Origin of the sequence: Trinickia sp. (genome assembly GCF_036503415.1) — a bacterium.
Lineage (GTDB): Bacteria > Pseudomonadota > Gammaproteobacteria > Burkholderiales > Burkholderiaceae > Trinickia.
The window spans coordinates 1-57671 of the sequence record NZ_DASXWY010000121.1 but is presented as its reverse complement, the minus strand read 5'-3'; the positions used below and the strand labels follow the sequence as shown (position 1 = coordinate 57671).

The window sequence follows — 57671 nt, the reverse complement described above, 5'->3', positions numbered from 1 at the left end:
GCTCGCCCGGCGCGAGCAGAAACGCCGGGTTCGAAGGTTTCCCGACCGTTTCATTGCCCTGCGCGAACGTTTCGTACAACAAAAAGCCGCCTGGCGCGAGCGATGCGACAAGACGCGGCAACAGCGGGCGATGAAAGTAATTCGTGACAACGACGGCCGCAAACCGTGCCGCATCGGGAAACGGCCACGGACTGCCGTCTTCGAGATCGGCTGCGACGGGCTCGACACCCTCGATCTGCGCCAGTGCCGCAAGCGCGTCGGGGTCGCGTTCCAGGGCGATCACTCGATGCCCGCGCGCGGCGAACCAGCGTGCATGACGACCGCTACCCGCGGCAACGTCGAGCACGGTCGCATCCGGCGCAAGCAGATGCGACCACCGGACGATCCAGGCGGAAGCGCCCGGCGCCGCCGCGTGCTCGCCGCTCATCGCAACCCCGCCCGGGCACATTGCGCGTGCATCGCGAACGCCGACCGATCAGGAGTACGAAAGGCCCATGGCCTCGCGTACGTCGCGCATCGTCTCGGTGGCGAACTTGCGCGCCTTGTCGCAGCCGTCGGCCACGATGGCCCGCAAGAGCGTCGGGTCGTCCATATACTTTTGCGCCCGCTCGAGCATCGGCTGCTGCTCGCGCAAGATACCCTCGATAACGGGTTGCTTGCATTCGAGACAGCCGATACCGGCCGAGCGGCAGCCCTTTTGCACCCATTGGTGGGTGGCCTCGTCGGTATAGACCTGATGCAGTTGCCAGACGGGGCATTTGTCGGGGTCGCCCGGATCGGTCCGGCGCACCCGCGCGGGATCCGTCGGCATCGTGCGGACTTTCTTGGCGATCGTATCGGCGTCCTCGCGCAACCCGATGGTGTTGCCATAGGACTTCGACATTTTCTGCCCATCGAGCCCCGGCATGCGCGAAGCCTTCGTCAGCAGCACCTGCGGTTCGACGAGGATGATCTTGCGCGCACCTTCCAGGTAGCCGAAAAGCCGCTCGCGATCGCTCATCGAAATGCTTTGCGACTCCTGCAGCAGCGCACGCGCCTGCTCGAGTGCTTCGTCGTCGCCCTCTTGCTGATAGGCATTGCGCAACTCGCGGTAGAGCTTCGCGCGTTTGCCGCCCAGCTTCTTGGCTGCCTCGAGCGCCTTTTCTTCGAAATCGGGCTCGCGCCCATAAAGATGATTGAAGCGCCGCGCGATCTCGCGCGTCATCTCGACGTGCGGCACCTGATCTTCGCCGACCGGCACGAGCGAGGCGCGATAAAGCAGAATGTCCGCCGCCATCAACACGGGATAGCCGAGAAAACCGTATGTCGAGAGGTCCTTGTCCTTCAGCTTCTCGATCTGCTCCTTATAGGTCGGCACACGTTCGAGCCAGCCGAGCGGCGCGCTCATGCCGAGCAGCAGCGAAAGCTCCGCATGCTCGGGGACCCGGCTTTGGATGAAAAGCGTCGCCTGCGCGGGATCGATTCCCGATGCGAGCCAGTCGATCAGTACTTCCCAGACGTTGGTTTCGATGACCTCGGGCGTCTCGTAGTGGGTGGTGAGCGCGTGCCAGTCGACCACGCAGAAAAAGCACGGGTATTCGGACTGCAGGCGCACCCAGTTCTTCAGCACGCCATGGTAGTGGCCGAGGTGGAGCGAGCCGGTGGGTCGCATGCCGGAGAAAATGCGGTCTGGAAACATGGTCTTAGTTGAAGAGCGAGACAAAGGGAGTCAGGATGGCCGTCAAGGCATCGTAACCGAGCGACATGAGCGGCCGCAGCCAGAACCTCGTCAGCACGCCCGTGATCACGAGCGCCATCACGACGAAAAAGCCATACGGCTCGAGGCGCGCCAAGCCGATCGCCTGACGCGGCGGCAACAGCGCCATGACTACGCGCCCGCCGTCGAGCGGCGGCAGCGGAAACAGGTTGATGATACCCAGCACGAGATTCACGCTGACGCCGGCGCCCGCCATGCGCGAGAAGAACGGCTCGTCGACCGACGAGAGCGACAAGCCAACGCCGATGAATCCCCACAGCAGCGCCTGCGCAAAGTTGCAGACCGGACCGGCGAGCGATACCCACAGGCTGCCCCAGCGCGGATTGCGCAGGTTGCTGAACGCGACGGGAACGGGTTTCGCGTAGCCGAACATGAACGCGCCGCCCGTGGCGAAATAAAGCAGCAGCGGAATGGCGATCGTGCCCAGCGGATCGATGTGGCGCATCGGATTGAACGAAACCCGCCCCATCATGTAGGCCGTATTGTCTCCAAGCAGCTTGGCCACGTAGCCGTGCGCCGCCTCGTGCAGCGTAATCGCGAAGATCACGGGCAACGCATAGACCGCTATCGTTTGTATCAGGGAAGCATCCATATCGGGCTTATTGTAACAAGGGGGCCGTACCGCACTGGTCGCGGGCCGGTCTCGCGCGGCAAGCGTCTTGCGTTCACTGCTCCATGGCACTCAGTCCGAACGGTTCGAGGGCACCGCGCCCCGCACGCACGAGAACCGGCTCATCGCCCGTCAGATCGACCACGGTCGATGGCTCGCGCGGGCAGGCGCCGCCGTCGATCACGAGATCGATCTGCTTTTCGAGCCGCATGCGGATCGCCTCGGGATCGTTCACAGGTTCGCTGTCCGGCGGCAGGATCAACGTCGTGGCAATGAGCGGCTCCCCAAGCGCCTCGAGCAACGCGAGCGTGATGGCGTGATCCGGCACGCGCAGCCCGATCGTCTTGCGCGACGGATGAGAGAGCCGCCGGGGCACTTCCTTCGTCGCCTGCAGGATGAATACGTAAGGCCCCGGCGTCACCGACTTGATCAAGCGAAACTGCCCGTTGTCGACCATCGCGAAATTCGCGAGCTCGGACAGGTCGCGCACGAGCAACGACAAATGCTGCCGCTCATCGAGGCCGCGAATGCGGCGCAGACGCGTCACGGCGTCCTTATCGTCGAGACGGCACGCGAGTGCATAACTCGAATCGGTCGGCAGCGCTATCACGCCGCCGTCTTTCACGATATGGACCGCCTGCGCAATCAAGCGCGGCTGGGGGTTATCGGGGTGGATCCGGAAGTATTGGGACATGGAAGAAGTGAGCGTTCAGCGACGCGACGCGCGAGCATGGCAGGCACCGGATGCCGTGCGACGCACTGCCGCCCAGCCGGGTCTCGCGGAAAACTGCGCTCGTCGCGCGTGCATCAGAGCAGGCGGTCCCAGACGGGCGTCAGATCGGGCGGCAGCGGCGGCAGCGCGCCGAGCTCCACGCGACCCTCGCCGGGCGCATGAAAATCCGAACCGCGCGACGCCTCGAATCCGAAACGACGCGCGACATCGGCGTATTCGCGGTACTGATCGGGCGTGTGACTACCCGTGACAACCTCGATCGCACGGCCCCCCAGATCGACGAAGGCGCCGAAAAGCGCGTCGAATTCGAGCGGCGTATAGCGGTAGCGCCCCGGATGGGCAATGACCGCAATGCCGCCGGCCGCGCCAATCCAGCCGACTGCGTTTTCAAGGGTCGCCCAACGATGCGGAACATAACCCGGCTTACCCTCGCCGAGAAAGCGATCGAACACGTCGGCTGTCGACGGGGCAAAACCTTTTTCGACGAGGAAGCGCGCGAAATGCGTGCGTGAAATCAGGTCGGGATTCGACACGAACCGCAGCGCGCCTTCATAGGCACCGGGAATGCCGACTGCCTCGAGTGCCGCGGCCATGGCCTGCGCCCTCGCGGTACGCCCGTTGCGCGTCGCACGCAGCCCTTCGACGAGCGTCGGACATGACGGATCCACGCCCAGCCCCACGACGTGCAACGTGCGAGCGGCCCACGTCACGGAAATTTCGACCCCCGGCAAATAACGGATGCCAAGCGCCTCAGCCGCGGCGCGAGCCTCGCTCTGCCCGCCGAGTTCGTCGTGATCGGTCAGCGACCAGACGGTCACGCCCCCCGCATGCGCACGGCGCGCGACCTCCGCGGGCGCGAGCAGCCCGTCGGATACGTTGGAATGGCAATGCAGATCGGCGTTCATGCTTCGAGCGGAGGGAGTATCCGAGCATTTTACTGCAATGCGGCGTTCCGCTCGGGCTTCCCTAGCGCGGCCCGGACGCGCTTGCCCCTCTCAGGCGCAAAACGCCTCGATCAGCGCCGCCACCTGCTCGGGTTGATCGTGATGAACCATATGTCCTGCGTCTTCGATCATCTTTTCGCGCCAGTCTCGAAAAGCCGTGAAGCGTGCCTTGAACTCGTCCAGCGGAATGGCGCCCGCCAGCATCGCAAGCGTCGGCGATCGGACGGCCTCGACATGCAGGACTTTCGCGCTGGCCTTCGCCCATACCGCCATTATTTCGTCGAGCCGGTAAAGCAGCGGACCATGCATCTTGTGCGCCGGATCCGCCAGCAGCACATAGCGCCCGTCGTCGCCGCGTTTCGCCCAATGCCGGGCCAAAAAACGCGCACGCTCGGGTGCAAGGCGCGGATTATTCTTCGTCAAGCGCGCGGCGACGTCGTCGAGCGTCGCGTAGGTCTTGAGCGTGGGAGGCGCGCGCAGGTCGTCGAGCCAGGCGGCGAGCCGGTGCGGCGCCTGCGCAGCCTTTGCGGGCGCCAGCCCGAACCCTTCGAGGTCGACGACTCGTCGCACGCGCTCGGGCCGCACGCCGGCGTACAGGCACACGACGTTTGCCCCCATGCTGTGTCCGACGAGATTGACTTGTCCGGTCGGCGCGTAATGGTCGAGCAAGGCTTCGAGGTCGGCCAGGTACTCGTGGAACCAATAATGGCCGCCGCCGCGCTCCGCCACGGGCCAATCCGACAGACCGAAACCGCGCGCGTCGGGCGCGATCACCTGCCAATCGCCGCCCAGCGCATCCACCACGAACTGGAACGACGCGGAAACGTCCATCCAGCCATGCAGCATGAAAAGCGTTGGAGCGCCGGGCGGGCCCCAACGGCGCACGTGCAGCCGCACACCGCGAACGGTCAGGAAGTCGGATTGCGAAGTAGTCATGAAGCGTCGCCGAAAAACGAATGGTCGTTCGATTATATCGGGAGAAACGCTTTGTCTGCGCGCCGCGGATTGGACGTAGCCGGGATCGATTCGAACGATCGCCTCGTCGGGCGCATCAGGCGTCGCTTGGCGCGCCTTCATCGCCGTTCAGCCGCGACAGTTCGAATTCATCGAATCCGGCTTGGCGGCGTGCCTCGAAGTTGAACGGCCCGCGCAAGCGCGGCGCGCGGTACTGCTCGGCCAGCCGGACGTACGTGGGGTGCGGATCGAGCCCTCGCGCGTCGCACAAGTAGCGAAACCAATGATTCCCGATGCGAACATGGCCAATTTCATCGCGCAAAATGACATCGAGAATGGCAGCCGAATCAAGATCGCCCGCCTGCACGAGCCGCGCGCGAATCGGCGGCGACGCATCGAGCCCGCGTGCCTCGAGCGTGCGCGGTACCAGCGCCATGCGCGCGAGTACGTCCGCCCGCGTGCGCTCGCACATGTCCCAGAGTCCGTTGTGCGCGGGGAAATCGCCATAGGCGTGCCCGAGTTGAGCGAGCCGCGCAGCGAGCAACGTGAAATGATGCGCCTCTTCGGCGGCGACTTGTAGCCAGTCGCCGTAAAACGCTTCGGGCATGGCTTCAAAACGCCAGACGGCATCGAGCGCGAGATTGATCGCGTTGAATTCGATATGGGCAAGCGCATGTAGGAGCACTGCGCGGCCCTCCGGCGAGCGCATGCCGCGATGCGCTAGCAGGCGCGGTTCGACGAGCAGTGGCGCGCGTGGCCTGCCCGGCAGGCCGGCGGGCTCGGCGATGCTCGCCTGAGCCCCACAGGGCAACCCGCGCGCCAGCCAGCGCCGATGCAGCGCCTGAGCATGAGCGGCCTTTGCCGACGGCTCGCATTCGAGCAGCACGCAAAGCGCGAGATGACGAACATCGTCTTCACGCTCGATTGCGTCGCTTTCGGAAGAATCTGTTGCTGACATGACTGAGTCGGGACCCATCGATAAAACGCAACCCGGCACGGCCGCTGCGGCGCGCCGGCAGCGAACGCCGCGGTGCCACGCGGGACCGTTTACAATACGCGATTCGGCCTCGCGCGTGCCGTAGAGCGCATGACAAGGGCGGCCATTTTACTCGGTGCGCGGCCACCCTCCACGGCTGCGGCACGTGGCCTTGCACGGGAGACATTCACTGTGGCGATGTACAAGCTGGGCGAGCATGGCCCGACCATTCACGAAAGCGTATTCGTCGCCGACACGGCCACCATCGTCGGCCGCGTGACGCTCGAAGAAAATGCCAGCGTCTGGTTCGGCGCGTCGCTACGGGGCGATAACGAGCCCATTCAAGTCGGCGCCGGCACCAACATTCAGGAAGGCGCCGTGCTTCACACCGATCCGGGCTACCCGCTCGTCATCGGCACGAATGCGACGGTCGGGCATCAGGCAATGCTGCACGGCTGCACAGTATGCGATGGCGCCCTCGTCGGCATTCAGGCCGTGGTGCTGAACGGTGCGGTGATCGGCCGCAATTGTCTGGTGGGTGCGGGCGCCGTCGTCACTGAAGGCAAGGTGTTTCCCGAACGCACGCTGATTCTCGGCGCGCCCGCCAAGGTGGTGCGGGAACTCACCGACGAGGAGGTGAGCCGCCTCGCGCAAAATGCCCAGGGCTATATCGAACGCAGGGCGCTCTACAAGGAACAGCTCGTGCGCATCGGTTGATGCAGCGCGAACCAGGCTCGGCCGATATCGACGATCGAAGGAACAGGCTGTGGAAGACCATTTGCAAAAATTCATGTTCAGCACGGCGCCGGTGCGCGGCGAGATCGTCTCGCTGCACAACACCTGGCAGGAAGTGCTGACGCGCCGGCAATACCCCGCTCCCGTGCGCGACATCCTCGGCGAGATGATGGCCGCGTGCGCGCTGCTGTCCGCGAATCTCAAATTCGACGGCACGCTGATCATGCAGATTTTCGGGGACGGCCCGGTGAAAATGCTCGTCGTCCAATGCAGTTCGTCGCTCGCCATGCGCGCCACCGCGAAATTCTCCGCGGAGCTCGAAGCCGAAGCCGCCAAGCGCACGCAGATACCGTTCGCGGATCTGCTCAACGCCAGCGGGCACGGACGGTGTGTCATCACGCTCGACCCGCAGGACCGCCGCCCGGGGCACGAGCCCTATCAGGGCATCGTCCCGTTGAATGGCGAGGCAGGCCCCCTCCAGTCGATGGCCGAAGTGCTCGAACACTATATGCGCCACTCCGAACAGCTCGAAACGCGCCTGTGGCTCGCCGCGAATACCGAGCGGGCGGTGGGGGTGCTGCTGCAGAAACTTCCCGGCGACGGCGGTATCGTGCCGCACGCGGGCGAGCATGACGCCGATACGTGGGAACGCGTGTGCGTGCTCGGCTCGACGCTCTCGCAAGAAGAGCTGTTGAAGGAAGAACCTCAGACGCTTTTCAAGCGCCTTTTCTGGCAGGAGAACGTCCAGCACTTCGCGCCGGCACAGGCACACTTCGCCTGCAGTTGCTCGCGCGAAAAGGTGGGATCGATGCTCAAAATGCTCGGGCGTGAGGAAGTCGACAGTGTCATCGACGAGCACGGTCAAATCGAGATCCATTGCGAATACTGCAATCAGCGCTTCGAGTTCGACCCCGTCGATGTCGTGCAGCTCTTTTCGGCCAACGATGTCGCCGTCGGGGTGACGCCGGCCGCATCGCAGCGGCATTGACGGCGGGACACGGGCCGCGGCACTTTCGGACGGCGCGCCCGGTCGAAGCTTCACTGGCAGCCGCAGAGGGGTTCATTCGATACCCGATACCCGAGACACGGATTCACAAGAGGCGGCTTCGCGAGGCCATCATGAAAACGCACATTCAACGCCCATCGATGAAACGAGTCGAAAACGGCCGCACCGTACCGGTGAGACTCGCGCTCGTGCTCGCCGCAGCCACGACGCTCGCCGCCTGCGTCGTCGAGCCGCCCCCCGGCCCCATCCTGAGCCGCCTGCCGCCGGACGCTCCAGGCGCGGCATCGCCGGCCCGTCCGCTCACCAGTGCGGAGAAGAAGCGTTACGACGAGATCGACAAACAGGTGTTGAAAGACCAGGACGCCGCGATCGCAGCCGATAACTGGGCTCGCTACTATGCGCCCTACTACGCGCCGTATTACTATCCGGCGCCTACGATCTACGGTGGCTACGTCGGCGGTGGGGGCTTCGGGTACTACAGCCCAGGCGTCTATCCCGGTTGGTGGTGGTAGCGCGCGAATGACGCTTTGCGAACGGCGGTAACGGGCGGCTGACGACGGCTACTGCCGGGTCTTTTCGGCGGCGCGCTTCTTGGCTGATTTTTCTTCTTTGCCGCGCAACTTCGCGCGCGAAACCGGATTGGGCACTACGCTGACAGGCGCGGCCGAGACTTCGCCACGCGTCGAGGTATTGCTCGCCGCGGCGGGCGCCAGCGCACTTGCCGGCGTATTCGGCGAGACGAACTGCACGAATACTTCGCCGTCCTTGACCATGCCCATTTCATAACGGGCACGCTCCTCGACCGCGGCCGTGCCGCCTTGCAGGTCCTGCACTTCTCCCTCGATGCGCTGATTGCGCACCTTGGCATCGGCATTCTTATGCGCCTGCGCGTCGAGCGCCTCGCGCAGTTCGTGCACGCGCAACCAGCCGCCATGTCCCCACCAGAGCGGATACTGGATCAGCACGAGCAGGACGACGAGAACGACAGTGACGAGCCGCATGCGAGAAAGCGCCGTAAATTCAAAACCGCCCCGCGGCTAGGCACGAGGCGGCGAGCAAAACGATCGTTGACGAAAAACCCTGGATCAACGCAGATTGTAGAACGTCGACTTGCCGGGGTAGCTGGCGATATCGCCGAGATCCTCTTCGATACGCAGCAGTTGGTTGTACTTCGAGATGCGATCGCTGCGCGAGAGCGAACCGGTCTTGATCTGTCCGGCGTTGAGGCCCACTGCGATGTCGGCGATCGTCGAGTCTTCCGTTTCGCCCGAGCGATGAGAAATGACGGCCGTATAACCGGCGCGCTTGGCCATTTCGATGGCGGCGAACGTCTCGGTGAGCGTGCCGATCTGGTTGATCTTGATCAGGATCGAGTTCGCGATGCCCTTTTCGATGCCTTCCTTCAAGATGCGTGTGTTGGTCACGAACAGATCGTCGCCGACCAGCTGAATCTTTTTGCCGAGGCGGTCGGTCAACAGCTTCCAGCCCGCCCAATCGCCCTCGTGCATGCCGTCTTCGATCGACACGATCGGGAATTTGTCGGCGAGCGTGGCGAGATAGTCCGTGAACTCGGCCGACGACAGCTGCAAGCCCTCGCCCGCAAGCTGGTACTTGCCGTCGTGATAGAACTCGCTTGCCGCACAATCGAGCGCCAGCAGCACGTCTTCGCCCGCGCGGTAACCGGCCTTCTCGATGGCCTGAAGAATCGTCGAGAGGCACTCGTCGTTGCTGCCGAAATTCGGGGCGAAACCGCCTTCGTCGCCAACGGCTGTGCTCATGCCGCGATCGGCAAGAATCTTCTTGAGCGCATGGAACACTTCCGCGCCGCAACGCAGTGCCTCGCGGAACGTCGGCTGGCTCACCGGGACGATCATGAATTCCTGGATATCGAGGCTATTGTTCGCATGCGCGCCGCCGTTGACGATGTTCATCATCGGCACCGGCAGTTGCATCGCGCCCGATCCGCCGAAATAACGGTAAAGCGGCAAGCCCGCTTCCTCGGCCGCAGCCTTGGCCACCGCCATCGAAACGGCCAGCATCGCATTCGCGCCCAAGCGCGACTTGTTATCGGTGCCGTCCAGCTCGAGCAGCGTCTTGTCCAGGAACGCCTGCTCGGACGCATCGAGACCCATGATCGCTTCGGAAATCTCGGTATTGATGTGCTCGACGGCCTTCAGCACGCCCTTGCCGCTATAGCGGCCGGTTTCGCCGTCACGCAGCTCGATGGCCTCGCGCGAACCCGTCGACGCGCCCGACGGCACGGCCGCACGGCCCATCGTGCCCGACTCGAGCAACACATCGCATTCGACGGTCGGGTTGCCTCGCGAATCCAGAATCTCGCGGCCGATGATATCTACGATTGCACTCATGATTTCCTCTAGAAATGAAGTTGAATTCCGCTTCTTCTATCTCGTTTTTGCTTGTTTTTCCCACTGCATCCCGGAGTCGCCGCGCTTGCGAGTCACTTTGCGTGCCGTCGCCGCGCCACGAATCATCCGCGAAGCGTGGGTGTGCGTCAGTTCGTCAGTCGAAGTGGCTCTCGAGCAGTGGCGCACGCTTGACGATGCGATCGAGCGCAACGAGCGTTTCCAGCAGCTCGGCCATCCGCTTGAGCGGCACGGCATTGGGGCCATCGGATAGCGCGCACGCCGGGTCGGGGTGAGTCTCCATGAAAAGCCCGGCCACGCCGACGGCCACCGCCGCGCGCGAGAGCACCGGGACGAATTCGCGCTGACCGCCCGAGCTCGTGCCCTGCCCGCCCGGCAGTTGCACCGAATGCGTCGCATCGAATACGACGGGCGCTCCCGTTTCGCGCATGATGGCGAGCGAGCGCATATCCGAAACGAGGTTGTTGTAGCCGAACGAAACGCCACGCTCGCAGGCCATGAAGCGATCTTCCGAAAGCCCGGCCTCGCGCGCCGCGTCACGCGCCTTCTCGATCACATTTTTCATGTCGTGCGGCGCGAGAAACTGCCCTTTCTTGATATTGACGGGCTTGCCCGAGCGCGCGCAGGCGTGAATGAAATCGGTCTGGCGGCACAGAAACGCCGGAGTTTGCAGCACGTCGACAACGGACGCGACCGACTCGATTTCCTCGATCGAATGCACGTCCGTCAACACGGGCACGTTCAGTTGCCGCTTTACTTCGCCGAGGATGCGCAGGCCTTCGTCCATTCCGAGCCCGCGAAAAGATTTGCCCGAACTGCGGTTGGCCTTGTCATACGACGATTTGTAGATGAACGGTACGCCAAGTCCAGCGCAGATTTCCTTGAGCGCGCCTGCCGTATCGATCGTCATCTGCTCCGATTCGACGACGCAGGTTCCCGCAATCAGAAAAAACGGCTTGTCGAGGCCAATCTCGAAACCGGCGAGCTTCATACCTTCTCCCCGAGTCGCGCGAGATGGCACGCACGGGCCGCTTCGACGAACGCCTTGAACAGAGGATGTCCGTCACGCGGTGTCGACGTGAATTCGGGGTGGAACTGCACACCGACGAACCACGGGTGCATTTCGCGCGGCAGTTCCATCATCTCGGGCAGATCTTCGCTGGGCGTACGCGCGCTGATGACGAGCCCGCCCGCCTCGAGTTGAGGGACATAGCGGTTGTTGACTTCATAGCGATGGCGATGCCGTTCGTTGACATCCTTGCCGTAAATCGCTTCGGCCATCGTGCCGGGCTTGACGGGGCAACGCTGCGAGCCGAGGCGCATCGTACCGCCCAAGTCCGATCCCTCGTTACGCTTCTCGACGCGACCCTCGCGGTCATACCACTCGGTGATGAGCGCCACGACGCGATGCGGCGTGGCCGGATCGAACTCGGTACTGTTCGCATCCTTCATGCCGACGACATCGCGCGCGAATTCGATGACCGCGAGCTGCATGCCGAGGCAGATGCCCAGGTACGGCACCTTGGCCTCACGCGCGTGACGGATCGCCGCGATCTTGCCTTCGGTGCCGCGGCGACCGAAGCCGCCCGGAACGAGAATGGCATCGAGATGCGCGAGGCTCGCGACACCTTCTTGCTCGATCTGCTCCGAATCGATGTATTCGATGTTGACCTTCGTCGACGTATGGACCGATGCATGACGCAGCGCCTCGATCAGCGATTTGTACGATTCGGTCAGATCGACGTACTTGCCGACCATGCCGATCGTCACCTCGTGACGCGGGTGCTCGAGCTTCTCGACGATATCGGCCCACAGCGTGAGATCGGCGGGCTTGGGCGAGAGCTTGAGCTCGTCGCAAATGATCGTGTCGAGCCCCTGATCGTGCAGCATCTGCGGAATTTTGTAGATGCTGTCGACATCCCAGACCGAGATCACCGCGTCTTCGGGCACGTTCGAGAACAACGAAATCTTTTTCGACTCGTCATCGGGAATCTGGCGATCCGCGCGGCACAGCAGCACGTGCGGCAAGATGCCGATCTCGCGCAGCTTTTGCACGCTGTGCTGCGTGGGCTTGGTCTTCAATTCGCCGGCTGTCGCGATGTAAGGCACGAGCGTCAGATGCACGAAGCAAGCACTGTTGCGTCCGAGACGCAGGCTCATCTGCCGCGCGGCTTCGAGAAACGGCAGCGATTCGATATCGCCGACCGTGCCGCCGATTTCGACGATGGCCACGTCGGGCTCGCCGCAGGTGGCCGACGCCGCGCCGCGCTCGATGAACGCCTGAATTTCATTCGTGATGTGCGGAATGACCTGTACGGTCTTGCCGAGATAATCGCCACGGCGTTCCTTGCGGATCACCGATTCGTAGATCTGGCCCGTCGTGAAGTTGTTCGCCCGGCGCATCTTCGTGCTGATGAAGCGCTCGTAGTGCCCGAGATCGAGATCGGTCTCGGCGCCATCCTCGGTCACGAACACCTCGCCGTGCTGAAACGGACTCATGGTGCCCGGGTCGACGTTGATGTAGGGATCGAGTTTGAGGAGGGTGACTTTGAGACCGCGCGACTCGAGGATCGCGGCGAGAGAGGCGGCGGCAATGCCCTTGCCAAGGGACGACACTACGCCGCCGGTGACGAAAACATATTTAGTCATCGCTGGATGCTCGCGGGAAAAACGGATTATACCGTAAAGGTTCGCGCGCTCAGCGTGCCGAGGAGCGCGCGGCGCTCCCCGCGTGCTTATCCAGCCTCACGCAGCGAGCGCAGCACCCGCTGCACCGCGCGCGCCGTCTCGATCGGCTTTTCCATGGGAAAAAGATGCGTGCCCTCGATCCATTCGAGACGCCCCCGCGTTGCGCGACGCGTCGCTTCGAGGCCGACTTGGCGCACCTCCTTCGAATGCGTGCCCGCAATGAAGCCGACGGGCACCGGCGAGCCGTGCGCGAGACGCGCACCGAGCGTGCGCGGCAGTGTCCTGTAGATCAGGTACTCGATCTGCCGATCGAACGCGAGCGCGCGCGTACCGTCCACGGCCGTCTGCGGAATGCCGAAGTCGACATAGTCGGACAAGACCCGCTCGTCCCAGCGTGCAAATGCAGGCTTCGCGTGGAAATGACGCCAGGCTTCCTCCCGGCTCGCCCAGTGGGTGCGGCGGTTGCGCGTGGCGGCCGCTGGCGAGAGCCGCTCGTCGAGGCCCGTCCATTGCGACACGCGCAGCACGCTCGCACGCCAGCCCGCGACGACGGGCGAATCGAGCATCAGTACACCGCGCACGCAATGCGGACGCTTGAGCGCCGCCATCAGCGATACATAGCCGCCCAGCGAATGGCCGACGAGCCATACCGGTGCCTCGTATCGCCGATCGATGTCGGCGAGCAGTTCGTCGACGAGATGCGGCCAGTCGCTCGTGACCGGAAAAAGCGGATCGTGCCCGATGCGCTCGACGTAGCGGATCTCGTAGTCGTCGGAGAGCTCGGCAAACATCGTCCGGTAGATCGGTGCCGGAAAACCGTTCGCGTGCGAAAAGTGAATGATGTCTTTCAAGCGCCGCTGCCTCCGTCGTTATCCGCCGCCGTTGCCTGCCACCGCCCGCTCGTGCCTGGTCATGCCGGCGCTACCCCGCCGCGCCGCGAGGCCCGCTGTCCATTTGATCCATCCAATATCGTCGATGCGTATCGCGATAGCGCTCGAGCGTCGGCACGCCGGCATCGAGCTCCACGCGCACCGCACCGTCGCGATCGGTTCTCGCGAGCTCGATGCCGCGCCCCGCAAAGCGCGCCCACACACTCGGATGCGGATGGCCGAAGCGGTTGCGATAGCCTACCTGAAATATCGCGATGCGCGGCCTTACCGAATCGAGGAAAGGTTCGGTCGACGACGTGCGGCTGCCGTGGTGGGCCACGAGCAATACATCGGCCCGCAGCGCTGGCTGGGCGCGCAGGCGCAAGGTCTTTTCGATGGACGCATCGATGTCGCCGGTCAACAGCGCCACGAAGCCCGGCGCCTCGATCCGCAATACACAGGAGTGCGCGTTCGATTTGCTCGGCAAGGGGCCTGCGTCGGGCCACAGGACGGAAAACTCGACGCCGTCCCATCGCCAGCGCTGCCCCGAAGCGCAGCGCCGGCCCTGCGCATCGGCCGCCTGCGCCAGCGCCCATAGGCGATTCGACGTCGGCAAGCCGCCGAGCAATTGGCGCACGGGCACCGCATCGAGTACTGCCGGCGCGCCCCCGGCGTGATCGGCGTCGCCGTGGCTCAGCACGAGCGCGTCGAGCGTGGGCACACCATTGGCGACGAGAGATGGCACGACGATGCGCTCGCCGGCACTCGTCGACTCGGGGCCCGGCCCGGCGTCGAAAAGCAGCGCGTGCCGTGCCGTTTCGACGAGGATCGCCGCACCTTGGCCGACATCGAGGGCCGTCAGCCTGAACGTGCCGGGCGCCGGCGCGGGCGGCGGCAGCGCCAGAGGCAGCCACGCCAAGGGAGCGGCAAACCGGATCGGCCAGCCCCGCGGCATCAAGCACCACAGAACGCCCACGGCGGCCGACACCATTGCCCATGTCGAGGGCCGCGCGAGCCGCCACTCGGCCCATTCATACGCCGACAGCCTGGCCAGAAGCCGCATGAGCGGTGCAAGAAGCGTGTGGGCCAGCTCGAATGCGGCCGCGTCGAGCGGTGCGGGCAACACCACGGCGACGAGCACGACCGGCGTGACGACGAGGCTCACCCAAGGCACGGCGAACGCGTTGGCGAGCGGTCCCGCCAGCGAGATTTGCGAAAACCAGAACGCGGTCAACGGCGCGAGCCCGATCGTCACGGCGTATTGCGCGCGCGCCGCGCCCACCAGGCTTTCGCCCAGCCGTCGCGAACCCATGCGCCATCGGTCGCGCCATGACGCGCGCCGCTCGCTGCCGGGCTGCAACGGATCGTCGATCTCGGGCGTGTCGAGCTCGCGATCGCCAGGGCGCCGCAAATGGAACTGCATCGCCAGCGCGATGACGGCGACCGCGCCAAACGAGAGCCAGAAGCCGGGTGCGATCACGGCCCAAGGATCGGCGGCGAGCACGAGCACCGCAGCCCACGCCAGCACGAGCGACGACGCGATATTGCGTCCGAGCGCCGCGGCGGCGCTGACGACGACGAGCATCCACAACGCCCGCTGCGCGGGCACGTTGAACCCTGCAAGCGCGGCATAGCCGGTTGCGCACAGCGTGCCGGTCAGCGCAGCCGCAACAGGCGCAGGCACGATGAGCGGCCATTCGCGCCGGCCGCGACGCGCGAGCCACACGCCGAAACCGCATGAGCGGCGCCAGAGCCATGCGGCCAATGCGGCACTCGCGCCGGCAACGAAGCCGATATGCAGCCCGGAGATCGCGACGAGGTGGCTCGTCCCGGTGCGGCGCAATATCGTGCGGTCCGCCGCGTCGATCGCCTCCTGCGCCCCGATCGCCAGCGCCTTGACGATGCCAAGGTGCGGCGCCCCGGCGAGGGCCGCATCGATGCGGGCGGCCAGCATGAAACGCCAACGGTCGACGCGTGCCGCGAGAGTGCCCGCACGGCCGGGCTCCAGGCGCGCGGTCGACGGCGCGACGACATAACCGGTTGCACGCACCCCGCGTGCGAACAGTGCGGCCTCCCCATCGCGACCGTTGAAGTTCGCATTGCGATGCGGCCGCTTCAGGCGCACGGTCAAACGCCAACGCGCACCGGGGACGAGTTCGGGCACCCGGCCGCCGGCGCGTTCCGACCAACTGAGCTGAACGAGAGACGGAAAATCGTCGATGCCCAACCTGCTGCGGACATCGACGACGTCGACCGAAAACAAGAAGCGCACAAGGCCGGGTTCATGCGCCGGCAGCCCGCGGATGGCGCCGCTCAGCATCAGCTCGCGCCCCTCCCAATGCGGCGGCAAAGCCTCGCGCAAACGCCACTCGGCGCGCGACGCGGCGTAGCCATGGCCTATCAGCGCGGCCGCCAATGCGAGTGCGCCCCAGCGGCTCACCGGATGGCGCCGGCTCCATCGCACCGCGCGAGCGCACCATGTCGGTTCATCTTCGCCCGTGCCAGCCAGCCGTGGGATCGCCCCCGCGAGAAACCATCCGAGCGCGGCCAGCCCCACGAGTGCGCCGAGAGTCCATGCGAACCCGCCGGGCAGATCCGCGCGCTGCTGCAACGTAGCGATGCCGAGCACGAACCCGCAGAGCACCATCCGCATCCCGCCCCTCCTTTCGCAAGCGCCGAAAACGTGGCGCATTGGAACGAGCGATTATGGGTGGCGCGGTTCGAGTCGAGGCAATGCGGCGTAAGCGTTGGCCGTCGTGCCTAAGGCCAATCGGTCGATGTCGAGGCCGCGCAGCTCGGCGATGATCGCGCCGATGCGCGCGGTCTGATCCGGCGTATTGCGCCCTTTGTAGCGCCACGCGGGCGCGATATCGGGCGCGTCGGTTTCGACGACGATGGCTTCGAGCGGCAGCTCGGTGGCGAGCCGGCGAATCTGACGCGCCCGCTCGAAGGTGACGTTGCCGCCGAATCCGAGACGCATGCCTTGCTCGATGAAGGCGTGCGCCTGCTGAAAGCTGCCGTTGAAAGCATGCGCGATGCCGCATTTCACGCCGCTGCGGCGCAGCCCTTTCAGTACGAGGTCCTGCGATTTGCGCACGTGGCAAATGACGGGTAGATCGAACGCGCGAGCGAGCCGCAGTTGCGCTTCGTAGAAAAACCGCTGGCGCTCGTCGTCGAGCCCGGGCACGAAGTAATCGAGGCCGATTTCACCGATGCCGACGAAGCGTGGATCGGCGAGGCTCGTCTCGATCTCCCGCCGCAGAATGACGAGATCGTCCTCGCGCGCTTCTCGCGTGAACAGAGGATGAATGCCGAGCGCGTAGGCACCGCCCTCGATTTGCCGGGCCAGCCGCCGTACGGTTTCAAAATTGCCTGCGGCCACGGCCGGAATCACGATCCGCGAGACGCCCGCGTCGTGCGCCGCCCCCGCTACCGCCTCGCGGTCAGCGTCGAATTCGGCTGCATCGAGATGACAGTGCGTATCGATCCACATGACGGGCGGGCCGCGATATCGATGAGGCCCGGCTCAGACCGGCACCGTTGGATCTTCGTGCAGCACGCCGTCGCGCAGCCGCAGCGTGCGATCGCAGCGCGCCGCGAGATCGTGATCGTGCGTGACGATGACGAAGCTCGTTTGGAGCTTCTCCGAGAGCTCGAGCATCAGGTTGAAGACCGTATCGGCCGTGCCGCCGTCCAGGTTGCCGGTCGGCTCGTCCGCCAGGACGCAGGCCGGCTCGGTGACGAGCGCGCGCGCGATCGCCACGCGCTGGCGCTCGCCGCCCGACAGCTCGCCGGGCCGGTGTTGTGCCCGATGCGCGAGCCCGACGCGTTCCAGCATGCGCATCGCTTCGCGTCTCGCGTCGGCGCTCGTGAGCCGGCGAATGCGAAGCGGCATCGCGACGTTGTCGAGCGCGCTGAATTCGGGCAACAGATGATGGAACTGATAGACGAAGCCCAGGGCGCGATTGCGCAAGTCGTTGCGCTCGCGCTCCGCCAGTTGCGTGAAGGGCTTGCCGAGCAGCGACACGTGTCCGGCGCTCGGCTCGTCGAGCCCGCCCAGCACATGCAGCAGCGTGCTCTTGCCGGAGCCCGAGGCGCCGACGATTGCGAGCTTCTCTCCGCGCCGCACCGATAGGTTCGCGCCCGTGAGCACCGGGACATTCAAGCCGCCTTGCACGAACGTTTTCGAGATTCCGGTTGCCTCGAGCACGCTTTCCGCCACAACGGCCGGACCTGTCGCCGCGCCTCGACCGATCATGAGTTCACTCATAGCGCAGCGCCTCCGCGGGCCGGACCTTCGCGCCACGCCAGCTCGGGTAGAGCGTAGCGAGCGATGACAGCACGAATGCAATCACGCCGATCCGGAAGACGTCTGCGGGTACGAGCTCGGACGGCAGCTCGCTGATGAAATAGACGGACGGAGGCAAAAACTGCACGCCGAGCAGATGCTCGATCATCGGCACGAGCCACGGGATGCTCCAGGCGATGAGCGTACCGAGCGCCACACCGGTTGCCGTACCCGCGAAGCCGATCGTCATGCCCTGCACGACGAAGATCTTCATGATCGAGCCCGGCTGCGCGCCGAGCGTGCGCAATATTGCGATATCGGCCTGCTTGTTCGTGACGGTCATGACGAGCGACGATACGAGATTGAACGCCGCGACCGCGATGATGAGCGTCAGGATGATGAACATCATGCGCTTCTCGATCTTGACCGCCGAGAACCAGGTCTTGTTCTGCTGCGTCCAATCGCGAATGTACAACTCGCCCGACAAGCTGCGCGCGAGCTCGTGCGCCACACGCGGTGCCTGCTGCATGTCCTTCAGGCGCAGCCTGACACCGGTGGGCGCCGTGAGCCGGAACAGCGCCTCGGCATCGCGGATGTTCACGAGGGCGAGCGTGCTGTCGTATTCGTAATGCCCGGACTGGAACACGCCCGCCACGGTGAACTGCTTGAGCCGCGGCAACATGCCGGCCGGCGTGATCGATCCTTCCGGCGCGACGAGCGTGATCTTGTCGCCGACCGTCACACCGAGCCCGTCGGCCAGATCGGCGCCGAGCACGATATTGAACTGTCCGGGGGCGAGATCCGTGAGGCGTCCCGCTTTCATTTCCTTGCCGATGTCCGATACCTGGGGCTCGAGCGAAGGCTCGACGCCGCGCAGGGCCACGCCGCTCACCGCGTCGCCGCGCGTGAGCAGCGCCTGCGCATCGACATAAGGCGCGGCGCCGATCACCTCCGGATTCCGGCGCGCTTCCTGGGCCGTCAACTGCCATTCGGGCATCGCACCGTTCGGAGAAAAAATCTGCACGTGCGCGAGCACCGAGAGCATCCGGTCGCGCACTTCCTTCTGAAAGCCGTTCATGACGGAGAGCACGACGATCAGTGCGGCGACCCCGAGCGCGATGCCCGACATCGACACCAGTGCGATGAACGAGATGAAACCGTTGCCCGTCGTACGTTTGCCGGCGCGCGTGTAGCGCCAGCCGATTTGCCATTCGTAAGGGAGTTTCAAGCGAGTCCTTAAATCCGTTGCGCATCGGCATCGCATGCGACGCAATGGACGTGCCGCAGCGCGCGCACTGCCGATCAAGGGCGCAGTTTGCCATACAATGCCCCCCATCATGCACGCCAACCGTCTTCATCTGCTCTTGCCGTTCGCGTTGCCGACGGCCGCCGACGCGCCAAGCGAACTGCATTCGCTGCGCGCGCCAGCCCTCGACAAACTGCTCGCACGCGCCACGCTCGTCGAGCGCGTGGCGGGCGAAGACTTTCAGCGCACCCTGCCGCACGAGCGCTGGGTGGCGCGCCAGTTCGGCGTGCTCGCCGACGCTGCCGCATCGAGCGCCGCCGACGAGGCGCCGCTCGCGCCCTATATGATGCAGGCGGATGGTGCCGACCCGGGCGAAGCGGTCTGGGCCTGTGTCGAACCCGTCCATCTGCGCGTAGCGCACGACCATCTGGTATTGCTCGATCCGGCATCGCTTCAACTCCAGGACGAAGAGGCCTGCGCGCTTTTCGACATCGCGAGGCCGCTCGTCGAAGAGCTCGGAATGCGCATCGAGGCACCGCGCCCCGACCGCTGGTATCTGAGCGGGGAGGCGCTCGGCTCGCTGGCCGGCGCCTCGCCGCTGCGCGCGAGCGGGCGCAGCGTCGAAATCTGGCTGCCGCACGACGCCCGCACGGGGCAACGCTCGCGTGCCTGGATGAAGCTTCAAAACGAAGTCCAGATGGCGTGGTTTGAACATCCGATCAACGAAGCACGCGAGGCACGTGGCCTGCCCGCGATCAATTCGCTCTGGCTGCACGCGCAAGGTGCCCGCCAGAGCGTGCGCAGTCCGTTCGCACGAGTCTTCTCCAACGCCGCCGCCACGCGCGGGCTCGCGCTGGCCGCCGGCGTCGCGGCGAGCGCGCCGCCCTCCTCGTACGAACGGCTGCCGGCCGCCGCCAGTCCGGCGGCAGCCGGCCTGGCGGGCGGCGGCACGCTGGTCGAACTCGAAGCGTTCGCGACGCCCTTCATCGCCCAGGACTGGCCCGGCTGGAGTCATGCGCTCACCGAACTCGAGCAGGCGTGGTTCGCGCCCGCGCTCGCGGCGCTGGAAGGCGGAGACATCGGCTCACTGGTCTTGACGCTGTGCGGCGATACGGCATCGGTGACGCTTGCCGCCGGGCGCGGCGATTTGCGCCGGTTCTGGCGTCGACGCGTGCTCGCTTCGCTGTTCGAATGACGCGCCGCTCATATCAGGCATCGCGCGCACGGCGCACGGTCTGCGCGACAACATCACCGTTTCCGATCTTTTCCGACTTGCCATGACCCGAATCGTGACGCGCGCGCCCTCGCCCGCAGACGTTGCTGCGCTGATCAGCCGAGGCCTGCACCCTGTGTTGGCGCGTCTATACGCTTCCCGAGGCGTGTGCCTGCCGGAAGAAATCGAAACGACCTTCACCCGGCTCGTCCCGCCGGTCGCCCTGAAGGGCGCCAGCGACGCGGCCGAGCTGCTCGCCGATGCGATTGCCGCCAAGCGGCGCCTGCTCGTCGTCGCCGACTACGACTGCGACGGCGCGACGGCATGCGCGGTGGCCGTGCGCGGTCTGCGCATGTTCGGCGCGACGATCGACTATCTCGTGCCCAATCGGTTCGAATACGGCTATGGGCTGACGCCCGAGATCGTCGAGCTGGCAGCCGCGCGCTCGCCCGACCTGCTGATCACCGTGGACAACGGCATCGCGAGCGTCGACGGCGTGGCCGCAGCCCGCGCCCGTGGCATCGAGGTGCTGATCACCGATCACCACCTGCCCGGCGACGTCTTGCCGGACGCGCGCGCCATCGTCAATCCGAATCAGCCGGGCTGCACGTTCCCGAGCAAATGTATCGCCGGCGTCGGCGTCATGTTCTATGTGCTGCTCGCGCTGCGGGCCCTGTTGCGCGAACGCGGGGCGTTCGACGCGCCCGGCGTGACCGAGCCGCGGCTCGACGGGCTGCTCGATCTCGTTGCACTGGGCACGGTCGCCGATGTCGTCAAGCTCGACGGTAACAATCGCGTCCTGGTCGCGCAGGGTCTCGCGCGTATCCGGCGCGGCCGTATGCAGCCCGGCGTGGCGGCGCTTTTCCGAGCCGCCGGACGCGATGCCCGCACTGCGTCGGGCTTCGACCTCGGCTTCGCACTCGGGCCGCGCCTGAACGCAGCCGGGCGGCTCTCCGATATGTCGCTCGGCATCGAATGCCTCATCACCGACGATGTCGGGCGCGCGTGGGAGCTTGCCCAGCAGCTCGACGCGATGAACCGCGAGCGCCGGGAGATCGAAGCCGGCATGCAGGAGCAGGCGCTGGCCGATCTCGCCGGGGTCGATCCATCGGGCACGACGACGATCACGCTCTTCAATGCGGCGTGGCACCAGGGTGTGATCGGCATCGTCGCGAGCCGGCTCAAGGAGAAGTTCCACCGGCCGGCGTTCACATTCGCGCCCGCCGACGAGCGTGGTCTCGTCGCCAAAGGTTCGGGCCGCTCGATCCAAGGCTTTCATCTGCGCGATGCGCTCGATTTGATGGCCAAACGCGAGCCGGGCCTGCTTGCGAAGTTCGGCGGACATGCGATGGCGGCCGGCGTCACGCTCGCCGCGGCCGATGTGCCGCGCTTTGCAGCAGCGTTCGAAAAAGTAGGACGCGAATGGCTCAGCGAGGATGTCCTGGCGCGCGTCGTTTTCACCGATGGCGATCTCGAAGACGCCTATTTCACGCCGCAGATCGTGGAAATGCTCGACGCGGCCGTCTGGGGTCAGGGTTTTCCGGCGCCGACGTTCTCGGGCGATTTCGATGTGGTGTCGCAGGCGCTCGTGAAGGACAAGCACCTGAAGCTGCAACTGATGCGCGGGCGTCAGCGATTCCAGGCGATCTGGTTCAATCACACGGAGCCGCTTCCGGCGCGCGCGCATATCGCATATCGGCTCGCCTGCGATAGTTGGAACGGTGTCGCGCGCGTGCAGCTTTTCGTCGAACATGCGGTCGGCCCGGACGAGGCCGGCTAGCGGCTCGACTGCTTGCGTCATTCGCACCGGGATGACCGATGCCCCCCTCCATCGAATTCGACTCCTCATCGGGAAGTCGCAACTTTTTTGCGCTGCAACGTCACCTACGTGCAAATGGGGCCATGCGCCTCGGATGTACGCCTCGCGATGGCTATCGTCGTCACAGCCTGTCACGGCTGGCCGGTCGCGAAAAGGGAGATGACTGCAATGACGCTGTATTTTGTGCGCCACGGGGAATCGCTCGCCAACGAGCAGAACTACTTCGCAGGATCGAAGAATTCGCCATTGACTTCGCTCGGCCGCCGGCAAGCGCAGCAGGCCGCGCGCTACGTTCGCCGCCTCGGCCTGACGTTCGATGAAGTGCACATATCGACGCTCGAGCGTGCCCAGGCAACGGCCACCATTATTCTCGAAGGCGCTGGCGGCACACCGCGCATCGTGCACAGCGAGATGCTGGTCGAGCGCGACTTCGGAATCTTCGCCGGCAAGAACAAGACGCTGATCAAAAAATCGATCGGACACGGGCTCTACGATTTCTGTTTTCACCACCCGGATGGAGCGCCGCCGCAAGGCGAGCATTGGATGGATTTGTTCAGTCGTTGCAAGGCCTACTACGAGGACGTCCTTGCACCGCTCGATCGGCAAGGCAAGAACGTGCTCGTCGTCGCGCACAAGTATGTCGTGGAGATCTTCGCGCTGATTGCTTCGGGCTTGCCGACCGAAGACTACATCGACTTCCGGTTGCCGAATTCACGTCCGCTCTCGTGGAACGATCTGAAATCGATGACGGCGCGCAGTTCGTCGACACTCAACTATATTGGCGAACACGTCGAGATCTACCTGCTGCAATGGATGCTCGCTGCCGCGCTCGCCGGTTTCGTATTTTCGTTCTTCGGCATGGCCTTGCCGCACACGTGGAGCAGCGCCGCCATCGTGGCACTGCTCGCACTGAATGCATTTTTTCTCGCGCTGCGAATCGAGCCGCAATCGCTGCGCGCGAGCGGCGGTCCGGAGAACGTCGCGCTCGCGATCATGAGTTCCGCGCGTGTGGCCGGCGCGTGCATTTTGCTCACCTGCTTTCGCAGCGAATGGCTTCATCTGGTCGGGTTGTTGCTGATCGTGCCGCCCGCGCTTTCCGTGCCGACGTTCTCGCTGGCTCGCGGCGGCGACTATTTTTTCGCCGCGCGCTACACGCTCGCGCTCTCGATCGTGCTACCGGTCATCCTGCTCGCGCTCTTCGTGGGGCATCATCAAGTGGTCGGCGACGTGCGCGCGCTGCAGCGGTTCTTCGTGGTGCTGGTCATCGCGCTCGCGCTGCCCTCGCTTTTCGCGCAGAGCTGGCGGTACGCTCGCCCGATTGCCGCAGGCCGGCTGAATACGAACTGGGGTTGGACCGGTTCCCTCGCAATGGTCTTCCTCGCCTTTCTCGTAGCGCTTCGCTCGGGCGGGCCGCTCGTCGCCGCCGCGCTGCATTCCAGCAGCTGGCATCCGTGGGCGGCGTTGCTGCTGCCGTTCCTCCTCTTCGGAGCGAGCCGTATCGGCAGCGCGCTGTATATGCTCATCCAGGAGCGCCTGAGTGCGCGGACGATCGCGCCGGCCGTCGCACGCGACATTCATCTGTTGCAAACTTCGCCGAACATTTTTCTGTGGCTGAGCCTGCTCATGCCGGAGGCGTTTCGCCACGCGCCGACACTCGTCGCGGGCACGCTGCTCGGGTTCTTTGCGTTCGCGCTGATCGATGAAACGATCGTCGTGAGGCAGTTTCGGCTCGGCGTGACGCTGACGATGTTCGGTGCGCATCGCCGCGATCGTCGGTTCGCCGACGCGCCGCGTGGGGTTTCTGGTGAAACGCTGCAGCTCGTCCCGAGCAGCGAGCCGTAATTCTTTCGACGGCGAAATGCGCTCGAGACGGTGCGAAGCGGTGGACGCCGATCGGCTATAATTTCCCCTTTTGACGACGCAAAAGCAGATCGACATGGAAGCGGAACGCCTGAATGCCATCGAGAGCTCTCTCGCCGACCTGCGCCGCCGCGCAGGCGAGCTACGGGGGTATCTTTGACTACGACGCCAAGGCTGTACGGCTGATCGAAGTCAACAAGGAACTCGAAGACCCGAACGTCTGGAACGATTCGAAGCACGCCCAGGCCCTCGGCCGGGAAAAGAAGATGCTCGAAGGCGTCGTCGACGTACTGAGCACACTCGACAACGACCTGCGCGACACGAAGGATCTCTTCGACATGGCGCGCGAGGAAGGCGATGAAGACACGCTCGTCGGCGTCGAAAGCGACGCTGCGAAAATCGAGCAACGCGTCGCCGACATGGAATTCCGCCGGATGTTCGCGAATCCGGCCGATCCGAACAACGCGTTCATCGACATTCAAGCGGGCGCGGGCGGCACGGAGGCGTGCGATTGGGCGTCGATGCTGCTGCGTCAATACTTGCGCTACTGCGAACGCAAGGGCTTCAAGGCCGAAGTGCTCGAAGAATCGGAAGGCGATGTTGCGGGCATCAAGAGCGCGACGATCAAGGTCGAAGGCGAATACGCGTACGGTTTCCTGCGCACCGAAACGGGCGTGCACCGCCTCGTGCGCAAGTCGCCGTTCGACTCGTCAGGCGGTCGTCATACGTCGTTCTCGTCGGTGTTCGTCTACCCCGAAATCGACGATTCGATCGAAGTCGACATCAATCCGGCCGATCTACGGATCGATACCTACCGCGCGTCGGGCGCGGGCGGTCAGCACATCAACAAGACCGATTCCGCCGTGCGTATCACGCACTTGCCATCGGGCATCGTCGTGCAGTGCCAGAACGACCGCTCGCAACACCGCAACCGCGCCGAAGCCATGGCGATGCTGAAATCGCGCCTGTACGAAGCGGAAATACGCAAGCGCCAGGCGGAGCAGGACAAGCTCGAATCGAGCAAGACGGACGTAGGCTGGGGTCACCAGATCCGTTCCTACGTGCTCGACAACAGCCGTATCAAAGATCTGCGCACCAATGTCGAAATCAGCAATACGAAAAGTGTGCTCGACGGCGATCTCGATGCGTTCATCAGCGCGAGCCTGAAACAAGGCGTGTAAGCGCCTCATCGTGTCGTGCCGGACGCGCGACAGCCGGCACCGGGCGGCCGCGCGACGTGCGCCGCCCTCCCCCACAGTAGAGAATCATGACCGAACCGACCCTTTCGAGCCAGGACGCCAGCGTCGACGAAAACAAGATCATCGCCGAGCGTCGCGAGAAACTGCATGCGCTGCGCGCGGCGGGCGTAGCCTATCCGAACGACTTCCGTCCGACGCACGAGGCGGGCAGTCTGCAGGCCGATTACGCCGATGCGGACAAGGACGCGCTCGAGGCCACGGCGCTGCAAGTGGCCGTCGCCGGCCGCATGATGCTCAAACGCGTCATGGGCAAGGCGAGCTTCGCCACGGTCCAGGACGGCTCGGGTCAGATTCAGTTCTTCGTGACACCCGCCGATGTCGGCGCCGACACCTACGATGCATTCAAGAAATGGGATCTCGGCGACATCGTCGCGGCGCGCGGTGTGCTCTTCCGGACGAACAAGGGCGAGCTGTCGGTCCGATGCACTGAATTGCGGCTGCTGTCGAAGGCGCTGCGGCCACTTCCCGACAAGTTCCACGGCCTCGCCGATCAGGAAACGCGCTATCGGCAGCGCTATGTCGATCTGATCGTGACACCCGAAGCACGCCAGACCTTCGTCGCGCGCACGAAGGCGATTTCCTCGATTCGCAAGTTCATGTCGGATGCGAATTTCATGGAAGTCGAAACGCCGATGCTGCACCCGATTCCGGGCGGCGCGGCGGCCAAGCCGTTCGTTACGCATCACAACGCGCTCGATATGCAGATGTTCATGCGCATCGCGCCGGAGCTCTATCTGAAGCGGCTCGTCGTTGGCGGGTTCGAGCGCGTGTTCGAGATCAACCGCAACTTCCGCAACGAAGGGGTCTCGCCGCGGCACAACCCCGAATTCACGATGATGGAGTTCTATGCGGCCTACACCGATTACGTGTGGCTCATGGACTTCACCGAGCGCCTGATCCGTCAGACGGCCGTCGACGCGCTCGGCACCGCGACGATCACTTACCAAGGTCGTGAGCTCGATCTGTCGAAGCCGTTCCATCGATTGACGATCACCCAGGCCATCCGCAAGTACGCGCCCGACTATACGGACACGCAACTGGGCGATGCGGCGTTCGTGCGCTCGGAGCTCAAGCGCCTTGGCGTCGACACGACGCAACCAATGTTCCTGAATGCAGGCCTCGGCGCCCTGCAGCTTGCGCTGTTCGAAGAGACGGCTGAAGCTCAGCTGTGGGAGCCGACGTTCATCATCGACTACCCGGTCGAAGTCTCGCCGCTTGCGCGCGCATCGGATTCGGTCGACGGCATCACGGAGCGTTTCGAGCTCTTCATTACCGGACGCGAGATCGCGAACGGTTTTTCCGAGCTCAACGATCCCGAGGACCAGGCTGCACGGTTTCGCAAGCAAGTCGAGCAAAAGGATGCGGGCGACGAAGAGGCGATGTACTACGACGCCGACTACATCCGTGCACTCGAATACGGCATGCCGCCCACAGGCGGATGCGGCATCGGCATCGACCGGCTCGTGATGCTGCTCACCGATAGCCCCAGCATTCGCGACGTCATTCTCTTCCCCCACCTGCGCCGCGAGGATTGAGCGCCGCTCCAGGCCGCGCGCGTCGTTCGACTTTGTAACCATCGGTAAAAGCTGCGGCGCGCAGCGTGTGGCGGGCGTGGCGTTGAAGGTGTCGCACCCTTTGCGCCCCGCAGAAGACGCTCCGCCGCAGCGGAGCAGCCCTATGCTCGCGAAAAAGGCGCCTCGTGCAAGCGGTTACAAATTGAAACGTCGGCCGTGGACCTTTCGCCGAAACTGTCTGTGTCTAAATCAGCGCGCACAGCAAGCACTACATCGTCTCGACGAGGTCCGCCATGAATCAACCCACCACGTCGCCACGCCGCCTTCATCCGCTGATCGCTACCGCGGCTGCGACGATCATCATTGCAAGTCTTGCCGCGACCGCCGCGATCACGGGCGTGTTCCCGAAAGCATCGGGCACCGGCGGCGAGACTGCTCAGACCCAATCGGCCCAGGTGGCCCAGGTGGCCAATCAGCCCGTCGTGGACACCGCAGCGCCCGCCGCCGTTGGCGGTAGCCAACAGCAGGCCGCCGCGCAGCCTCCGGGTGCCCAGGCCGGCGAAGCGACGAGCGGATACGCCGGCCAGCGGCAGCCGTCGCAACCGCTTCAGTCGTCGGTCAGCCCCAGCCAGTCTGCCGCCCAACCGCCGGCTGAGAGCGCCTATGCGCAGCCACCGCAACCACAGCCACAGCCACAACCGCAGTACGCTCAACAGCCCTACGGACAGCCGCAACAGTACGCCCAGCAGCAAGGCAACCCGCAGCCTTCGTACGCGCCGCAGCAAACCCAGCAGCCCTACACGCCGCCGCAGCAACGCGCGGCTGCACCGTGCGCAAGCTGCGGAACGGTCGAATCGATTTCGGCCGTGCGCCATGAGGGCCGCGGCACGGGGCTCGGCGCGGTCGGCGGTGCCGTTGCCGGCGGCTTGATCGGCAACCAGTTCGGCGCTGGAACTGGCCGCTTGGGCATGACCGCGTTGGGGGCCGTGGGTGGCGGTTTTGCCGGCAACGCCGTCGAAAAACATCTGCGCAGCTCGACCGTGTACCAAGTCCGCGTGCGAATGCAGAACGGACGTACGCGCTATTTCACTTATCACCAGGCACCGCCGTTCCAACAGGGAGAACCCGTGCGGATCGAGCATGGCGCGCTCGTCGCACGTTAAGCGCAAAGGCAGCCCCGGGCTCGATCGAGCCCACAAACAAAAAGGCGATCCGCTCGGCGGATCGCCTTTTTATTCATGACCGGCGGGCCCCATCGCGCGGGCGCCGGTCACTCCTGAGCATCTTCGATCCAGGCCAGCTGAATCGCTTCGAGGATCTTTTCGTTCGAACGCTCGGGGTCGTCGTCGAAGCCCTCGAGCTCCGTGACCCAACGATGCAAGTCGGTGAACCGCACATATTGCGGATCAACATCGGCATGCTTGTCCGTGAGGGCCATTGCGATGTCCTGGGTGTCCGTCCACTTCATGGCTGCTCCCTCCTCCTCAGTGGTTTTCCTTCGCGTGGTTGATCGAATAACGTGGGATCTCGACCACGAGGTCCTCGCCGGGCGGCACGATCGCCTGGCATGAAAGTCGTGATGTCGGCTCCAGCCCCCACGCCTTGTCGAGCAGATCGTCCTCGTTCTCTTCCGAGGGTTCGAGCGCTCCGAAGCCTTCTCGAACGATCACATGACAAGTGGTACACGCGCAAGACATTTCGCAAGCGTGCTCGATCTCGATGCCGTTTTCGAGCAGCGTTGCGCAAATGCTCTTGCCCGGCTCGGCTTCTATGACAGCCCCTTCCGGGCACAGTTCGACATGAGGCAGCACCACGATTTGCGACATACGGATTCCGTTCGGTCAGTAAGATGTGCGGCGGCGGGCGCGCTGTCAAGCACGCTCCGCCTGCCAGTCAGATTTCGTCGAGCTTGCGCCCCTGCAAGGCAGCGCGGATGCTCTTGTTCATCCGCCGAGCGGCAAACTCATCGGTCTCGGCGGCAAGCGCTTTCGTTTGCGCCTCGATCGCATTCGCGTCGGCGCCGCTCGCGGCCGAGCGAAGACGGTCGAGCGCGCTGACGACGCGCGAACGCTCGTCGGCGTCCAACAGTTCGCCGTCCGCGGCCAGCGCGGCCTCGGTCGCTTCGCTGAGCCGCTGAGCTTCGACCTGCGCCTCGCGCAGCGCGCGTGCCCGCATGTCGACTTCGGCGGATTGGAAGCTGTCCTCCAGCATGCGCGCGATCTCGTCATCGGCCAAGCCGTACGACGGTTTGACGACGATGGATGCCTCCACGCCCGAGTGCTGCTCGCGCGCCACGACCGAAAGCAATCCGTCCGCATCGACCTGGAACGTCACGCGAATGCGCGCCGCACCGGCGGCCATCGGCGGGATGCCGCGCAACTCGAAACGGGCGAGCGAGCGCGAATCGGACACGAGCTCGCGCTCGCCTTGCACGACGTGGATGGCCATCGCAGTCTGGCCGTCCTTGAACGTCGTGAACTCCTGCGCACGCGCGACCGGAATCGTCGAATTGCGTGGAATGATTTTCTCGACGAGTCCCCCCATCGTCTCGATACCGAGCGACAGCGGAATGACGTCGAGCAGCAGCCAATCGTCGCCGCCGCGATTGCCCGCGAGCAGGTCGGCCTGAATCGCCGCACCGAGTGCGACGACCTGATCCGGATCGAGGTTCGTCAGCGGCGGTTTCCCGAAGAATGCCTCGACGGCACGCCGAATCACCGGCATGCGGGTTGCGCCTCCCACGAGCACCACGCCTTTGATCTCGGCCGGCGACACCTTGGCATCGCGCAACGCCTTTTTGGTCGGCGTCAGCGTGCGCTGCACGAGCGGCTGCACCAGCGCCGAAAACGCCGCTTCCGTCACGGGAATCGAGATCATCGTGCCATCGGAAAGCGTCGCTTCGAGCATGACCTCGGGGACAGTCGATACCGCCTCCTTGGCCGCGCGCACGCGATCGAGCAGCAGGCGGACATCCTCGGGCGGCAAATGCTGCTGGGCCAGCCCGGCCTCGCTCAAGACATGGCGATAGAGCAGATGATCGAAGTCGTCCCCGCCGAGCGCCGAATCGCCGCCCGCCGCGAGAACCTCGAAGACACCCTTGGTCAGCTTGAGGACCGAGAGATCGAACGTTCCGCCGCCCAGATCGTAGACGGCGTACAACCCTTCGGAACCATTATCGAGGCCGTAGGCAATCGCCGCCGCAGTCGGTTCATTGAGCAGCCGCAGCACATCTATCCCGGCCAGGCGTGCGGCGTCCTTCGTTGCCTGGCGCTGCGCCTCGTCGAAATAGGCGGGCACGGTGATGACCGCTCCGACGAGCTCGTCGCCCAGCGTATCCTCGGCGCGCTGACGCAGCGTCGCGAGAATCTCGGCCGACACCTCGACCGGACTCTTGATGCCCGCGACCGTGCGAATCTGGACCATGCCGGGCGCCTCGACGAAATCGTAAGGCGCGTTCTCGGCACCGTCGACTTCCGCCTTGCCGCGTCCCATGAAGCGCTTCACGGAAACGATGGTATTGCGCGGATCGAGGACGGCTTCTTCCTTCGCCCTCAGTCCGATGCGGCGCCCGCCTCGTTCGAGATAGCGAACGACGGACGGCAGCAATACGCGACCGTGCTCATCGGGCAGCGCGTCGGGCACGCCGTTGCGCACCGCGGCAACGAGGGAGTTCGTCGTACCGAGGTCGATACCCACGGCGAGCCGCCGCTGATGCGGCGCCGGTGCCATGCCGGGTTCGGAGATTTGCAGTAAAGCCATCTGTAGTTATCTTCGGGGAGACTGCGCTGCCGTTGTCGAATATGAGCCCTAGCCGTTCGCATAGGGGCTCGGCTCAGTCTCAATGTTCGAGCCGCTCGATCTCTTTGCCGAGCTCGGCAACGACGCGCTCGATGAACATCAACTGCCGCACCGCTTCCGCGGCCGGCTGATTGGCACCGCTGTCGAGCAACGCGGCGAGCTTGTCGAAGCGCACGCGTTCCTCCTCGCGCAGTTCTTCGAGCAAGTCGTCCAATGCCGGAACGCTGCGCGCGGACGCGGCGTCTTCCACGCGCTCGCGCCATTCCATCTGCTGCATCAGGAACATCGGCTCCATCGCCGTATTGTTCTCGGCATCGACATCCACGCCGCGCAGCGATAGAAGATAGCGCGCGCGCTTCAACGGATCGCGTAACGTGCCATAAGCCTCGTTTGCGAGCGCGGCCCACTGCATGGCCACCCGCTTTTGCGCGTCGCCCGCGGCGGCGAAGCGGTCCGGATGAACTTGCGTCTGGACCGTCCGGTAAGCGGCATCGAGCGCCTGGATGTCCAGCGCAAACTGCTCGGGCAGATGAAAGAGATCGAAGTGGCTTTGATGAATCGAGGCCATGAAAATCGGTTGTCGGTTAAAAGCACCCGGCATCGCAGCGATACCGCGCCCATGCGTGACGCCGAAGCGCGAACTCCGATCGACAAAAAGGCGGCCCGCGCCGCCCTTTGCCCGCCGATTGCAGCGTCAGACGCGGAACGATTCGCCGCAGCCGCACTCGTCCTTGACGTTCGGATTGTTGAACTTGAAGCCCTCGTTCAATCCCTCACGCGCAAAATCGAGCTGCGTGCCGTCGATATACGCGAGGCTCTTCGGATCGACGATGACCTTCACGCCGTTCGATTCGAACACTTGATCCTCGGGCTCGAGTTCATCGACGTACTCGAGCTTGTAGGCGAGACCCGAGCAGCCGGTCGTACGCACGCCCAGCCGCAATCCGATGCCCTTGCCGCGCCGTGTCAGGTACTTCTGCACCTGCTGCGCTGCCTTGTCCGTCAATGTAATTGCCATGGCACGTTAAGCAACTTGCTGTTTCACTTCCTGCGCGGCCTCGCCAGCAGCGCCGGTGTGGCGTTGCTTGTAGTCGGCGACCGCGGCCTTGATCGCGTCCTCCGCCAGAATCGAGCAGTGGATCTTGACCGGCGGCAGCGCGAGCTCCTCGGCGATCTGCGTATTCTTGATCGAGAGCGCCTCGTCGAGCGTCTTGCCTTTCACCCACTCGGTCACGAGCGAGCTCGACGCGATGGCGGAACCGCAACCGTAGGTCTTGAACTTGGCATCCTCGATCAGACCGTCGGCGCCGACGCGGATCTGCAGCTTCATGACGTCGCCGCAGGCCGGCGCGCCGACCATGCCGGTGCCCACTGCGTCGTCGTCCTTGGCGAACGAGCCGACGTTGCGGGGGTTCTCGTAGTGATCCAATACTTTGTTGCTGTAAGACATGGTCAAAACTCCTTGATTCGCCTGATTCGTTTAGTGCGCGGCCCACTTGATCGTGGAAAGATCGATGCCGTCCTGGTGCATTTCCCACAGCGGGGAAAGGTCGCGCAGCTTGGCGATCTTGCTCTTGAGCAAGTCGATGACATAATCGACGTCCTGCTCGGTCGTGAACCGGCCGACCGTAAACCGGATAGAGCTGTGCGCGAGTTCGTCGTTACGACCCAGCGCGCGAAGCACGTAGGAAGGCTCCAGCGACGCCGACGTACAGGCCGAACCGGACGACACGGCCACATCCTTGATGGCCATGATCAACGATTCGCCCTCGACAAAGTTGAAGCTCAAATTCAGGTTGTGCGGAATCCGGCGCTCCATGTCGCCGTTGACGTAGACCTCTTCGATCTCCGACAACCCGCGCAGCAAGCGGTCGCGCAACATCCGCACGCGTTCGTTTTCCGTGGCCATTTCCTCGCGCGCGAGGCGAAAAGCCTCGCCCATGCCGACGATCTGATGCGTCGGCAGCGTACCCGAGCGCATACCGCGCTCGTGGCCGCCGCCATGCATTTGCGCTTCGATCCGCACGCGCGGCTTGCGGCGCACGTAGAGCGCACCGATACCCTTCGGGCCATAGGTCTTGTGAGCCGAGAACGACATCAGGTCGACCTTGAGCCGGCCCAAATCGATCTCCACCTTGCCCGTGGCCTGCGCGCCATCGACATGAAAAATGATGTTCTTTTCACGGCAGATTTCGCCGATCGCTTCGATGTCCTGAATAACACCGATCTCGTTGTTCACGTACATGACCGACACGACGATCGTGTCCGGCCGCAGCGCCGCCTTGAAAACATCGAGATCGATGAGGCCGTCGCTCTTGACATCGAGATAGGTGACATCGAACCCTTCGCGCTCGAGTTCGCGGCAGGTATCGAGTACCGCCTTGTGCTCGGTCTTGACCGTCACGATGTGCTTGCCGCGACTCTTGTAGAAGTGCGCAGCGCCCTTGATGGCCAGGTTGTCCGATTCGGTCGCACCCGACGTCCAGATGATTTCGCGCGGATCCGCCTTCACGAGCGCCGCAACCTGCTCGCGCGCCTCTTCCACGGCACGCTCCGCTTCCCAGCCATAAGCATGGCTGCGCGAAGCCGGATTGCCGAATTGCTCCCGCAAATAGGGAATCATCTTGTCCACCACGCGCGGGTCGACGGGCGTCGTCGCGCTGTAGTCCATATAGATGGGCAGGTGGGGGCTCGGGTTACTCATCAATCGCTCCGGGGAAATCGTTGTTTTGGGTCAGGCGCCCGCTCGGCCATGGCATCCGCTTTCATATGCCGGCGCGCGCAGCATTCGTTCACGAACTCGCGATATTGAATACCGAGTTCGGTCCTTTGGGCGCCAGACGCGGTGCCTCGGGCGCCGCCGGCTCGCTGCGCCGATCGTGGAGCACCGTGGACGCGCCTTCGCGCGAGCGCTGCTGATCGACCAGGTCTTGCAGCGAGACCGAATCGAGATACTCCACCATCTTCTGGTTCAGCGTGGACCAGAGCTCATGCGTCATACAGTGGCCGTCGTTTTGCTTCGTCCCCTCGCACGAACCCTTGCCGCCGCATTGCGTGGCATCGAGCGGTTCGTCGACGGCAATGATGATGTCGGCGACAGTGACTTCCTGCGCGCGGCGCGCGAGGTTGTATCCACCGCCCGGCCCGCGCACCGACTCCACGATCTCGTGGCGGCGCAGCTTGCCGAACAGTTGTTCCAGATAGGACAGCGAAATGCGCTGGCGCTGGCTGATGCCGGCAAGCGTCACGGGACCTTGATCCTGGCGCAAGGCCAGGTCGATCATCGCCGTGACGGCGAAACGGCCTTTGGTGGTGAGTCTCATGATTGCGGGGGGACCGGATTCTCGACGATTTTGGTCAAGTATAAATACATGAGGATTTTAGTCAAGTATCCCTCCTTCCGGGGCGGTTATGGGTGCACGATCAAATCAAGCCGTCTCACCGGCCAGCCCGGGACGCAGGCGCGCGAGCAAGCCGCGGCAGGCATCCTCGCATTGATCGAGCACGAGTTCGAACCCCTCGCCCCCACCGAAGTACGGGTCCGCGACCTCGTTCACCGCCGGCTGGCTGCCGAACTCCATCAGAAGTCGGACGCGCGAGCGCAGCGCAGGCGGACACAACTGCCGCAAATGGGCGAGATTCGCGGCGTCCATCGCAAGCACCAGATCGAATCGCTCGAAATCGGGCGCGGCGATCTGCCGGGCTCGTAGTCCCGACAAGTCGAACCCGCGCCGGCTTGCGGCCGTCTGCGCCCGATGATCGGGCGCCTCGCCGACATGCCAGTCGCCCGTGCCCGCAGAATCGACGGTGATCCATTCCGTGAGGCCCGCGGCTTCGACTTGCGCGCGCATGACGGCTTCAGCCGTCGGCGATCGACAGATGTTTCCCAGGCAAACGAAGCAAATGGCAACGGGTTTCATAAAGCACCCGGCGCGTCCGGGTTGGCACATGGATCCAGGTCGGCTGCCGGCCACCGCTGCCGACCCGGCATTATAGGACCGGGAGCGTTACAGCGCTTGCGACGGCTCGGTGTCCCTGGCCGCCGAAACGCTCGAGGACGCGCGCACCGGCTGCGTACCGACGAGCCCGTACGAGACTGCGCGCGCCAGCTCGGCGCTGAGTTGCGCCGCCGCCAGCGGCGCATGCGAACTGTGTTGCCGGCGCTCGCCATAACCCTGCATCGCTGCCATCGCGGCAAGCATCAGAACGACGGCCAGGGGCCAATAGACGGATATTTTCGTTTTCATAGTGCGCCTCGTTTCGCAACGGACATGCGCCCTCGCATGCCCGCATTCTGTGAGACGTATTTTATAGACGCCGCCTATCGAGACAAAGATGGGAATAGCGAATTCAGCGTTACGCCAGCGCAAACAATGCGCCGCATCGGCAGCATCGATATTCGCGTTGCTCTTCGCGCCGATTAGTCGCGATGACTGCGCTGCGCGGCATAGAGCTCGCGAAACGTGCGCCCGACCGGCGCCGGCATGTCGCGCGTGGCAGTCCATCCCTGGCCGAACGGCAGCCGGGTGATCGCGCGGCGCTCGCCGCCCATGCGCTCGAGCACGCGCACCATCAGTTTCGCGACGAGCGCATAAAGCGCGGGACGCGAGGCGACGAATCCCCAGACGGCCAGCGCCGCGCGCTCGGTCACCGGCCGGAGATGACGCTCGGTCTGCTTCTCGCGCAACTTGCGCAGCAGGTCCGAGATCGGAATCCCCACCGGACAGACACTGTTGCACTCCCCGCACAGCGTCGCCGCCTGCGGCAGATCGAGCGCCTTGTCGAGCCCGACGTAGCTCGGCGTGAGTACCGAGCCCATTGGTCCCGGGTAGACCCATCCATACGCATGGCCGCCGACTTTCTGATACACGGGGCAATGATTCATGCAGGCTCCGCAGCGGATGCAGCGCAGCATTTCCTGGAACGCTCCGCCGATGAGGCCCGTGCGTCCGCCATCGACGAGCACGACGTACATGTGCTCCGGCCCGTCGCCATCGCCCTCGCCGCGCGGCCCGGTCAGCAGCGAAAAATAGTTCGAGACCGTTTGCCCCGTCGCCGAGCGCGGCAAGAGGCGCATCGCAACAGCCAGATCCTCCAGCGTCGGCAACACTTTTTCGATGCCGGTCACCGCCACGTGCACGCGCGGCATGACGGTACACATCCCTTCATTGCCCTCGTTCGTCACGATCGCGACGGAGCCCGTCTCGGCAATCACGAAGTTGCCGCCCGTCACGCCCATGTCGGCGGAAAGAAACTGGGGACGCAGCACCTCGCGAGCTTCGCGCGTCATGGCGGGAATTTCGGTGAGACGCGCCCGACCGTGGGTCTTGGCGAACAGATCGGCGATTTCTTCTTTGTCCTTATGGACGACGGGCGCGATGATGTGGCTCGGCGGCTCGTTGTCGTTGATCTGCAGGATGTACTCGCCGAGATCGGTCTCCACGGACTGCACGCCCATCTCCGCCAGTACGGCATTCAGACGCATCTCCTCGGAGACCATCGACTTCGTCTTGATGACCTTCTTGACGTCATGCTTGCGCGCGATCTCCCCGACGAGTTGCGCCGCATCGCGCGTCGTTTCGGCGAACAGCACGGTGACGCCGCGCCGGGTCGCTTCGCGCTCGAACGTTTCGAGCCAGACGTCGAGATTCTCCAGCGCACGATCGCGGCGTGCCTTCAGCGCCGCGCGCGTTGCCGGGAAGTCGATCGCCTGCATGGCCTGCGCACGCGCGCTCACGAACTTCGTCGAGAGCTTGGTCAGGTTGTGCTGCAATCGCGGATTTGCCAGATTTTCCTTGGCGCGCGCCTTGAAATGCATCGATTGGACTTGCATGGTCGGCCCGACGTAACGAAGAAAAAAGCCCTGTCAGAGATCCGCGGCGAGCACCTGGGCAATATGCAGCACGCGCGTCGTCGCATCGCCCGTGCGGCGAAGCCTGCCCTCGATGTTCAGCATGCAGCCGAGGTCCCCGAGTACGACGGTCGCGGCGCCGCTCGCGCGGATGTTCTCGCACTTTTCGTCGACGATCGCCGTCGAGATGTTGCCGTATTTGACCGCGAAAGTGCCGCCGAAACCGCAGCAGTGCTCGCACCCTGGCATTTCCGTCACCGCCACGCCCCGCATGGCGAGCAACGCGCGCGGCTGCTGCTTCACGCCAAGCTCGCGCAGCCCGGCACAGGAGTCGTGATAAGTGACCGGTCCGGCGGATTCGGCCCTCGGCAACTCGATCTTCGCCACATTCACGAGGAAATCGGTCAGCTCGAAAACCTTTGCCCGCATCCGCTCGTAGCGGCCCATGAGCTCCGGATCGTCGCGAAAGAGATCGGCGTAATGCACGCCGATCATGCCGCCGCACGAACCGGACGGAACGACGACGTAATCGAATTGCTCGAACTCGCGCAGCGCCTTTTCGGCGAGATCGCGCGCGATGCCCCGCTCGCCCGAGTTGTAGGCGGGTTGCCCGCAGCAAGTCTGCGCGGGCGGCACGACGACTTCGAACCCTGCACGCTCGATGAGCTTGATTGCGGCAAACCCGATCTCCGGGCGCATGAGATCGACGAGACAGGTGACGAACAATCCGACTCGCATGGCGGCTCCGTTGGAAAAACGCCTGTCATTATGCGTCGTTTGCCGGCGTCGGCAACACGAATCGAGCCGGAACGCAGAGTTCAAGCAATATTCAAACGCCGTTCGCTTTTTTCACAATACGAGATACAATGTTTTTTTGCTTTGCGTCAATCGATCCACGATGAGCGATACGAATCAGGACTCCAAGACATCGATCCAGGTGATCGAACGAATGATGCGGCTGCTCGACGCCCTGGCCGCGCATAGCGATCCGGTCAGCCTCAAGGAGCTGGCGATCCGGACGGAGCTCCACCCGTCCACGGCACACCGCATTCTCAACGATATGGTCACGTGCCGGCTCGTCGATCGCTCGGACCCGGGCACCTACCGGCTGGGCATGCGGCTGCTCGAACTCGGCAATCTGGTCAAGGCGAGGCTGTCGGTGCGCGATGCGGCGCTGATGCCGATGCGGGAATTGCACCGCCTCACGGGACAGACCGTCAATCTGTCCGTCCGGCAGGGAGACGAGATCGTCTATATCGAACGTGCGTATTCGGAGCGCTCGGGCATGCAAGTGGTCCGGGCGATCGGCGGGCGCGCTCCATTGCACCTGACTTCGGTCGGCAAGCTTTTTCTCGCCGTTGACGAGGCTGCGCGCGTGCGCGCCTATGCCACGCGCACCGGCCTGTCGGGCCATACCCAAAACAGCATCACCGATCTGGCCCGGCTCGAGCGCGAACTCATGCAGGTTCGCCAGCAAGCGTGCGCGCGCGACAACGAGGAGCTCGAACTCGGCGTACGCTGCATCGCCGCCGGGATCCATGACGATACGGGCAAGCTCGTCGCGGGCCTGTCGCTGTCGGCACCGGCAGACCGGCTCCAGGACGCCTGGCTCGTCCACCTGAGCCGCACGGCGCTCGTCATTTCCGAAGCCCTCGGTTATCGCCCGGAAGCAGCGACCGAAAACGCCAAGGCGAAAACAGCCTGAGGAAAGGGGGCGAACGCAGGAGCGAACGCGCAAGCCGCCAAAGCGCCACCCCGCCGCACCGCCTCAAACACAAAGCCCCGCGAATGCGGGGCTTTATGCTTTGTCTCTACAGGAGCAACCGGCGCTCAGGTGCCGTGTCCGCCCGTGTCGGCGCTCGTAATACGCTGCTCGCCGCCGCCGTTATCGAGCCACGTGCGCAGGCGCGCCGCATCGGCAAACCGCGAGTACTTGCCGGCCGAATCGAGCAACACCATGATGATGGGCCGGCCCTGGATCGTCGCCTGCATGACGAGGCATTCACCCGCCTCATTGATGAAGCCGGTTTTCTGCAGACCGATCTCCCAGTTCGACTTCGCGCTACGCACGAGCGCGTTCGTACTGTTATAAGCAATCTCGCGCCTGCCCGTATCGACGGTGTAGCTGCGGTCGGTCGAGAACTTCCGAATGAGCGGATACTGATACGCGGCATCGACCATCTTCACGAGATCGCGCGCCGTCGAGACATTGCGGCTCGTCAGACCCGTCGGATTCTCGAAGTGGGTATCGGCCATGCCGAGCGCCTTGGCCTTTGCATTCATCGCGGCGATAAACGCCGGACGTCCGCCCGGGAAATAGCGCGAGAGCGCCGCGGCTGCCCGGTTTTCCGATGCCATCAGCGCAATGTGCAGCATATCTTCACGCGAAAGCACCGAGCCGACGGAAAGACGCGAGCCCGTGTGTTTTTCGAGATCGCGATCTTCGTCGGTCACTTCGAGCAGATCCGTCAGCGGCAGGTTGGCATCGAGCACCACCATGGCCGTCATCAGCTTCGTGATCGAGGCGATCGGTACGACGGAATGCGAATTCTTGTCGAAAAGCGCTTCTGACGTGTTTTGATCGATGACATAAGCGACATTCGAACGCAACGCGAGGCCCTCGGGGCCTTCCTGCAGCCCGAACGGCTGACCGGCCACGGGCGAGCGCGGCTCGAACGCAATCCTGTGCATTGCGCCATGACGGCCACGCGTGCGCAGCGTGTACGACACGCGCTTTTTACGCGAGCGCTCGTCGGGCGCTGCGGCCGCCTTCTCCGTTCGGACGGATTGCTTGACGGCTTTTTTCGATGAATGTGTTTTGGTGGCTGCGGGCTTGGACGAAGCCGCATCGGTCGAACCCGACGCTGCGAGCGCGTCGATAGGAGCCGCGAAAATGGCGGCGGCAAGGAGGGTTGCGGTGACCGAGACGACTCTCGTAAGCGCCACGCCGTGCCTCACTTTGAGCGACGAAAACAGTGCGGTTTTCATTGGTGTTCTTGATACGGAGGTGGCGAGAGACGAAGCGTTGACGGCAAGTGTAGTAAAGCTACTAAAAATTAGCAATCAGAAGCACTTATCGTCGGTCTTTGAAGCAATTTGTAGCTAGCTGCACGGCCAACGGCATCGATGCTTGTATATTGCGACAAGTCGGCGCCGACCAGTAGGGCCATACCCACATATCGGCGCGCCTCATGCAAACTTAAGCGAATGGTCGGGAAAACACCGGCATTCGAGCGACGAAACGTGTATGGGACCGAAGTGGCAGGCAAAAGGTTCGCACCCTTTCTCCGCACGGCTTTGCGCCGCACACACCGCTGCTGACCGTCGAGAAGATCACATAACGCGCGCGAGGAGCGGTGCGTTGACACCCTTTTTGTGAATTTTGCCATGCCGCCGTCATGGCAACGCGCCATGCGGGCGCGCCGCAGCAATCCCCGTACCCGGGCGCTGCACGTGGCCGACCCTCGCCCGCGCTAAGCCGTTGTTTCGGTGCGAAATCCTTTACATTGTGCATTGCACCAAATTGCACTTGACATTTGAGCGCGCAAGCCTAAAATAGGCTCTGATGTTGCGACGCACAATACGCGTTGAGCATACGACGCGACACATTCCGAAGCCGTGCCATTAACCTACGCGATCCGCGAGAGACGGGTCGTTTTTCAGGAGCATTAAACATGACTCTGTTGACCCCCGAGCAATTCGCCGCAGCACAGAAAGCCAATTTCGAAGCCCTTTTCGGCTTGACGAACAAGGCGTTCGAAGGTGTGGAGAAACTGGTCGAACTGAACCTGCAGGTCGTGAAGTCGACGCTCGCGGAAAGCCAGGAAAACGCGCAACGCGCCCTGTCGGTGAAGGACGCGCAAGAACTGCTCGCGCTGCAAGCCTCGCTGGCGCAGCCGGTGGCCGAGAAGGTGCTGTCGTATGGCCGCCACCTGTATGAAATCGCCTCGGCCACGCAAGCTGAGTTCGCCCGCGTGGCGGAAGCCCAGTACGAAGAGCAGAACCGCAAGGTGCAGGCGCTCGTCGACAACGTCGCCAAGAACGCGCCGGCTGGTTCCGAAACGGCTGTTGCGGTCATGAAGTCGGCCATCACGGCCGCCAACACGACCTACGAAACGGTCCACAAGGCAACGAAGCAAGCCGTCGAAATCGCCGAGAGCAACTTCAACGCCGCCGCCACGGCTGCGACGAAGGCCGCTCAGCAAGCCGCCTCGCAAGCTTCGCGTGCCGCCGCTACGAAGAAGACGGCTGCCTAAGCTTTCTCACCCGTAGCAGCAGTAACGAAACGGCGCGCTCCCGAAAGGAGCGCGCCGTTTTTGTTTTCAGCGCCCGGCTCACATGCCAGCGGACATCGAGCGTTCGGCCCCCTCGGGTGCCGAACGCTTTCGTCCATTACTTCTTCTTTTGCGGCGGCAAGTCGGTGCAGACACCCTCGTAGAGCTCGGCGGCCATCCCGATCGATTCGCCAAGCGTCGGGTGCGGATGAATCGTCCGCCCGATATCGGTCGCATCGGCGCCCATCTCGATCGCAAGGCAAACCTCACTGATGAGGTCGCCCGCGTTGAGGCCGACGATACCCCCGCCGATCACGCGATGCGTCGCCTCGTCGAAGATCAGCTTCGTGAAGCCCTCGTCGCGGCCGTTCGCAATGGCGCGCCCCGAAGCGGCCCAGGGGAACACGGCCTTGCCGTATTTGATGCCCTCGGCCTTGCACTGGTCTTCGGTCTTGCCCGCCCAAGCCACTTCCGGATCGGTATAAGCCACCGACGGAATCTGGATCGCGTCGAAGTATGCCTTCTCGCCGTGCGCGGCCTCGGCCGCAACGTGTCCCTCATGCACGGCCTTGTGCGCAAGCATGGGCTGCCCGACGATGTCGCCGATCGCAAAGATGTGCGGCACGTTCGTACGCATCTGCTTGTCGACGTCGATGAAGCCTCGGTCGGTGACGGCAATACCGGCTTTCTCGGCACCGATCTTCTTGCCGTTGGGACTGCGGCCGACCGCCACGAGCACGAGATCGTAACGCTGCGGTTCGGCCGGCGCCTTCTCCCCTTCGAACTTCACGTAGATGCCGTCGGGCTTGGCCTCGGCAGCCGTCGTCTTCGTCTTCAGCATCATGTTGGCGAAGTGCTTGCCGCTGTACTTCTCCCAGACTTTCACGAGATCGCGGTCGGCGCCCATCATGAGGCCATCGAGCATTTCGACGACATCGATCTTCGCGCCGAGCGTGGCATAGACCGTCGCCATTTCCAGACCGATGATGCCGCCACCGATGACAAGCATGCGCTGGGGAATCTGGCGCAGCTCGAGCGCGCCGGTCGAGTCCACGACACGCGGATCCTCGGGCATGAATGGCAGCATCACCGCCTGCGAGCCCGCCGCGATGATGGCCTGCTTGAACTTGACGACCTTCTTGCCGCCCTCGGTCTGCACTTCCATATGATGCGGATCGGCAAACGTGCCGACGCCGGTGACGACCTCGACCTTACGCGCCTTCGCCATGCCGGCCAGGCCCGTGGTCAATTTCTTGACGACACCCGATTTGAATCCGCGCAGCTTGTCGAGGTCGATCTGCGGCGCACCGAACGTGATCCCGTGCGCCGCGAGCGCGGCCACCTCGTCGGTGATGAGCGCCGTATGCAGCAGCGCCTTCGACGGAATGCAACCGACGTTCAGGCAGACGCCGCCGAGCGTCGAATAGCGCTCGACGAGCACCGTCTTCATGCCGAGATCGGCGCTGCGGAACGCGGCGGAATAGCCGCCAGGGCCCGCGCCGAGCACGAGCATATCGCACTCGATGTCGGCACCGCCGCCATAGCTGGCGGCCTGCGGTGCAGCCGCGGAGGCCGCTTTCGCGGGTGCAGGTGCGGGTGCGGCTGCGGGTGCCGATGCAGCCGCCGGCGCACCGGCCGCCGCGGCCGGCTTCGCGGCCGCCCCCTCTTGCGCTTCGACGAGCGCGATGACCGTGCCTTGCGAAACCTTATCGCCCGCCTTGATCCGCACTTCCTTGACGGTGCCGGCCGTATCGCTCGGCACTTCCATCGACGCCTTGTCCGACTCCAGCGTCAATAGCGATTGCTCCTTTTCGATGACATCGCCCGGCTTGATGTTGACCTCGATGACATCGACGTCCTTGAAGTCGCCGATATCCGGCACTTTTACTTCGACGAGACTCATTCACGTCCCCTTCTTGTTAGCGTCGACAGTCACAGAATCACGCGCCGGAAATCGGCGAGCAGCGCGCAAAGATAGGCGTTGAAGCGCGCCGCTTCGGCGCCGTCGATGACGCGATGGTCATACGACAGCGAAACAGGCAGCGTCAGGCGCGGCACGAATTGCTTGCCGTCCCATACGGGCTTCATCGCACCGCGCGACAGGCCGAGAATGGCCACCTCGGGGGCGTTGATGATCGGCGTGAAGTGCGTGCCGCCGATGCCGCCCAGCGACGAGATCGAGAAGCACCCGCCTTGCATCTGGTCCGGCTTGAGTTTGCCTTCACGCGCAAGCTTGGAAAGCTCCGCCATTTCCTTGGCGATCTCGATCAAGCCCTTCTTGTCGGCGTCGCGAATGACAGGAACGACGAGGCCGTTCGGCGTGTCCGCGGCAAAGCCGACGTGGTAGTACTGCTTGAAGACCAGGTTGTCGCCGTCGAGGCTCGCATTGAACGTCGGGAACTTCCTCAGCGCCGAAACGACGGCCTTGATGACGAACGCGAGCATCGTGATCTTGACGCCGGCCTTTTCGTTTTCCTTGTTCAGCGTGACGCGCAGCGCCTCGAGCTCGGTGATGTCGGCTTCGTCGTTGTTCGTGACGTGCGGGATCATCACCCAGTTGCGATGCAGGTTCGCGCCCGAGATCTTCTTGATGCGCGAAAGCGGCTTCGCCTCGATCGGGCCGAACTTCGTGAAGTCGATCTTCGGCCACGGCAACAAGCCGAGTTCGCCGCCGCCCGCGGCAGGTGCCGCGGCGCCCGCGGGGGCGCGCTGCCCTGTCATGACGCCCTTCACGAAAGCCGTGACGTCGTCCTGCGTAATGCGCCCTTTCGGTCCGCTGCCGCGCACCTGCGCCACATCCACGCCGAGTTCGCGCGCGAACTTGCGCACCGACGGGGATGCATGACTCGGCTGGCGCGAACCGCCCTCGCCGGCCGGGATCGACGGCGCCTGCGCGAGTGCCGACGGGTGCGCCGGCACGCTTTGCGGGCCCGCGGGACGCGGCGAATCGAGCGGCTCGACGTTCTTTGGCTCAGGCGCGGCCGGCTGCGCGGCCGGTGCCGCCGCAGCGGCGCCGCTCTCCGATTCGAGCATGAGGATCACAACGCCCTCGGATACCGTATCGCCGACTTTGACGTTGATCGCCTTCACCACGCCGGCGGCCGGGCTCGGCACATCCATCGTCGCCTTGTCCGACTCGAGCGTGATGAGAGACTGCTCCTTCTCGACGCGGTCCCCCACCTTGACGGCGATCTCGATGACCGGCACGTCTTTGTAATCGCCGATATCGGGAACCTTGACTTCCTGCTGGCCGCCTGCCGCCGCGGGCGCGGCAGCTCGAGCAGGCGCGGCCGGTGCCGCGGCAGGCGCCGCTGCACCGTTGCCCTGGGCGGGTTTGGCGGCGGCCGGAGCGCCCCCGCCTTCGAGCACGACGATCAACGTGCCTTCGGACACGGGATCGCCTTGTTTCACCTTGATCTCCTTCACCGTGCCCGCCGCGGGGCTCGGCACGTCCATCGTCGCCTTATCCGATTCGAGCGTGATGAGAGACTGCTCCTTCTCGACGGCATCGCCCGGCTTCACCAGGATATCGATGACGGGGATGTCCTTGAAATCGCCGATGTCCGGCACCTTGACTTCGATCGCTTCACTCATTTGTTGGTGTCTCCAGGGCTCGCGAGCCTGCCCGCCGCATTGGCGCGGCAGGCGGGCTTGGGGCGCTCGCGAAGGCAATGCCTTAAACGGTCATCGGGTTGGGTTTGTTCGGGTCGAGCTGGTACTTGGCAAGCGCGTCGGCTACGACCTTGCGCTCGATCGTACCTTCATCCGCAAGCGCGTTGAGCGCCGCGACGGTGACCCAGTAGCGATCGACTTCGAAGAAGTGACGGAGCTTTTCGCGCGTATCCGAGCGGCCGAAGCCGTCCGTGCCGAGCACGACATAGCGCTGCGGCACGTAGGCGCGGATCTGTTCGGCCAGCGCCCGCACGTAATCGGTCGACGCAACGACGGGGCCCGGTGCGTCCTTGAGCAGCGTCTCGACGTGCGAAAGCTTGCGCGGCTCGTTCGGATGCAGCAGGTTCCAGCGCGACGCGGCCTGTCCCTCGCGGGCCAGCTCGGTGAAGCTCGGCGCACTCCAGAGATCGGCCGCGACGCCCCAGTCGTTCTTGAGCAGATCGGCAGCGGCGATGACTTCATTGAGGATCGTGCCCGCGCCCATCAGTTGCACGCGCGGTGCCTTGGCCGGCGCGTCGCTCTTTTTCAACGAGTACAGGCCCTTGATGATGTCTTCCGCTACGTGCTCGCCCTGCGGCAGGGCCGGGTGCTCGTAGTTCTCGTTCATCACCGTGATGTAGTAGAAGACGTCTTCCTGTTCCTGCATCATGCGGCGCAGACCGTCTTGCATGATCACGGCGAGTTCGTAACCGAACGTCGGATCGTAGGTCACGCAATTGGGCACCGACGATGCCCACAACAGCGAATGGCCGTCTTCGTGCTGGAGGCCTTCGCCGTTCAGCGTCGTGCGGCCGGCGGTGCCGCCGAGCAGGAAGCCGCGCGAGCGCATGTCGCCCGCGGCCCAGACGAGGTCGCCGATGCGCTGCAGGCCGAACATCGAATAGAAGATGTAGAACGGCACCATGATCTCGCCGTGCGTCGAGTACGACGTCGCGGCCGCGATCCAGTCGCACATCCCGCCGGCTTCGTTGATGCCTTCCTGCAGAATCTGGCCCGTCTCCGATTCCTTGTAGAACATGAGCTGGTCGGAGTCTTCGGGCACGTACTTCTGCCCGTCCTGATTCCAGATGCCGATCTGGCGGAACAGACCCTCCATGCCGAAGGTGCGCGACTCATCCGGCACGATCGGCACGATGCGCTTGCCGAGCGCCTTGTCCTTCAAGAGGATGTTGAGAATCCGCACGAACGCCATCGTCGTCGAAATCTCGCGCCCTTCACCCGTGCCCTTGAGCAGCGGCTCGAATACCGACAGCTCCGGCACCGGCAGCGGTTGCGCTTTCTCGCGGCGCGTCGGCAGATAACCGCCGAGCTCCTGCCGTCGCGCACGCATGTATTCGAGTTCCTTCGAGCCTTCCTCGAACGTGAGGTACGGGACATTGCCGATCTCTTCGTCCGAGATCGGCAGGCGGAACTGGTCGCGGAACCCCTTGAGCTGCTCCACCTGCATTTTCTTTTGCTGGTGGGTGATGTTCATGGCCTGGCCGGCTTCGCCCATGCCATAGCCCTTGATCGTCTTCGCGAGGATGACCGTCGGCTGGCCCTTCGTGTTCGAGGCCGCGTGGAACGCCGCGTAAATCTTGTGCGGGTCGTGTCCGCCGCGATTGAGGTTCCAGATGTCCTCGTCCGACCAATCCGCGACGAGCGCCTTCAACTCGGGCGTATTGAAGAAGTGCTCGCGCACGAACGCGCCCGATTCAGACTTGTACGTCTGATATTCGCCGTCGACGACTTCCATCATGCGGCGCATCAGCGCGCCCGTCCTGTCGCGTGCGAACAGCGCATCCCAGCGGCTGCCCCAGACGACCTTGATGACATTCCAGCCGGCGCCGCGGAACTCGGATTCGAGCTCTTGAATGATCTTGCCGTTGCCGCGTACCGGACCGTCGAGACGCTGCAGGTTGCAGTTGATGACGAAGACCAGATTCTCGAGCCGCTCCCGGCCGGCCATGCCGATGGCGCCCAGCGATTCCGGCTCGTCCGTCTCGCCGTCGCCCAGGAACGCCCAGACCTTGCGGCCATCCGTATTGGCAACGCCGCGCGCGTGCAGATACTTCATGAAGCGCGCCTGATAGATCGCCATGATCGGACCGAGGCCCATCGACACCGTCGGGAATTGCCAGAAGTCGGGCATCAGCCACGGGTGCGGATACGAGGAAATGCCCTCGCCGCCCACTTCCTGACGGAAGTTATCGAGCTGTTTCTCCGTGAGACGGCCGAGCAGGAATGCGCGCGAGTAGATACCGGGCGATGAGTGGCCCTGTACGAAGACGAGGTCGCCGCCGTGCTTGTCCGACGGTGCGTGCCAAAAATGATTGAAGCCCACATCGTAAAGCGTCGCGGCCGAGGCGAACGAGGCGATATGGCCCCCGACGTTCGTGTCCTTGCCGGCGCGCAGCACCATGGCAATGGCGTTCCAGCGCGTGTACGAGCGGATGCGATGTTCGATATCCTGGTCGCCCGGGATTTTCGCCTGGCTGGCAACGGGAATCGTGTTGATGTAGGGGGTGTTCGCCGAAAACGGCAGATGTTCGCCATGCACGCGCGCGAATTCGATCTGCTTTTCGATGAGGTAGTGCGCGCGGTCAGGGCCGACGGCGGAGATCACGCCCTCGAGCGCTTCGAGCCATTCGCCTGTTTCCTGGGGATCGTCGTCTTTATCGGCGGCGACATACTTCATGACTTCGTCGGGCACAGCGGACATTCTCGTCTCCTGGATAGGGAATGCTCTTTGGACATACGCAGGCCGGGTACGGCCGCGGCAATTGTCGGCGATTGTAAAGAGGCTGGCCCCTCATGCGCAATCAATTTTTCAAATTACGAGATCATTTCTCATAATGCGGAATATTGTTGCGACGCACCGGGAATCTGCCCAAGACGGGACCCAAAGCGGCCAATCGTCCGAATCGCCTCGGGTTTCTCCCTGTTTTACGCCAATTGGCGAGGCGGCGCTGCGCTACAATTCGAGCCATGTTGACCGATCGGCTTTTCGCACGCTCGGCGCGGCCGTCCGGTGCCCGGGCGGACTCGACGCCGTCCCGCTGGCACCACGGACCGTGGTGGTCGAATTCCTATTTGCTGACGCCGCTCCTGTCGATCCTGGTGTTCCTCGTCGTCATGAGCCTCATCCTGTGGAGTCTGAACCGCAGGGAACAGCAGCAGCAAGAAGATACGTTGTACCGCAATGTCGCCTGGGCGCAGCAGCAAATCCGGCTCTCGATGACCGGAGCCCAGGAACAGCTGCAGGCGCTCGCGCGCGATCTCGCGGCCGGACACGCGGACCAGCACTCGTTCCAGATGTCGATGACCGACATCGTGCAAGCGCATCCCGAAATTCTCTACGTCAACTGGTATACGAGCCAGAAGCAGCCCCGCTGGCCCGACACGCCGTTGCCGCTCGCCGGCCAGCGTTTCGCGCGGCTCACCGACGCGCAGATGGATGTCGCCGTCACGGCCGGATTCGGAGAAGCGCGCGCCACGCGGCGCCAGATCTACTCGCCGCTCATCTACGATGACCTCGGCAACGGCTACCTGACGCTGCAAACGCCGATCTACCGCGACCGTGAATTCCTGGGCGCCATTGCCGCCGTCTTTTCGATCGAAGGCGTGCTCAAGCACGATATCCCGCCCGAGCTCTCGGCGAAGTACAAGATCTCGCTGCTCGATGCGAACAACCGCGAGCTCGCGACCACGTCGACGCGTCCGCGCCTGCCGCGCGATCTGTTCTACGACCTGCCGCTCGATCCGCCGGGCCAGGGGCTGACGGTCCGGGTCTACGCGTTCCCGCAGCTGACGAACTTCACCAACAACACGCTCGTATGGCTCGTGGCCGGCTTGTCGTGCTTCGTGCTCTGGAGTTTGTGGAGTCTTTGGAAGCATACGCGCCAGCGTTTCGAGGCGCAGCAGGCACTGTATGCCGAGGCGTTCTTTCGCCGGGCGATGGAAAACTCCGTGTTGATCGGCATGCGCGTGCTCGACATGCACGGACGCATTACTCACGTGAACCCGGCGTTTTGCCGGATGACGGGCTGGGACGAAAGCGACCTCGTCGGCAAAACGGCGCCCTTCCCCTATTGGCCGCGCGACGCCTACCCTGAAATGCAGCGCCAGCTCGACATGACGCTGCGCGGCAAGGCGCCGTCCTCGGGTTTCGAATTGCGGGTGCGCCGCAAGGACGGCTCGATCTTTCACGCACGCCTTTATGTCTCGCCGCTCATCGACAGTTCCGGCCGGCAAACGGGCTGGATGTCTTCGATGACCGACATCACGGAGCCCAAGCGCGCAAGAGAGGAACTCGCCGCAGCGCACGAGCGGTTCACCACGGTACTCGAGAGCCTCGACGCGGCCGTCTCGGTGCTCGCGGCCGACGAAGCCGAGCTGCTTTTCGCGAACCGCTATTACCGGCACCTGTTCGGCATCCGGCCCGACGGCCATCTCGAGCTCGCGGGCGGCGGCTTCGACAGCACCCAAGCGTCTTCCGATTCGATCGACATGATCGATACCTATGCGGGATTGCCGGCCGCCGCGCTCACCGAGAGCACGGCCGACGCGCAGGAAGTCTACGTGCAGAGCATTCAGAAGTGGTTCGAGGTCCGGCGCCAGTACATTCAGTGGGTCGACGGCCATCTCGCGCAGATGCAAATCGCGACCGACATCACGACGCGCAAGCAGGCGCAGGAACTCGCGCGCCAGCAGGAAGAAAAGCTTCACTTCACGAGCCGGCTCATGACGATGGGCGAAATGGCCTCGTCGCTCGCGCACGAGCTCAACCAGCCGCTCGCGGCGATCAACAACTACTGCTCGGGCACGGTCGCGCTCGTCAAAGCGGGCCGTACGCAGTCCGATACGCTGTTGCCCGTGCTCGAAAAAACGGCTCAGCAAGCGGTGCGCGCAGGCATGATCATCAAGCGTATTCGCGAGTTCGTGAAACGCAGCGAGCCCAAGCGGCAGGCGGCGCGCGTGTCGGATATCGTCGCCGATGCGGTCGGCCTGGCCGAGATCGAAGCGCGCAAGCGCCGCATCCGGATCCTGACCGAGATTCGCTCGCGTCTACCTGTCATCTATGTCGACCCGGTGCTCATCGAGCAAGTGCTCGTCAACCTGCTCAAGAACGCCGCGGAGGCCATGTACGAGGCCCATCCGAACGCCACCGACGCCGTGATCCGCGTCATCGTCAAGCTCGATGCCGGTTTCGCCTGCATCAGCGTCGTCGATCAGGGACCGGGTGTGGACGAAGCCGCCATCGAACGGCTGTTCGAACCGTTTTACAGCACCAAATCGGATGGCATGGGCATGGGGCTCAATATATGCCGTTCGATTATCGAATCGCATCGCGGCCGCCTGTGGGTTGTGAACAACGTCGACACCAACGGAAAGATCACAGGCGCGACGTTTCACTGTAGTCTGCCGATCGGCGAACCTGCCGATCCGAACCAAGGCGGGTCCGAGGCACCTCGACCACAAACCGTTACGGGAGAGCTATGAGTAGCCCAGTCACCAGTCAGGAAACCGTCTTTGTCGTCGACGACGACGAGGCCGTGCGCGATTCGTTGCGTTGGCTGCTCGAGGCGAACGGCTATCGGGTGCAGTGCTTCTCGAGCGCTGAACAATTCCTCGAGGCTTATCAGCCCGCACATCAGGCCGGCCAGATCGCCTGCCTGATCCTCGATGTGCGCATGTCGGGCATGAGCGGCCTCGAGTTGCAAGAGCGGCTTATCGCCGAAAACGCCTCGCTGCCGATCATTTTCGTGACAGGTCACGGCGACGTGCCGATGGCCGTCTCGACGATGAAAAAAGGCGCGATGGATTTCATCGAAAAGCCGTTCGACGAGGCGGAACTGCGCAAGCTCGTCGAGCGCATGCTCGACAAGGCCCGCAGCGAGAGCACCAGCGTGCAGCAACAGCGTGCGGCTGCCGAGCGGCTCTCGAAGCTGACGGCCCGCGAACATCAGGTGCTCGAGCGCATCATCGCCGGGCGTCTGAACAAGCAGATCGCCGACGATCTGGGCATCAGCATCAAGACCGTCGAGGCGCATCGCGCCAACATCATGGAAAAGCTCAGCGTCAATACGGTCGCCGATCTGCTGCGGCTCGCATTGTCGAACAAGCCGCAGCAATAACCACTTCCCGGCGGCGGCGCCACCGGGGCGCCCAGCCGGACGGATCAGTCAGTCTTGTGACGGCAGCACCTCGCAGCGGTGCGTTCTCTCGAGCGCACCGCGCATCGATGTCGCTATTGATCTAGTACGCGTCGCTTTTCGGCCCGGCGGTATAATCCCCATTTTGCGCGCCGTTGCATAAGCGCCGCCCCAGCGCGACAAACGCGGCCCTACGGCGCCGCCTCTTCCCTTCGCTTCGAAGTCCGCGCCGCGGCTGCCGCCTCGCGTATCGCATCGTCATTTTTTCAATCTCGACCGACCACCATGACAGCCACACTGATCGACGGCATCGCCCTTTCGAAGACCCTGCGCAGCGACGTCGCCGCACGCGCCGCTGCGTTGACGGCACAAGGTTGCCAGCCGGGTCTTGCGGTCGTGCTCGTCGGCGACAATCCGGCGAGCGAGGTCTACGTCCGCAACAAAGTGAAGGCATGCCGGGACAACGGCATCCACTCCTCGTACGACCGCTATCCGGCCACGCTGAGCGAAGCGGCGCTGCTCGAACGCATCGACGCGCTCAACCGCGATCCGTCGATTCACGGCATCCTGGTTCAACTGCCGCTGCCGCCGCACATCGACAGCCACAAAGTCATCGAAGCGATCGCGCCGGAGAAAGACGTCGACGGTTTTCACATCGCCAATGCCGGTGCGCTGATGACCGGCAAGCCGCTTTTCCGCCCTTGCACACCCTACGGCATCATGAAGATGTTCGAGGCCTCGGGCATCGATCTGCGTGGCGCGAACGCCGTCGTCATCGGCCGCTCGAACATCGTCGGCAAACCCATGGCGTTGCTCCTGCTTGAAGCCGGTGCAACGGTCACCATATGCCATAGCAAGACCCGCGATCTGGCGGCGCATACACGCGGCGCGGACGTGATCGTCGCCGCGACGGGGCGGCGCAACATCGTCACGGCCGATATGGTCAAGCCCGGCGCCGCTGTCATCGATGTCGGCATGAACCGCGACGATGCCGGCAAGCTCTGCGGCGACGTCGACTTCGCCGGGGTCAGCGCGGTGGCCGGGTTCATTACACCGGTGCCCGGCGGCGTCGGGCCGATGACGATCACGATGCTGCTCGTGAATACGATCGAAGCGGCCGAACGCTGCGCCTCGCATCGCGAGCAGTCCCGTTAGGACACGAGTTCTCCAGTACGGTTATCCGGTCCGCTGGACAATGTCCGGATTCGATCAACGACAGACAGGAAGCGCCATGGCCAACAACACGCACGATACGTCCGCCTCCTCCGGCACGCGCTCGCGTGAGGACAATCCGCTGCTCGATTTCTCCGGTTTGCCGCGTTTCGGCGAAATCCGTCCGGAACACGTCACGCCAGCGCTCGACGTGCTGCTTGCCGATGCGCAGGCGGCGATCGACCACGCGCTCGATCCGCATACGCCGGCCACGTGGGCCGATGTGGTGGAGGCCACCGAGCAGGCGACCGAGCCGCTTTCGCGCGCCTGGGGCATCGTCGGTCACTTGAACGCCGTGGCCGATACGCCGGAGCTGCGCGCAGCCTACGGCGAGAACCTGCCGCGCGTGACCGAGTTCTGGTCGAGCGTCGGCCAGAATCTCGAGCTTTTCGAAAAATACAAAGCCATCGCCGCAAGCCAGGGTTTTACGGCACTCAGCCGCGAGCGCAAGAAGATCCTCGAGAATGCGCTGCGCGATTTCCGTTTGTCGGGCGCCGAACTGCCGGAAGATCAAAAGCCGCGCTTCATGGAACTGCAGGAGCGTCAGGCCGCGCTCGCCAAGGCGTTTTCCGATCACGTGCTCGATGCCACGAATGCGTACGCGTATATCGCGAAGACCGACGCCGAGCTCGCCGGGATGCCCGACGACGTCGTCCAGGCGGCCCGCCACGCGGCCGAGAGCGCGGGTGTCGAGGGCTGGAAGTTTACGCTGCACTTTCCTTCGTATTTTCCGGTCATGCAGTACGCCACACATCGCCCGATGCGCGAAGCGATGTATCGCGCCTACGTGACGCGCGCCTCGGAGCTCGGCGGTACTTACGGGGCAGGCAAAGCCGAGTGGGACAACACGGCGATCGTCGCCGAACTCTTGAAGCTGCGGCGCGAGGAAGCGCGCATGCTCGGCTACCGCAACTTCGCCGAAGTCTCGCTCGTACCCAAGATGGCCGATTCGCCGGAACAGGTGGTGGCGTTCCTCGACGATCTCGCCAACCGCGCGCGGCCCTACGCTGAAAAGGATTGGCAGGAACTGCGCGAGTTCGCCGCCGCTGAGCTGGGCTTGACGCAGCTCGAGCCGTGGGACATCGCTTTCGCCGGTGAACGGCTGCGTGAGAAGCGCTATGCGTTCTCCGAGAACGAAGTCAAGCAGTACTTCCCGGAGCCGGCCGTGCTGGGCGGGCTGTTCAAGGTCGCCGAGGCGCTCTTTGGCGTACGGATCCGCGCCGATGAAGCGGCGCGCTGGCATCCGGACGTACGCTTTTTCCGCGTGGAGAACAGCGACGGTTCGCTCGTCGCTCAGTTCTATCTCGATTTGTATGCGCGCGAAGGCAAGCGCGGCGGCGCGTGGATGGACGATGCGCGCTCGCGCCATCGCAAGAGCGAGGCCGAGGGCGGCCTGCAAACGCCCGTCGCCTATCTGACCTGCAACTTCTCGGCACCGGTCGGCGGCAAGCCGGCCTGCTTTACGCACGACGAGGTGATTACGCTATTTCATGAGTTCGGGCACGGTCTGCACCACATGCTGACGCGCGTGGACGAGCTCGCGGTGTCGGGTATCAACGGCGTCGAATGGGATGCGGTCGAGCTGCCATCGCAGTTCATGGAGAACTTCTGCTGGGAATGGGACGTCCTGGCCGATATGTCTTCCCATGTGGATACGGGCGCGAAGCTGCCGCGCGCGCTCTTCGACAAGATGTTCGCCGCCAAGAACTTCCAGAGCGGGCTCGCGACGATGCGGCAGATCGTCTTCTCGATGTTCGATATGCGTCTGCATATCGACTTCGATGCTGAAGGCGCCGGAAGCGCCAACGAGCTCGCGCGCGAGATCAACGAGCGTTACCACGTGATCCCGCAGGCGTCTTTCTCGCGTTGGCCGAATACGTTCAGTCACGTCTTCGCCGGCGGCTATGCTGCCGGGTATTACAGCTACAAGTGGGCGGAAGTCCTCTCGGCCGACGCGTACGCGGCATTCGAGGACGCAGCGAAGCTGGCGGATGGCAGCGTGCTCGATGCACGCACGGGCGAGCGGTATCGCCAGGAGATCCTCGAGGTCGGTGGCAGCCGGCCCGCGATGGAATCGTTCAAGGCATTTCGCGGGCGCGCACCGACGATCGACGCACTGTTGCGCCACAACGGCATGGCCGGGGCACCCGCGCAGTAGGCGCGGGGAGCACTCACGGAGCACTCCGGGAGCGGCACGGCCGGCACGCCGCGCCTGTGCCGCTCACGGTGCGCACCCGGTTTGTTTAGCGATAGAGCCTGAAATCGACTTCGCGCGGACGGCCGTCGATCGCGAGCGATGCCCGCGCCGCGGGAGAACGTGCGATCACTTTTCCCCGCCTGATGACGGCGAGCCGCGCGGCACGCAGACGAATCGCTTCTACGGAATCGCGCGCGTCGAGCACGACGCAATCGGCACGACAGCCCGGCGCGATACCGTAACCATCGAGCCCGATGATACGAGCTGCATTGACCGTGACCGCATCGAACGCGGCTCGCATCGCGGCTTGGCCTGTCATCTGGGCCACATGCAGCCCCATATGCGCGACTTCGAGCATATCGCCCGAGCCCAGGCTGTACCACGGGTCCATCACGCAATCGTGGCCCAACGCCACCGGAATGCCGGCCGCCAGCATCTCCGGTACGCGCGTCATGCCGCGCCGCTTCGGATAGGTATCCGAGCGCCCTTGCAACGTAATGTTGATGAGTGGATTGGCAATCGCCGCCACACCGGATTCGCGCATCAGCGGCAGCAGCTTGCTGACATAGTAGTTGTCCATCGAATGCATCGAAGTCAGATGCGAGCCGGTCACACGTCCGCCAAGCCCGAGCCGATGCGCTTGCGCGCAGAGCGTTTCGATATGGCGCGACAGCGGATCGTCCGATTCGTCGCAATGCATATCGACGGGCAGGCCCTTGTCCGCCGCGAATTCGCACAGCATGCGAATCGACTCCGCGCCGTCCGTCATCGTCCGTTCAAAATGCGGGATGCCGCCCACCACGTCGACGCCCATCGCAATCGCACGCTGGAGGTTGTCGAAGGCGCCCGGACTGCGCAGCAGGCCATCCTGCGGGAAAGCGACGAGCTGGAGATCCAGATACGGCGCGACGCGGCGCTTCACTTCGAGCAGCGCCTCAACCGCGAGCAGCCGCGGATCGCAAACATCCACGTGAGAGCGGATCGCCAGCAAGCCGCGTGCAACAGCCCAATCGCAATACTGCAGCGCACGCTCGATGATCGCCTCGTGCGTGAGCTCGGGCTTGAGCTCGCCCCATAGCGCGATGCCTTCGAGCAAGGTCCCCGATTCGTTCACGCGGGGCAGCCCATATGAGAGCGCGGCATCGAGGTGAAAATGCGCATCGACGAACGGCGGGCTCACGAGCGCACCGGCTGCATCGATCTCCTCCTGGGCCGATGCGCCGAGATCCGGTTCGACCGCCTGGATGCGTTCGCCGACGATGCCGATGTCGACGGGCCGATCACGCCCCGCGACATGCGAGGGCAAGGTAGCGCGGCGAATGATGAGGTCCATCGGCGAGTCCTCGGGTAATGAGTGAATGAGGTAGAAGCAGGCACTGCGCACCGCGCGCTGCGGCACGCCGACGAACGGCGTGCCATCGATTCTAACCCTCGCCCGCGGGCTCGCCTTCTTGCGTCGCCCCATCCTCGAAAAGCGGAAACTGGCCGTTCATGCGGCTTTCGTCTTCCTCCAGACGCACACCCACGCCGAGCAGCCGCACCGGGCGGTCTCGTCGCGCCAAGCCTTTTTCGAGCAGCACGAGCAGCGTGGGCAGGTGCGTCGCATCGGCGACGCACTCGACAGTCGTCCGTTGAAAGTCCGCGAACCGGATCTTGACGAACATCTTGCGAATCGCGGCCGCGGCACCCACGCGTTCGATGCGCACGTCGAGTTGTTCCGCCAGACGACGCAGTTCCCGCGCACATTCGTCGAGCGTGCGCAGATCGGTTACGTACGTCGTCTCGACGCTGACCGATTTCCTTTCCTGATCCGCCTGCACGGTCCGATGATCGATGCCGCGCGAGAGTTCGTAAAGGCGTTTGCCGAAGACGCCGAACCGGCGGTGAAGGTCGACCAGCGGCCATGCTCGCAAATCGTTGCAAGTCACGATGCCCAGCTTTTCGAGCTTGGCGGCGGTCACCTTCCCCACCCCGAAAATCTTGCGCACGGGCAACGCGGCGACGAAGGCGTCGACTTCATGCGGACGCACGACGAACAAGCCGTCGGGCTTGTTCCAATCCGATGCGATCTTGGCGACGAACTTGTTCGGTGCCACACCGGCCGAAACGGTCACGCCCACGGTCGCTCGCACGCGCTCGCGGATCTGCTCGGCCATCAACGTGGCGCTTCCCTTGCAATGGGGGGAATGGGTGACATCGAGGTAGGCTTCGTCGAGCGAGAGCGGCTCGACATCGGCCGTGTATTCACGGTAGATCGCCATGATCTGGCGCGAGGCGATGCGGTATTTTTCCATCGCGGGCGGCAGGATCAGCAAGTCGGGGCACTTGCGCACGGCGAGCGCGGACGACATCGCCGAATGGATGCCGAACCGCCGCGCTTCGTAGTTGCAGGTGGCAACGACGCCTCGGTGCTCGGGCCGGCCGCCCACTGCGAGCGGGCGCCCACGCAAGGTGGGATCGTCGCGCATTTCGACCGACGCGTAGAAACAGTCGCAATCGCAATGGATGATTTTGCGGGCGAACGGAGCCGGCACACCGGACGGTGCGCTCGGCGCATCGGAAAAGGAAGGATCGCGCGGGCTCAAAGTGGCACTACTGTACAAAACCACAGTAGGCAATTCAAGCACCGCGCACGCCGGTGATGCGGCGCTACGTCACCGCGGCGAGGAATGCGGCTTTCGGGAGGCGTTCAAGCGGGCTCGCGAGCCACCCTACCCGCCACCTGAAAGAACGCTACTGCCTGGCTCAGCTGCCCCCCCTGCTCGTCGAGCGATTGCGAGGCGGCGGCGGCCTCTTCGACGAGTGCCGCGTTTTGCTGCGTCACCTCGTCCATCTGCGTGATCGCCACGCCGATTTGCTCGATGCCGCGGCTTTGTTCGTTCGAGGCGGCAGCGATCTCACCCATGATGTCGGTGACACGTGCGATCGCCTGCGTGACGTCGGCCATCGTTCGACCCGCGTCGCCGGCAAGCGCCGAGCCGTCCTGGATCGTTTGTACCGAAGCCGTAATCAGGTCCTTGATTTCCTTGGCCGCGCTCGACGAGCGTTGCGCGAGCGAACGCACCTCGCTTGCGACGACGGCGAACCCGCGCCCCTGCTCGCCGGCCCGCGCTGCTTCGACCGCCGCATTCAGCGCGAGGATGTTGGTCTGGAACGCAATGCCTTCGATGATCCCGGTGATGTCGGCGATTTTCGTCGAACGTTCGCTGATCTGCGACATTGTCTCCACCACGCGGCCCACGACGTCGCTTCCCTTATGCGCCACCTCGGATGCATTGGTGGCAAGCGAGCTGGCCTGCTGCGCGTTTTGCGCATTCAGTTGCACCGTCGAGGTCAGTTCTTCCATGCTCGATGCCGTCTGCTGCAACGATGACGCTTGCTGCTCCGTGCGCGAAGAGAGGTCGAGGTTGCCCGAGGCGATCTGCGAAGTGGCGGTGGCGATCGTCTCGCTGCCCGCGCGGACTTTGCCCACCACCTCTTTGAGGCTTTCGCACATTTGCGAGAGTGCCGCAAGCAGATTGCCGGTTTCATCCGAGCTCACCGCGTTCACGCGTCTCGTCAAATCTCCGCTCGCCACGTTGTGTGCGAATGCGACCGCCTCGCCCAGTGGCCTTGTGATCGAACGGGCCACCACGGAGGCCAGTGCGAGCACGCCCATCAGCACGAGACCTGCGCT

Annotated in this window: 50 protein-coding genes (1 of these 50 running past the window's edge); 15 read left to right on the top strand and 35 right to left on the bottom strand. The window is 64.1% G+C overall.

The features are described 5' to 3' along the window. The 7 genes from VGL01_RS15570 to VGL01_RS15540 form a co-directional block, all read right to left on the bottom strand. Window positions 1-427: the 5' portion of a class I SAM-dependent methyltransferase gene (locus tag VGL01_RS15570; protein ID WP_331570819.1), read on the bottom strand. 179 nt of this gene lie to the left of the window's left edge; the window shows 427 of its 606 coding nt (coding positions 1-427); it begins with the start codon at window positions 425-427; its stop codon lies beyond the left edge, outside the window. 48 nt (window positions 428-475) lie between these two features. Beyond that, window positions 476-1678, bottom strand: a complete 1203-nt coding sequence (locus VGL01_RS15565) for a tryptophan--tRNA ligase (RefSeq protein WP_331570817.1) — start codon at window positions 1676-1678, stop codon at window positions 476-478. A 4-nt stretch (window positions 1679-1682) separates the two neighbouring features. Next, window positions 1683-2348, bottom strand: a complete 666-nt coding sequence (locus VGL01_RS15560; RefSeq protein WP_331570815.1) for a site-2 protease family protein — start codon at window positions 2346-2348, stop codon at window positions 1683-1685. 73 nt (window positions 2349-2421) lie between these two features. Next, window positions 2422-3060 (bottom strand): L-threonylcarbamoyladenylate synthase, encoded by a 639-nt coding sequence (locus tag VGL01_RS15555; protein WP_331570813.1) that lies wholly within the window; start codon window positions 3058-3060, stop codon window positions 2422-2424. A gap of 113 nt (window positions 3061-3173) precedes the next feature. Next, window positions 3174-4004, bottom strand: coding sequence for a 3',5'-nucleoside bisphosphate phosphatase (locus VGL01_RS15550; RefSeq protein ID WP_331570811.1), 831 nt, complete (start codon window positions 4002-4004; stop codon window positions 3174-3176). A gap of 90 nt (window positions 4005-4094) precedes the next feature. Beyond that, window positions 4095-4979 (bottom strand): alpha/beta hydrolase, encoded by an 885-nt coding sequence (locus tag VGL01_RS15545; RefSeq protein ID WP_331570809.1) that lies wholly within the window; start codon window positions 4977-4979, stop codon window positions 4095-4097. Between the two features lie 115 nt (window positions 4980-5094). Then, window positions 5095-5955, bottom strand: a complete 861-nt coding sequence (locus VGL01_RS15540) for a ferritin-like domain-containing protein (protein WP_331570807.1) — start codon at window positions 5953-5955, stop codon at window positions 5095-5097. Between the two features lie 210 nt (window positions 5956-6165). Here VGL01_RS15540 and VGL01_RS15535 point away from each other — a divergent pair, with 210 nt between their 5' ends. The 3 genes from VGL01_RS15535 to VGL01_RS15525 all read left to right on the top strand — a co-directional run bounded on the left by VGL01_RS15535 (window position 6166) and on the right by VGL01_RS15525 (window position 8226). Continuing rightward, entirely contained in the window at window positions 6166-6690 is a 525-nt protein-coding gene (locus tag VGL01_RS15535) for a gamma carbonic anhydrase family protein (protein WP_331570805.1), read from the top strand. Window positions 6691-6739: 49 nt separating this feature from the next. Further along, complete coding sequence (gene hslO / locus VGL01_RS15530; RefSeq protein WP_331570803.1) at window positions 6740-7696, top strand: Hsp33 family molecular chaperone HslO; 957 nt, start codon at window positions 6740-6742, stop codon at window positions 7694-7696. Between the two features lie 158 nt (window positions 7697-7854). Next, on the top strand, window positions 7855-8226 hold the full coding sequence (locus tag VGL01_RS15525) for a hypothetical protein (protein WP_331570835.1): 372 nt from the start codon (window positions 7855-7857) through the stop codon (window positions 8224-8226). 48 nt (window positions 8227-8274) lie between these two features. Here the strand turns inward: VGL01_RS15525 and ftsB are convergent, their stop codons facing one another. From ftsB to VGL01_RS15480, 9 genes are all read right to left on the bottom strand, one after another. Next, window positions 8275-8715, bottom strand: coding sequence for a cell division protein FtsB (gene ftsB, locus VGL01_RS15520; protein ID WP_331570801.1), 441 nt, complete (start codon window positions 8713-8715; stop codon window positions 8275-8277). An 84-nt stretch (window positions 8716-8799) separates the two neighbouring features. Beyond that, on the bottom strand, window positions 8800-10083 hold the full coding sequence (gene eno, locus VGL01_RS15515) for a phosphopyruvate hydratase (RefSeq protein ID WP_173255444.1): 1284 nt from the start codon (window positions 10081-10083) through the stop codon (window positions 8800-8802). 154 nt (window positions 10084-10237) lie between these two features. After that, window positions 10238-11092 carry a 3-deoxy-8-phosphooctulonate synthase gene (kdsA, locus tag VGL01_RS15510; RefSeq protein WP_331570799.1) on the bottom strand — a complete coding sequence of 285 codons (855 nt, stop codon included), beginning with the start codon at window positions 11090-11092 and terminating at the stop codon, window positions 10238-10240. After that, entirely contained in the window at window positions 11089-12750 is a 1662-nt protein-coding gene (locus VGL01_RS15505; protein WP_331570797.1) for a CTP synthase, read from the bottom strand. Before VGL01_RS15505 ends, kdsA begins: the two co-directional genes overlap by 4 nt. 86 nt (window positions 12751-12836) lie before the next feature. Then, window positions 12837-13640: an alpha/beta hydrolase gene (locus tag VGL01_RS15500; RefSeq protein WP_331570795.1), complete on the bottom strand. Its 804-nt coding sequence runs from the start codon at window positions 13638-13640 to the stop codon at window positions 12837-12839. A 70-nt stretch (window positions 13641-13710) separates the two neighbouring features. Then, window positions 13711-16311: a DNA internalization-related competence protein ComEC/Rec2 gene (locus VGL01_RS15495; RefSeq protein WP_331570793.1), complete on the bottom strand. Its 2601-nt coding sequence runs from the start codon at window positions 16309-16311 to the stop codon at window positions 13711-13713. A gap of 51 nt (window positions 16312-16362) precedes the next feature. After that, entirely contained in the window at window positions 16363-17151 is a 789-nt protein-coding gene (locus tag VGL01_RS15490) for a TatD family hydrolase (RefSeq protein ID WP_331570791.1), read from the bottom strand. Between the two features lie 33 nt (window positions 17152-17184). After that, window positions 17185-17928: a lipoprotein-releasing ABC transporter ATP-binding protein LolD gene (gene lolD, locus VGL01_RS15485; protein ID WP_331570789.1), complete on the bottom strand. Its 744-nt coding sequence runs from the start codon at window positions 17926-17928 to the stop codon at window positions 17185-17187. Continuing rightward, window positions 17921-19174: a lipoprotein-releasing ABC transporter permease subunit gene (locus VGL01_RS15480; RefSeq protein ID WP_331570788.1), complete on the bottom strand. Its 1254-nt coding sequence runs from the start codon at window positions 19172-19174 to the stop codon at window positions 17921-17923. The genes lolD and VGL01_RS15480 overlap by 8 nt, the downstream gene beginning before the upstream one ends. A 97-nt stretch (window positions 19175-19271) precedes the next feature. On the opposite strand from VGL01_RS15480, the gene VGL01_RS15475 reads away from it, so the two are divergent. The 6 genes from VGL01_RS15475 (at window position 19272) to VGL01_RS15450 (ending at window position 28020) form a co-directional block, all read left to right on the top strand. Continuing rightward, complete coding sequence (locus VGL01_RS15475; protein ID WP_331570786.1) at window positions 19272-20387, top strand: regulator; 1116 nt, start codon at window positions 19272-19274, stop codon at window positions 20385-20387. Window positions 20388-20469: 82 nt separating this feature from the next. Next, entirely contained in the window at window positions 20470-22185 is a 1716-nt protein-coding gene (gene recJ, locus VGL01_RS15470; protein ID WP_331570784.1) for a single-stranded-DNA-specific exonuclease RecJ, read from the top strand. Between the two features lie 207 nt (window positions 22186-22392). Beyond that, entirely contained in the window at window positions 22393-24066 is a 1674-nt protein-coding gene (locus VGL01_RS15465) for a histidine phosphatase family protein (protein WP_331570782.1), read from the top strand. Window positions 24067-24160: 94 nt separating this feature from the next. Beyond that, a protein-coding gene (gene prfB, locus VGL01_RS15460; RefSeq protein ID WP_331570780.1) for a peptide chain release factor 2 occupies window positions 24161-25265 on the top strand; the annotation gives its coding sequence in 2 pieces (ribosomal slippage) (window positions 24161-24241 and window positions 24243-25265; 1104 coding nt in all). Between the two features lie 86 nt (window positions 25266-25351). Then, window positions 25352-26878: a lysine--tRNA ligase gene (gene lysS, locus VGL01_RS15455; RefSeq protein WP_331570778.1), complete on the top strand. Its 1527-nt coding sequence runs from the start codon at window positions 25352-25354 to the stop codon at window positions 26876-26878. A gap of 272 nt (window positions 26879-27150) precedes the next feature. After that, window positions 27151-28020, top strand: a complete 870-nt coding sequence (locus VGL01_RS15450; protein WP_331570776.1) for a glycine zipper 2TM domain-containing protein — start codon at window positions 27151-27153, stop codon at window positions 28018-28020. A gap of 107 nt (window positions 28021-28127) precedes the next feature. On the opposite strand, the gene iscX is transcribed toward VGL01_RS15450, so the two are convergent. The 12 genes from iscX to VGL01_RS15390 form a co-directional block, all read right to left on the bottom strand. Then, complete coding sequence (gene iscX / locus VGL01_RS15445; RefSeq protein WP_173255431.1) at window positions 28128-28325, bottom strand: Fe-S cluster assembly protein IscX; 198 nt, start codon at window positions 28323-28325, stop codon at window positions 28128-28130. 16 nt (window positions 28326-28341) lie between these two features. Then, window positions 28342-28683, bottom strand: coding sequence for an ISC system 2Fe-2S type ferredoxin (gene fdx, locus VGL01_RS15440; RefSeq protein ID WP_331570774.1), 342 nt, complete (start codon window positions 28681-28683; stop codon window positions 28342-28344). 67 nt (window positions 28684-28750) lie between these two features. Beyond that, window positions 28751-30616, bottom strand: a complete 1866-nt coding sequence (hscA, locus tag VGL01_RS15435; protein ID WP_331570772.1) for a Fe-S protein assembly chaperone HscA — start codon at window positions 30614-30616, stop codon at window positions 28751-28753. Between the two features lie 79 nt (window positions 30617-30695). Further along, window positions 30696-31223 carry a Fe-S protein assembly co-chaperone HscB gene (gene hscB, locus VGL01_RS15430; protein ID WP_331570770.1) on the bottom strand — a complete coding sequence of 176 codons (528 nt, stop codon included), beginning with the start codon at window positions 31221-31223 and terminating at the stop codon, window positions 30696-30698. Window positions 31224-31349: 126 nt separating this feature from the next. Continuing rightward, on the bottom strand, window positions 31350-31673 hold the full coding sequence (gene iscA, locus VGL01_RS15425; RefSeq protein ID WP_173255427.1) for an iron-sulfur cluster assembly protein IscA: 324 nt from the start codon (window positions 31671-31673) through the stop codon (window positions 31350-31352). Between the two features lie 6 nt (window positions 31674-31679). After that, window positions 31680-32105, bottom strand: a complete 426-nt coding sequence (iscU, locus tag VGL01_RS15420; protein ID WP_331570768.1) for a Fe-S cluster assembly scaffold IscU — start codon at window positions 32103-32105, stop codon at window positions 31680-31682. Between the two features lie 30 nt (window positions 32106-32135). Beyond that, on the bottom strand, window positions 32136-33359 hold the full coding sequence (locus VGL01_RS15415) for an IscS subfamily cysteine desulfurase (RefSeq protein WP_331570766.1): 1224 nt from the start codon (window positions 33357-33359) through the stop codon (window positions 32136-32138). Window positions 33360-33447: 88 nt separating this feature from the next. Then, on the bottom strand, window positions 33448-33978 hold the full coding sequence (gene iscR / locus VGL01_RS15410; protein WP_173255424.1) for a Fe-S cluster assembly transcriptional regulator IscR: 531 nt from the start codon (window positions 33976-33978) through the stop codon (window positions 33448-33450). 105 nt (window positions 33979-34083) lie between these two features. Next, window positions 34084-34575, bottom strand: a complete 492-nt coding sequence (locus VGL01_RS15405; protein ID WP_331570764.1) for a low molecular weight protein-tyrosine-phosphatase — start codon at window positions 34573-34575, stop codon at window positions 34084-34086. Between the two features lie 87 nt (window positions 34576-34662). After that, window positions 34663-34902 carry a hypothetical protein gene (locus VGL01_RS15400; RefSeq protein WP_331570762.1) on the bottom strand — a complete coding sequence of 80 codons (240 nt, stop codon included), beginning with the start codon at window positions 34900-34902 and terminating at the stop codon, window positions 34663-34665. A 173-nt stretch (window positions 34903-35075) separates the two neighbouring features. Then, window positions 35076-36488: a lactate utilization protein B gene (locus VGL01_RS15395; RefSeq protein WP_331570761.1), complete on the bottom strand. Its 1413-nt coding sequence runs from the start codon at window positions 36486-36488 to the stop codon at window positions 35076-35078. A 33-nt stretch (window positions 36489-36521) separates the two neighbouring features. Next, a complete protein-coding gene (locus VGL01_RS15390; RefSeq protein WP_331570759.1) occupies window positions 36522-37244 on the bottom strand; it encodes a (Fe-S)-binding protein in 723 nt (240 codons plus the stop codon). Window positions 37245-37404: 160 nt separating this feature from the next. Between VGL01_RS15390 and VGL01_RS15385 the strand changes: the two genes are divergently transcribed. Beyond that, a complete protein-coding gene (locus tag VGL01_RS15385) occupies window positions 37405-38211 on the top strand; it encodes an IclR family transcriptional regulator (RefSeq protein ID WP_331570757.1) in 807 nt (268 codons plus the stop codon). A 125-nt stretch (window positions 38212-38336) separates the two neighbouring features. Here VGL01_RS15385 and pbpG read toward each other — a convergent pair whose 3' ends face one another. Next, a complete protein-coding gene (pbpG, locus tag VGL01_RS15380; RefSeq protein WP_331570755.1) occupies window positions 38337-39494 on the bottom strand; it encodes a D-alanyl-D-alanine endopeptidase in 1158 nt (385 codons plus the stop codon). 686 nt (window positions 39495-40180) lie between these two features. Between pbpG and VGL01_RS15375 the strand changes: the two genes are divergently transcribed. Next, window positions 40181-40762, top strand: coding sequence for a phasin family protein (locus VGL01_RS15375; RefSeq protein WP_173255417.1), 582 nt, complete (start codon window positions 40181-40183; stop codon window positions 40760-40762). Between the two features lie 136 nt (window positions 40763-40898). Here the strand turns inward: VGL01_RS15375 and lpdA are convergent, their stop codons facing one another. From lpdA to aceE, 3 genes are all read right to left on the bottom strand, one after another. Continuing rightward, window positions 40899-42683 (bottom strand): dihydrolipoyl dehydrogenase, encoded by a 1785-nt coding sequence (gene lpdA, locus VGL01_RS15370; RefSeq protein WP_331570753.1) that lies wholly within the window; start codon window positions 42681-42683, stop codon window positions 40899-40901. Window positions 42684-42712: 29 nt separating this feature from the next. Beyond that, the gene (aceF, locus tag VGL01_RS15365; RefSeq protein ID WP_331570751.1) at window positions 42713-44374 is read right to left on the bottom strand and encodes a dihydrolipoyllysine-residue acetyltransferase; all 1662 of its coding nucleotides are present in this window, start codon (window positions 44372-44374) and stop codon (window positions 42713-42715) included. Window positions 44375-44456: 82 nt separating this feature from the next. Next, window positions 44457-47153 (bottom strand): pyruvate dehydrogenase (acetyl-transferring), homodimeric type, encoded by a 2697-nt coding sequence (aceE, locus tag VGL01_RS15360; RefSeq protein WP_331570749.1) that lies wholly within the window; start codon window positions 47151-47153, stop codon window positions 44457-44459. Window positions 47154-47419: 266 nt separating this feature from the next. Between aceE and fixL the strand changes: the two genes are divergently transcribed. The 4 genes from fixL (at window position 47420) to VGL01_RS15340 (ending at window position 53956) form a co-directional block, all read left to right on the top strand. Further along, window positions 47420-49933: an oxygen sensor histidine kinase FixL gene (gene fixL / locus VGL01_RS15355; RefSeq protein ID WP_331570747.1), complete on the top strand. Its 2514-nt coding sequence runs from the start codon at window positions 47420-47422 to the stop codon at window positions 49931-49933. Beyond that, window positions 49930-50568: an oxygen response regulator transcription factor FixJ gene (fixJ, locus tag VGL01_RS15350; protein WP_331570745.1), complete on the top strand. Its 639-nt coding sequence runs from the start codon at window positions 49930-49932 to the stop codon at window positions 50566-50568. The genes fixL and fixJ overlap by 4 nt, the downstream gene beginning before the upstream one ends. 303 nt (window positions 50569-50871) lie before the next feature. Then, complete coding sequence (gene folD, locus VGL01_RS15345) at window positions 50872-51741, top strand: bifunctional methylenetetrahydrofolate dehydrogenase/methenyltetrahydrofolate cyclohydrolase FolD (protein ID WP_331570743.1); 870 nt, start codon at window positions 50872-50874, stop codon at window positions 51739-51741. 76 nt (window positions 51742-51817) lie between these two features. Next, complete coding sequence (locus tag VGL01_RS15340; protein ID WP_331570741.1) at window positions 51818-53956, top strand: M3 family metallopeptidase; 2139 nt, start codon at window positions 51818-51820, stop codon at window positions 53954-53956. Between the two features lie 85 nt (window positions 53957-54041). Here the strand turns inward: VGL01_RS15340 and VGL01_RS15335 are convergent, their stop codons facing one another. The 3 genes from VGL01_RS15335 to VGL01_RS15325 all read right to left on the bottom strand — a co-directional run. Then, window positions 54042-55328 carry an amidohydrolase family protein gene (locus VGL01_RS15335; RefSeq protein WP_331570739.1) on the bottom strand — a complete coding sequence of 429 codons (1287 nt, stop codon included), beginning with the start codon at window positions 55326-55328 and terminating at the stop codon, window positions 54042-54044. Window positions 55329-55419: 91 nt separating this feature from the next. After that, a complete protein-coding gene (gene dinB, locus VGL01_RS15330) occupies window positions 55420-56604 on the bottom strand; it encodes a DNA polymerase IV (protein WP_414720275.1) in 1185 nt (394 codons plus the stop codon). 80 nt (window positions 56605-56684) lie between these two features. Then, a partial coding sequence (locus VGL01_RS15325; RefSeq protein ID WP_331570737.1) for a methyl-accepting chemotaxis protein occupies window positions 56685-57671 on the bottom strand: 987 nt, incomplete at its 5' end.

What these genes read in the sequence shown, in the direction of transcription:
- VGL01_RS15565 (WP_331570817.1), bottom strand. Translation starts at nt 1,678, where the DNA reads ATGTTTCCAGACCGCATTTTCTCCGGCATGCGACCCACCGGCTCGCTC.
- VGL01_RS15560 (WP_331570815.1), bottom strand. Translation starts at nt 2,348, where the DNA reads ATGGATGCTTCCCTGATACAAACGATAGCGGTCTATGCGTTGCCCGTG.
- VGL01_RS15555 (WP_331570813.1), bottom strand. Translation starts at nt 3,060, where the DNA reads ATGTCCCAATACTTCCGGATCCACCCCGATAACCCCCAGCCGCGCTTG.
- VGL01_RS15550 (WP_331570811.1), bottom strand. Translation starts at nt 4,004, where the DNA reads ATGAACGCCGATCTGCATTGCCATTCCAACGTATCCGACGGGCTGCTC.
- VGL01_RS15545 (WP_331570809.1), bottom strand. Translation starts at nt 4,979, where the DNA reads ATGACTACTTCGCAATCCGACTTCCTGACCGTTCGCGGTGTGCGGCTG.
- VGL01_RS15540 (WP_331570807.1), bottom strand. Translation starts at nt 5,955, where the DNA reads ATGTCAGCAACAGATTCTTCCGAAAGCGACGCAATCGAGCGTGAAGAC.
- VGL01_RS15525 (WP_331570835.1), top strand. Translation starts at nt 7,855, where the DNA reads ATGAAACGAGTCGAAAACGGCCGCACCGTACCGGTGAGACTCGCGCTC.
- ftsB (WP_331570801.1), bottom strand. Translation starts at nt 8,715, where the DNA reads ATGCGGCTCGTCACTGTCGTTCTCGTCGTCCTGCTCGTGCTGATCCAG.
- eno (WP_173255444.1), bottom strand. Translation starts at nt 10,083, where the DNA reads ATGAGTGCAATCGTAGATATCATCGGCCGCGAGATTCTGGATTCGCGA.
- kdsA (WP_331570799.1), bottom strand. Translation starts at nt 11,092, where the DNA reads ATGAAGCTCGCCGGTTTCGAGATTGGCCTCGACAAGCCGTTTTTTCTG.
- VGL01_RS15505 (WP_331570797.1), bottom strand. Translation starts at nt 12,750, where the DNA reads ATGACTAAATATGTTTTCGTCACCGGCGGCGTAGTGTCGTCCCTTGGC.
- VGL01_RS15495 (WP_331570793.1), bottom strand. Translation starts at nt 16,311, where the DNA reads ATGCGGATGGTGCTCTGCGGGTTCGTGCTCGGCATCGCTACGTTGCAG.
- VGL01_RS15490 (WP_331570791.1), bottom strand. Translation starts at nt 17,151, where the DNA reads ATGTGGATCGATACGCACTGTCATCTCGATGCAGCCGAATTCGACGCT.
- lolD (WP_331570789.1), bottom strand. Translation starts at nt 17,928, where the DNA reads ATGAGTGAACTCATGATCGGTCGAGGCGCGGCGACAGGTCCGGCCGTT.
- VGL01_RS15475 (WP_331570786.1), top strand. Translation starts at nt 19,272, where the DNA reads ATGCCCCCCATCATGCACGCCAACCGTCTTCATCTGCTCTTGCCGTTC.
- recJ (WP_331570784.1), top strand. Translation starts at nt 20,470, where the DNA reads ATGACCCGAATCGTGACGCGCGCGCCCTCGCCCGCAGACGTTGCTGCG.
- VGL01_RS15465 (WP_331570782.1), top strand. Translation starts at nt 22,393, where the DNA reads ATGACGCTGTATTTTGTGCGCCACGGGGAATCGCTCGCCAACGAGCAG.
- lysS (WP_331570778.1), top strand. Translation starts at nt 25,352, where the DNA reads ATGACCGAACCGACCCTTTCGAGCCAGGACGCCAGCGTCGACGAAAAC.
- VGL01_RS15450 (WP_331570776.1), top strand. Translation starts at nt 27,151, where the DNA reads ATGAATCAACCCACCACGTCGCCACGCCGCCTTCATCCGCTGATCGCT.
- iscX (WP_173255431.1), bottom strand. Translation starts at nt 28,325, where the DNA reads ATGAAGTGGACGGACACCCAGGACATCGCAATGGCCCTCACGGACAAG.
- fdx (WP_331570774.1), bottom strand. Translation starts at nt 28,683, where the DNA reads ATGTCGCAAATCGTGGTGCTGCCTCATGTCGAACTGTGCCCGGAAGGG.
- hscA (WP_331570772.1), bottom strand. Translation starts at nt 30,616, where the DNA reads ATGGCTTTACTGCAAATCTCCGAACCCGGCATGGCACCGGCGCCGCAT.
- hscB (WP_331570770.1), bottom strand. Translation starts at nt 31,223, where the DNA reads ATGGCCTCGATTCATCAAAGCCACTTCGATCTCTTTCATCTGCCCGAG.
- iscA (WP_173255427.1), bottom strand. Translation starts at nt 31,673, where the DNA reads ATGGCAATTACATTGACGGACAAGGCAGCGCAGCAGGTGCAGAAGTAC.
- iscU (WP_331570768.1), bottom strand. Translation starts at nt 32,105, where the DNA reads ATGTCTTACAGCAACAAAGTATTGGATCACTACGAGAACCCCCGCAAC.
- VGL01_RS15415 (WP_331570766.1), bottom strand. Translation starts at nt 33,359, where the DNA reads ATGAGTAACCCGAGCCCCCACCTGCCCATCTATATGGACTACAGCGCG.
- iscR (WP_173255424.1), bottom strand. Translation starts at nt 33,978, where the DNA reads ATGAGACTCACCACCAAAGGCCGTTTCGCCGTCACGGCGATGATCGAC.
- VGL01_RS15405 (WP_331570764.1), bottom strand. Translation starts at nt 34,575, where the DNA reads ATGAAACCCGTTGCCATTTGCTTCGTTTGCCTGGGAAACATCTGTCGA.
- VGL01_RS15400 (WP_331570762.1), bottom strand. Translation starts at nt 34,902, where the DNA reads ATGAAAACGAAAATATCCGTCTATTGGCCCCTGGCCGTCGTTCTGATG.
- VGL01_RS15395 (WP_331570761.1), bottom strand. Translation starts at nt 36,488, where the DNA reads ATGCAAGTCCAATCGATGCATTTCAAGGCGCGCGCCAAGGAAAATCTG.
- VGL01_RS15390 (WP_331570759.1), bottom strand. Translation starts at nt 37,244, where the DNA reads ATGCGAGTCGGATTGTTCGTCACCTGTCTCGTCGATCTCATGCGCCCG.
- VGL01_RS15385 (WP_331570757.1), top strand. Translation starts at nt 37,405, where the DNA reads ATGAGCGATACGAATCAGGACTCCAAGACATCGATCCAGGTGATCGAA.
- pbpG (WP_331570755.1), bottom strand. Translation starts at nt 39,494, where the DNA reads ATGAAAACCGCACTGTTTTCGTCGCTCAAAGTGAGGCACGGCGTGGCG.
- VGL01_RS15375 (WP_173255417.1), top strand. Translation starts at nt 40,181, where the DNA reads ATGACTCTGTTGACCCCCGAGCAATTCGCCGCAGCACAGAAAGCCAAT.
- lpdA (WP_331570753.1), bottom strand. Translation starts at nt 42,683, where the DNA reads ATGAGTCTCGTCGAAGTAAAAGTGCCGGATATCGGCGACTTCAAGGAC.
- aceF (WP_331570751.1), bottom strand. Translation starts at nt 44,374, where the DNA reads ATGAGTGAAGCGATCGAAGTCAAGGTGCCGGACATCGGCGATTTCAAG.
- aceE (WP_331570749.1), bottom strand. Translation starts at nt 47,153, where the DNA reads ATGTCCGCTGTGCCCGACGAAGTCATGAAGTATGTCGCCGCCGATAAA.
- fixL (WP_331570747.1), top strand. Translation starts at nt 47,420, where the DNA reads ATGTTGACCGATCGGCTTTTCGCACGCTCGGCGCGGCCGTCCGGTGCC.
- fixJ (WP_331570745.1), top strand. Translation starts at nt 49,930, where the DNA reads ATGAGTAGCCCAGTCACCAGTCAGGAAACCGTCTTTGTCGTCGACGAC.
- folD (WP_331570743.1), top strand. Translation starts at nt 50,872, where the DNA reads ATGACAGCCACACTGATCGACGGCATCGCCCTTTCGAAGACCCTGCGC.
- VGL01_RS15340 (WP_331570741.1), top strand. Translation starts at nt 51,818, where the DNA reads ATGGCCAACAACACGCACGATACGTCCGCCTCCTCCGGCACGCGCTCG.
- VGL01_RS15335 (WP_331570739.1), bottom strand. Translation starts at nt 55,328, where the DNA reads ATGGACCTCATCATTCGCCGCGCTACCTTGCCCTCGCATGTCGCGGGG.